General features: G+C 71.7%; 57 protein-coding genes and 1 pseudogene (1 of these 58 only partly in view). 27 read left to right on the plus strand and 31 right to left on the minus strand.

Annotated elements, in window-relative coordinates:
* Positions 1 to 98, minus strand: the beginning of a protein-coding gene (locus OG303_RS45335) for a glycoside hydrolase family 19 protein (protein WP_405875872.1). The gene continues 1,030 nt to the left of window position 1, outside the view; the window shows 98 of its 1,128 coding nt (coding positions 1-98); it begins with the start codon at positions 96 to 98; its stop codon lies beyond the left edge, outside the window.
* A 157-nt stretch (positions 99 to 255) separates the two neighbouring features.
* On the opposite strand from OG303_RS45335, the gene OG303_RS45340 reads away from it, so the two are divergent.
* From OG303_RS45340 to OG303_RS45375, 8 genes are all read left to right on the plus strand, one after another.
* Positions 256 to 756, plus strand: coding sequence for a winged helix-turn-helix transcriptional regulator (locus tag OG303_RS45340; protein WP_405875873.1), 501 nt, complete (start codon positions 256 to 258; stop codon positions 754 to 756).
* 110 nt (positions 757 to 866) lie between these two features.
* Positions 867 to 1,376 (plus strand): SRPBCC family protein, encoded by a 510-nt coding sequence (locus OG303_RS45345; RefSeq protein ID WP_405875874.1) that lies wholly within the window; start codon positions 867 to 869, stop codon positions 1,374 to 1,376.
* Positions 1,376 to 2,434, plus strand: a complete 1,059-nt coding sequence (locus OG303_RS45350) for an LLM class flavin-dependent oxidoreductase (protein WP_405875875.1) — start codon at positions 1,376 to 1,378, stop codon at positions 2,432 to 2,434. Before OG303_RS45345 ends, OG303_RS45350 begins: the two co-directional genes overlap by 1 nt.
* A 93-nt stretch (positions 2,435 to 2,527) precedes the next feature.
* Positions 2,528 to 3,250, plus strand: coding sequence for a YciI family protein (locus OG303_RS45355; RefSeq protein ID WP_405875876.1), 723 nt, complete (start codon positions 2,528 to 2,530; stop codon positions 3,248 to 3,250).
* Positions 3,250 to 3,588: a YciI family protein gene (locus OG303_RS45360; protein ID WP_405875877.1), complete on the plus strand. Its 339-nt coding sequence runs from the start codon at positions 3,250 to 3,252 to the stop codon at positions 3,586 to 3,588. Before OG303_RS45355 ends, OG303_RS45360 begins: the two co-directional genes overlap by 1 nt.
* The gene (locus tag OG303_RS45365) at positions 3,585 to 4,841 is read left to right on the plus strand and encodes an RNA polymerase sigma factor (protein ID WP_405875878.1); all 1,257 of its coding nucleotides are present in this window, start codon (positions 3,585 to 3,587) and stop codon (positions 4,839 to 4,841) included. Before OG303_RS45360 ends, OG303_RS45365 begins: the two co-directional genes overlap by 4 nt.
* A 50-nt stretch (positions 4,842 to 4,891) precedes the next feature.
* The gene (locus tag OG303_RS45370) at positions 4,892 to 5,035 is read left to right on the plus strand and encodes a hypothetical protein (RefSeq protein ID WP_405875879.1); all 144 of its coding nucleotides are present in this window, start codon (positions 4,892 to 4,894) and stop codon (positions 5,033 to 5,035) included.
* A gap of 2 nt (positions 5,036 to 5,037) precedes the next feature.
* Positions 5,038 to 6,477: an MFS transporter gene (locus OG303_RS45375; RefSeq protein ID WP_405875880.1), complete on the plus strand. Its 1,440-nt coding sequence runs from the start codon at positions 5,038 to 5,040 to the stop codon at positions 6,475 to 6,477.
* Here the strand turns inward: OG303_RS45375 and OG303_RS45380 are convergent.
* The 8 genes from OG303_RS45380 to OG303_RS45415 all read right to left on the minus strand — a co-directional run bounded on the left by OG303_RS45380 (position 6,452) and on the right by OG303_RS45415 (position 14,271).
* Positions 6,452 to 7,222, minus strand: coding sequence for an SDR family NAD(P)-dependent oxidoreductase (locus OG303_RS45380; protein WP_405875881.1), 771 nt, complete (start codon positions 7,220 to 7,222; stop codon positions 6,452 to 6,454). The genes OG303_RS45375 and OG303_RS45380 overlap by 26 nt on opposite strands.
* 38 nt (positions 7,223 to 7,260) lie before the next feature.
* Positions 7,261 to 8,271, minus strand: coding sequence for a LysR family transcriptional regulator (locus tag OG303_RS45385; RefSeq protein WP_405875882.1), 1,011 nt, complete (start codon positions 8,269 to 8,271; stop codon positions 7,261 to 7,263).
* A 153-nt stretch (positions 8,272 to 8,424) separates the two neighbouring features.
* Positions 8,425 to 9,381 (minus strand): fumarylacetoacetate hydrolase family protein, encoded by a 957-nt coding sequence (locus tag OG303_RS45390; protein WP_405875883.1) that lies wholly within the window; start codon positions 9,379 to 9,381, stop codon positions 8,425 to 8,427.
* 3 nt (positions 9,382 to 9,384) lie between these two features.
* A complete protein-coding gene (locus tag OG303_RS45395) occupies positions 9,385 to 10,791 on the minus strand; it encodes an FAD-binding oxidoreductase (protein ID WP_405875884.1) in 1,407 nt (468 codons plus the stop codon).
* Positions 10,792 to 10,799: 8 nt separating this feature from the next.
* A complete protein-coding gene (locus tag OG303_RS45400; protein WP_405875885.1) occupies positions 10,800 to 11,777 on the minus strand; it encodes a cyclase family protein in 978 nt (325 codons plus the stop codon).
* On the minus strand, positions 11,774 to 12,778 hold the full coding sequence (locus OG303_RS45405; RefSeq protein WP_405875886.1) for an amidohydrolase family protein: 1,005 nt from the start codon (positions 12,776 to 12,778) through the stop codon (positions 11,774 to 11,776). The genes OG303_RS45400 and OG303_RS45405 overlap by 4 nt, the downstream gene beginning before the upstream one ends.
* Positions 12,775 to 13,899, minus strand: coding sequence for an FAD-dependent monooxygenase (locus OG303_RS45410; RefSeq protein WP_405875887.1), 1,125 nt, complete (start codon positions 13,897 to 13,899; stop codon positions 12,775 to 12,777). Before OG303_RS45410 ends, OG303_RS45405 begins: the two co-directional genes overlap by 4 nt.
* 48 nt (positions 13,900 to 13,947) lie before the next feature.
* Positions 13,948 to 14,271: an antibiotic biosynthesis monooxygenase family protein gene (locus OG303_RS45415; protein ID WP_405875888.1), complete on the minus strand. Its 324-nt coding sequence runs from the start codon at positions 14,269 to 14,271 to the stop codon at positions 13,948 to 13,950.
* 259 nt (positions 14,272 to 14,530) lie between these two features.
* Between OG303_RS45415 and OG303_RS45420 the strand changes: the two genes are divergently transcribed.
* The 5 genes from OG303_RS45420 to OG303_RS45440 all read left to right on the plus strand — a co-directional run bounded on the left by OG303_RS45420 (position 14,531) and on the right by OG303_RS45440 (position 20,764).
* A complete protein-coding gene (locus tag OG303_RS45420) occupies positions 14,531 to 15,511 on the plus strand; it encodes a fumarylacetoacetate hydrolase family protein (RefSeq protein ID WP_405875889.1) in 981 nt (326 codons plus the stop codon).
* Complete coding sequence (locus tag OG303_RS45425; protein WP_405875890.1) at positions 15,508 to 16,443, plus strand: VOC family protein; 936 nt, start codon at positions 15,508 to 15,510, stop codon at positions 16,441 to 16,443. The genes OG303_RS45420 and OG303_RS45425 overlap by 4 nt, the downstream gene beginning before the upstream one ends.
* A 55-nt stretch (positions 16,444 to 16,498) precedes the next feature.
* Positions 16,499 to 17,800, plus strand: coding sequence for a histidinol dehydrogenase (gene hisD, locus OG303_RS45430; protein WP_405875891.1), 1,302 nt, complete (start codon positions 16,499 to 16,501; stop codon positions 17,798 to 17,800).
* Positions 17,797 to 18,567, plus strand: a complete 771-nt coding sequence (locus tag OG303_RS45435) for an SDR family NAD(P)-dependent oxidoreductase (protein ID WP_405875892.1) — start codon at positions 17,797 to 17,799, stop codon at positions 18,565 to 18,567. Before hisD ends, OG303_RS45435 begins: the two co-directional genes overlap by 4 nt.
* A gap of 292 nt (positions 18,568 to 18,859) precedes the next feature.
* A complete protein-coding gene (locus OG303_RS45440) occupies positions 18,860 to 20,764 on the plus strand; it encodes a hypothetical protein (RefSeq protein WP_405875893.1) in 1,905 nt (634 codons plus the stop codon).
* Between the two features lie 22 nt (positions 20,765 to 20,786).
* On the opposite strand, the gene OG303_RS45445 is transcribed toward OG303_RS45440, so the two are convergent.
* On the minus strand, positions 20,787 to 21,185 hold the full coding sequence (locus tag OG303_RS45445) for a nuclear transport factor 2 family protein (protein ID WP_405875894.1): 399 nt from the start codon (positions 21,183 to 21,185) through the stop codon (positions 20,787 to 20,789).
* Positions 21,186 to 21,281: 96 nt separating this feature from the next.
* On the opposite strand from OG303_RS45445, the gene OG303_RS45450 reads away from it, so the two are divergent.
* Positions 21,282 to 22,007 (plus strand): class I SAM-dependent methyltransferase, encoded by a 726-nt coding sequence (locus OG303_RS45450; protein ID WP_405875895.1) that lies wholly within the window; start codon positions 21,282 to 21,284, stop codon positions 22,005 to 22,007.
* Here the strand turns inward: OG303_RS45450 and OG303_RS45455 are convergent.
* On the minus strand, positions 21,997 to 22,818 hold the full coding sequence (locus OG303_RS45455; protein ID WP_405875896.1) for an alpha/beta fold hydrolase: 822 nt from the start codon (positions 22,816 to 22,818) through the stop codon (positions 21,997 to 21,999). The genes OG303_RS45450 and OG303_RS45455 overlap by 11 nt on opposite strands.
* 154 nt (positions 22,819 to 22,972) lie before the next feature.
* A complete protein-coding gene (locus tag OG303_RS45460; protein ID WP_405875897.1) occupies positions 22,973 to 25,048 on the minus strand; it encodes an ATP-binding protein in 2,076 nt (691 codons plus the stop codon).
* Positions 25,049 to 25,188: 140 nt separating this feature from the next.
* On the opposite strand from OG303_RS45460, the gene OG303_RS45465 reads away from it, so the two are divergent.
* Together OG303_RS45465 and OG303_RS45470 are read left to right on the plus strand one after the other, a co-directional pair.
* Positions 25,189 to 26,064 carry an MEDS domain-containing protein gene (locus OG303_RS45465; protein WP_405875898.1) on the plus strand — a complete coding sequence of 292 codons (876 nt, stop codon included), beginning with the start codon at positions 25,189 to 25,191 and terminating at the stop codon, positions 26,062 to 26,064.
* Complete coding sequence (locus OG303_RS45470; RefSeq protein WP_405875899.1) at positions 26,061 to 27,026, plus strand: anti-sigma factor RsbA family regulatory protein; 966 nt, start codon at positions 26,061 to 26,063, stop codon at positions 27,024 to 27,026. Before OG303_RS45465 ends, OG303_RS45470 begins: the two co-directional genes overlap by 4 nt.
* A gap of 73 nt (positions 27,027 to 27,099) precedes the next feature.
* Here OG303_RS45470 and OG303_RS45475 read toward each other — a convergent pair whose 3' ends face one another.
* From OG303_RS45475 to OG303_RS45485, 3 genes are all read right to left on the minus strand, one after another.
* Positions 27,100 to 28,266 (minus strand): serine hydrolase domain-containing protein, encoded by a 1,167-nt coding sequence (locus OG303_RS45475; RefSeq protein WP_405875900.1) that lies wholly within the window; start codon positions 28,264 to 28,266, stop codon positions 27,100 to 27,102.
* A gap of 90 nt (positions 28,267 to 28,356) precedes the next feature.
* Complete coding sequence (locus tag OG303_RS45480; protein WP_405875901.1) at positions 28,357 to 28,761, minus strand: nuclear transport factor 2 family protein; 405 nt, start codon at positions 28,759 to 28,761, stop codon at positions 28,357 to 28,359.
* A gap of 10 nt (positions 28,762 to 28,771) precedes the next feature.
* On the minus strand, positions 28,772 to 29,740 hold the full coding sequence (locus OG303_RS45485) for an acetylxylan esterase (RefSeq protein WP_405875902.1): 969 nt from the start codon (positions 29,738 to 29,740) through the stop codon (positions 28,772 to 28,774).
* A 124-nt stretch (positions 29,741 to 29,864) separates the two neighbouring features.
* Here OG303_RS45485 and OG303_RS45490 point away from each other — a divergent pair, with 124 nt between their 5' ends.
* Entirely contained in the window at positions 29,865 to 31,223 is a 1,359-nt protein-coding gene (locus tag OG303_RS45490) for an 8-oxoguanine deaminase (protein WP_405875903.1), read from the plus strand.
* Positions 31,224 to 31,226: 3 nt separating this feature from the next.
* Here OG303_RS45490 and OG303_RS45495 read toward each other — a convergent pair whose 3' ends face one another.
* The 3 genes from OG303_RS45495 to OG303_RS45505 form a co-directional block, all read right to left on the minus strand.
* Entirely contained in the window at positions 31,227 to 31,820 is a 594-nt protein-coding gene (locus OG303_RS45495) for a hypothetical protein (protein ID WP_405875904.1), read from the minus strand.
* A 162-nt stretch (positions 31,821 to 31,982) separates the two neighbouring features.
* Positions 31,983 to 32,750: a ferredoxin reductase gene (locus OG303_RS45500; protein WP_405875905.1), complete on the minus strand. Its 768-nt coding sequence runs from the start codon at positions 32,748 to 32,750 to the stop codon at positions 31,983 to 31,985.
* Positions 32,743 to 33,348, minus strand: coding sequence for a sulfite oxidase-like oxidoreductase (locus OG303_RS45505; RefSeq protein WP_405875906.1), 606 nt, complete (start codon positions 33,346 to 33,348; stop codon positions 32,743 to 32,745). Before OG303_RS45505 ends, OG303_RS45500 begins: the two co-directional genes overlap by 8 nt.
* Before the next feature lie 188 nt (positions 33,349 to 33,536).
* Between OG303_RS45505 and OG303_RS45510 the strand changes: the two genes are divergently transcribed.
* Positions 33,537 to 34,448 (plus strand): NADP-dependent oxidoreductase, encoded by a 912-nt coding sequence (locus OG303_RS45510; protein ID WP_405875907.1) that lies wholly within the window; start codon positions 33,537 to 33,539, stop codon positions 34,446 to 34,448.
* Positions 34,448 to 35,158, plus strand: a complete 711-nt coding sequence (locus OG303_RS45515) for a GNAT family N-acetyltransferase (protein ID WP_405875908.1) — start codon at positions 34,448 to 34,450, stop codon at positions 35,156 to 35,158. Before OG303_RS45510 ends, OG303_RS45515 begins: the two co-directional genes overlap by 1 nt.
* Before the next feature lie 24 nt (positions 35,159 to 35,182).
* Here the strand turns inward: OG303_RS45515 and OG303_RS45520 are convergent, their stop codons facing one another.
* On the minus strand, positions 35,183 to 35,620 hold the full coding sequence (locus OG303_RS45520) for a MarR family winged helix-turn-helix transcriptional regulator (RefSeq protein WP_405875909.1): 438 nt from the start codon (positions 35,618 to 35,620) through the stop codon (positions 35,183 to 35,185).
* 87 nt (positions 35,621 to 35,707) lie between these two features.
* Here OG303_RS45520 and OG303_RS45525 point away from each other — a divergent pair, with 87 nt between their 5' ends.
* Both OG303_RS45525 and OG303_RS45530 read left to right on the plus strand, forming a co-directional pair.
* A complete protein-coding gene (locus OG303_RS45525; protein WP_405875910.1) occupies positions 35,708 to 36,778 on the plus strand; it encodes a hypothetical protein in 1,071 nt (356 codons plus the stop codon).
* Between the two features lie 175 nt (positions 36,779 to 36,953).
* Entirely contained in the window at positions 36,954 to 37,757 is an 804-nt protein-coding gene (locus OG303_RS45530) for a putative protein N(5)-glutamine methyltransferase (RefSeq protein ID WP_405875911.1), read from the plus strand.
* A 74-nt stretch (positions 37,758 to 37,831) separates the two neighbouring features.
* On the opposite strand, the gene OG303_RS45535 is transcribed toward OG303_RS45530, so the two are convergent.
* On the minus strand, positions 37,832 to 38,527 hold the full coding sequence (locus OG303_RS45535) for a hypothetical protein (RefSeq protein WP_405875912.1): 696 nt from the start codon (positions 38,525 to 38,527) through the stop codon (positions 37,832 to 37,834).
* Between the two features lie 128 nt (positions 38,528 to 38,655).
* The gene (locus tag OG303_RS45540; RefSeq protein ID WP_405875913.1) at positions 38,656 to 40,722 is read right to left on the minus strand and encodes a SpoIIE family protein phosphatase; all 2,067 of its coding nucleotides are present in this window, start codon (positions 40,720 to 40,722) and stop codon (positions 38,656 to 38,658) included.
* A gap of 278 nt (positions 40,723 to 41,000) precedes the next feature.
* Here OG303_RS45540 and OG303_RS45545 point away from each other — a divergent pair, with 278 nt between their 5' ends.
* Both OG303_RS45545 and OG303_RS45550 read left to right on the plus strand, forming a co-directional pair.
* A complete protein-coding gene (locus OG303_RS45545) occupies positions 41,001 to 41,876 on the plus strand; it encodes a hypothetical protein (RefSeq protein ID WP_405875914.1) in 876 nt (291 codons plus the stop codon).
* A 104-nt stretch (positions 41,877 to 41,980) separates the two neighbouring features.
* Positions 41,981 to 42,349, plus strand: coding sequence for a hypothetical protein (locus OG303_RS45550; protein ID WP_405875915.1), 369 nt, complete (start codon positions 41,981 to 41,983; stop codon positions 42,347 to 42,349).
* Between the two features lie 31 nt (positions 42,350 to 42,380).
* Here OG303_RS45550 and OG303_RS45555 read toward each other — a convergent pair whose 3' ends face one another.
* Positions 42,381 to 43,577 (minus strand): M20 family metallopeptidase, encoded by a 1,197-nt coding sequence (locus tag OG303_RS45555; protein WP_405875916.1) that lies wholly within the window; start codon positions 43,575 to 43,577, stop codon positions 42,381 to 42,383.
* A 115-nt stretch (positions 43,578 to 43,692) separates the two neighbouring features.
* On the opposite strand from OG303_RS45555, the gene OG303_RS45560 reads away from it, so the two are divergent.
* Together OG303_RS45560 and OG303_RS45565 are read left to right on the plus strand one after the other, a co-directional pair.
* A complete protein-coding gene (locus OG303_RS45560) occupies positions 43,693 to 45,708 on the plus strand; it encodes an FAD-dependent oxidoreductase (RefSeq protein WP_405875917.1) in 2,016 nt (671 codons plus the stop codon).
* A gap of 29 nt (positions 45,709 to 45,737) precedes the next feature.
* Positions 45,738 to 46,289 carry a PadR family transcriptional regulator gene (locus OG303_RS45565; protein WP_405875918.1) on the plus strand — a complete coding sequence of 184 codons (552 nt, stop codon included), beginning with the start codon at positions 45,738 to 45,740 and terminating at the stop codon, positions 46,287 to 46,289.
* Positions 46,290 to 46,301: 12 nt separating this feature from the next.
* On the opposite strand, the gene OG303_RS45570 is transcribed toward OG303_RS45565, so the two are convergent.
* Together OG303_RS45570 and OG303_RS45575 are read right to left on the minus strand one after the other, a co-directional pair.
* The gene (locus tag OG303_RS45570) at positions 46,302 to 46,853 is read right to left on the minus strand and encodes a hypothetical protein (RefSeq protein WP_405875919.1); all 552 of its coding nucleotides are present in this window, start codon (positions 46,851 to 46,853) and stop codon (positions 46,302 to 46,304) included.
* Positions 46,854 to 47,022: 169 nt separating this feature from the next.
* Positions 47,023 to 48,021, minus strand: a complete 999-nt coding sequence (locus OG303_RS45575; protein ID WP_405875920.1) for a fibronectin type III domain-containing protein — start codon at positions 48,019 to 48,021, stop codon at positions 47,023 to 47,025.
* A gap of 407 nt (positions 48,022 to 48,428) precedes the next feature.
* Here OG303_RS45575 and OG303_RS45580 point away from each other — a divergent pair, with 407 nt between their 5' ends.
* A complete protein-coding gene (locus OG303_RS45580) occupies positions 48,429 to 49,127 on the plus strand; it encodes a glycoside hydrolase family 75 protein (protein ID WP_405875921.1) in 699 nt (232 codons plus the stop codon).
* Positions 49,128 to 49,142: 15 nt separating this feature from the next.
* On the opposite strand, the gene OG303_RS45585 is transcribed toward OG303_RS45580, so the two are convergent.
* Positions 49,143 to 49,904 (minus strand): SDR family NAD(P)-dependent oxidoreductase, encoded by a 762-nt coding sequence (locus OG303_RS45585; RefSeq protein ID WP_405875922.1) that lies wholly within the window; start codon positions 49,902 to 49,904, stop codon positions 49,143 to 49,145.
* A 152-nt stretch (positions 49,905 to 50,056) separates the two neighbouring features.
* Between OG303_RS45585 and OG303_RS45590 the strand changes: the two genes are divergently transcribed.
* Positions 50,057 to 50,695 (plus strand): TetR/AcrR family transcriptional regulator, encoded by a 639-nt coding sequence (locus OG303_RS45590; RefSeq protein ID WP_405875923.1) that lies wholly within the window; start codon positions 50,057 to 50,059, stop codon positions 50,693 to 50,695.
* Positions 50,696 to 50,704: 9 nt separating this feature from the next.
* Here the strand turns inward: OG303_RS45590 and OG303_RS45595 are convergent, their stop codons facing one another.
* The 6 genes and pseudogenes from OG303_RS45595 to OG303_RS45620 all read right to left on the minus strand — a co-directional run bounded on the left by OG303_RS45595 (position 50,705) and on the right by OG303_RS45620 (position 55,094).
* Positions 50,705 to 51,115: a PTS-dependent dihydroxyacetone kinase phosphotransferase subunit DhaM gene (locus OG303_RS45595; RefSeq protein ID WP_405875924.1), complete on the minus strand. Its 411-nt coding sequence runs from the start codon at positions 51,113 to 51,115 to the stop codon at positions 50,705 to 50,707.
* Positions 51,108 to 51,719 carry a dihydroxyacetone kinase subunit DhaL gene (gene dhaL / locus OG303_RS45600; RefSeq protein ID WP_405875925.1) on the minus strand — a complete coding sequence of 204 codons (612 nt, stop codon included), beginning with the start codon at positions 51,717 to 51,719 and terminating at the stop codon, positions 51,108 to 51,110. The genes OG303_RS45595 and dhaL overlap by 8 nt, the downstream gene beginning before the upstream one ends.
* A gap of 46 nt (positions 51,720 to 51,765) precedes the next feature.
* The gene (gene dhaK, locus OG303_RS45605) at positions 51,766 to 52,758 is read right to left on the minus strand and encodes a dihydroxyacetone kinase subunit DhaK (RefSeq protein WP_405875926.1); all 993 of its coding nucleotides are present in this window, start codon (positions 52,756 to 52,758) and stop codon (positions 51,766 to 51,768) included.
* A gap of 401 nt (positions 52,759 to 53,159) precedes the next feature.
* Positions 53,160 to 53,309, minus strand: a complete 150-nt coding sequence (locus OG303_RS45610) for a hypothetical protein (RefSeq protein WP_405877911.1) — start codon at positions 53,307 to 53,309, stop codon at positions 53,160 to 53,162.
* A 238-nt stretch (positions 53,310 to 53,547) separates the two neighbouring features.
* Positions 53,548 to 53,910: pseudogene (locus OG303_RS45615) on the minus strand (sulfatase-like hydrolase/transferase); the annotation flags it as partial.
* Entirely contained in the window at positions 53,850 to 55,094 is a 1,245-nt protein-coding gene (locus OG303_RS45620; protein ID WP_405875927.1) for a DUF2254 family protein, read from the minus strand. The pseudogene OG303_RS45615 and the gene OG303_RS45620, both read right to left, overlap by 61 nt.
* Positions 55,095 to 55,122: the final 28 nt, after the last annotated feature.

The raw sequence follows: 55,122 nt of genomic DNA on the forward strand, positions 1-55,122 counted from the left end.
GCGGGCGTGACGTTCAACAGGGCGGTGAGCAGGGCCGCGAGAGCGGCGACGAGAGCGATGCGTCTGAGCCGGAACGAACCGAGGTGGGGGGTGCGCATGGTGGACCTCGCTCCTTGGTGGGATGCGGAAGGTAAGGGTGAGGTGAGCTGGTCCAGACCATGGCAGGCGCCGTCGGTACCGTCAACACTTAAGGAAAGGAATGAAGTTGATGGCCGGAACCCTGGGTCTCATGGTGAGACTGGCTATCGTGACGACATGAAACGGACGTCGTTCTCGAACTGGCCGTGCTCCATCGCGAGAACCATGGACCTGCTGGGCGACGCGTGGACGCCCCTCGTGCTGCGGGAGGCCTTCTACGGCATCCGTCGCTTCGACGAGTTCCGGCAGGAGTTGGGCATCGCGCGCAACACACTGGCCGACCGGCTGCGCCGCCTGGTGGACGAAGGCCTCCTGGAGAAGCGGCCCTACCAGGACGAACCCCCGCGCCACGACTACGTGTTGACGGAGAAGGGGCGGGACTTCTTCGGTGTGCTCGCCGCGATGTCCCGATGGGGCGACCGGTGGTTGGCGGGGGAGGAGGGTGCCCCGATCGTCTTCCATCACGACACCTGCGGCCACGACACCGAGGCCGAGGTGGTCTGCGCCGCGTGCCGGGAGCCGCTGCGGGCCGAGGACACCTCGATGCGCATGGGGCCCGGATTTCCCGAGCGGCTGAAGCAACGGCCGGACGTGCGAAGGCGTTTCGGCGCGGCATGACCCCGTACGGCAGGTGCCGTTCGCGCCTGGGCGTGAGCGCCCTTGACAGGGTGAGTCCTATGTAGCAACTCTGATGGTCAGACCCCTTGAAGGCGAGGAGGCCGACCGGCTTGAGATGGACGGGCGCACGCTACACGGACAAACCCACCGTCGAGGTGCGGACCTGGATCGACGCCCCGCCCGAGCGGGTGTGGGCGCTGGTGTCGGACATCGGGCTGATGCCGAGCACGAGCGACGAACTCCGGTCGGTGGAATGGCTCGACGGCGCGACCGGGCCCGCGGTCGGCGCCCGGTTCCTCGGCCGCAGCAGTCACGAGGCCTTCGGCGAGTGGGCCACGACGTCGTACGTCATCGAGTACGAACCCGGCCGCGTCTTCGCCTGGGCGGTACAGGACCCCGCCGAGCCGTCGGCGATCTGGCGCTTCCGGCTCCACCCGGGAGACGGTGGCACCGAACTGTCGGAGTGGATGCAGATGGGTCCCGGCCGCTCCGGACTGTCCGTGGCCATCGATCGGATGCCGGAGAAGGAAGAGAAGATCGTGTTCGTGCGGCTGCGGGAGTTCGAGCACAACATGACCGTCACCCTGGAGCGCATCAAGCAGCTGGCGGAGGCCGACTGATGCGTACCGCGACCACGATCGAAGCCTCCGGCGGTGAACACTGGTCGGAGCAGGCCGACTTCGTGGTCCAGGCCGAAAAACTCGGCCTGGACGTCTGCTGGGTGGCCGAGGCCTGGGGCTCCGACGCACCCTCCGCCCTCGGGTACTACGCGGCGCTCACCGACCGGATGCTGCTGGGATCCGGCGTCATCCAGGTCGGCACGCGCACCCCGGTGGCCGTCGCGCAGACCGCGATCACGTTGTCCAACCTCTCCGGCGGACGCTTCCTGCTCGGTCTCGGTGCGTCCGGCCCGCAGGTGATGGAGGGGCTGCACGGGGTCTCGTTCGCCCGGCCGCTGGCCCGCGTGCGGGAGACCGTGGAGATCGTGCGACGGGTGCTCGACGGAGGCAAACTCGCTTACTCCGGAATGGAGTTCGGCATCCCGCTGCCCGGCGGCGACTCGGTCCAGATGCGGCTGTCGACGCGGGCAGAACACCGTATCCCGGTCTACCTCGCCGCGCTCTCCCCGGCCATGCTGCGGCTGACCGGCGAGGCGGCCGACGGCTGGCTCGGCACCAGCTTCGTCCCCGAGGGGGCGGCCGAGGCCTACTTCGCGCACCTCGACGACGGTCTGGCCCGCAGCGGGCGCCGCCGCGCCGACCTGGACGTCTGCCAGGGCGCCGAGGTCGCCTTCGCGCCCGACGAGGACGCTCTGGGCGCGATGGTCACCGGGCGCAAGAAGGAACTGGCCTTCAGTCTCGGCGGCATGGGTTCGGCGTCGACCAACTTCTACAACAACGCCTACAGCCGCCAGGGTTGGGCCGAGGTGGCCGCCGAGGTGCGCGAACGCTGGCAGGCGGGCGACCGCGACGGTGCGGCGGGTCTGGTCACCGACGAGATGGTGCTCGGCACGACACTGATCGGCACCGAGCCCATGGTGCGACAGCGGCTGCGGGTGTGGCGCGACGCCGGCGTGGACACCGTACGTCTGTATCCGGCCGGGCAGACCCTGGACGACCGGCTGACCACGCTGGGCCGGGCCATCGAGCTCGTGCGGGAGGTCGACGGCTCGGCGTGAGCCTGTTCGGGGCGGGTTCGCGCACGGTGTCGATTCGGGAGGACCTCGTTCGTCGGTGGGGTGTAGGAAGCTCATGACGACCGGGAGGACCCCATGAAGTACATGCTGCTCGTCTGCGGCGACGACACCGCCGACGCCTCGGCCATGGCACCCGTCGAACCCTGGGTGGAGGAGCTCGGCGACCGCAGCGTACGGCTGCACGGCCACCGGCTGGCCCTGCCCTCCGAGGCGGTCACCGTGCGGGTCCGCGGCGGCGAGGTGCTGCGCACCGACGGCCCGTTCGCGGAGACCAAGGAGTACGTCGCCGGCTTCGACGTCCTCGAGTGCGACAGCCTGGAGGAGGCCGTCGAGGCCGCCGCCAAGCACCCCGTCGCCACCATCGGCGCCATGGAGGTACGCCCCTTCTGGCCGATGTGGGACGAGGAGGACGCCGAGGCCGCGATCCGCAGCCGCGACGCGGAACTCACCGAGGCCTTCCGGGAACGTGACCTGGAGCGGGCGCTGGCCTGCTACGCGCCGGACGCGGAGGTCTTCCACCTCGCCGACGGCCAGGAGCGCCAGGGCCTGGACGCGCACCGCAAGGCCCTGCAGGACCTGTTCACGGCGGTCACCGGACCGGTGACCCGCGAGGTGCTGGACCTCCGCGTCCAGGTCGACGAGAGCATCGGCTTCGCCCACTGCCTCGTCCGGCTGACCGGCACCCGCACCGACGGCACCCCGCTCGACGAGACGCTGCGCGTGACCACCGGCTACCGCGACATCGGTCTGCGCCGCCTGATCACCCACGAGCAGGCCGTGTCCCTGAAGGAGGCGTGATGAAGTACGCGCTGTTGTTCTGCTCCCCGGTCGGGGGCGAGGAACAGAGCCCCGCGGAGCACGCCGACGACCCGCGTTTCGCCGCCTACTTCGCGGAGGTACGGGCGGGCCGGGTCACCGGCGGTGCACGGCTGCGGCCGGTCACCGACGCCACCACCGTGCGCGTGCGGGGCGACGAAGTCCTGCTCAGCGACGGCCCGTTCGCGGAGACCAAGGAGTACCTCGCCGGCATCGCCTTCATCGACGTCCCGGACCTCGACGAGGCCATCGCCCTCGCCGCCAAGCATCCGGCCGCCGCCGACGGCGGCTCGGTCGAGGTACGGCCGGTCTGGGAGTGACCGTGCCCGACGTCGAGGAGGCCGTCGCCGCCGCCTTCCGCGAGGAGTGGGGCCAGGTCGTCGCCACCCTGATCCGGGTGACCGGCGACTGGGACCTCGCCGAGGAGTGCGCGCAGGACGCCTTCGCCCAGGCCCTGGACCGGTGGCGGCGCGACGGAGTGCCGCGCCGCCCCGGGGCCTGGCTGACCACGACCGCCCGCCACCGCGCCCTCGACGTGCTGCGCCGGGAGGCGGTGGGGGCGGCGAAACTGCGGGAGGCGGCAGTGCTGGCGCGCGACGAGGGACCGTACGACCCCGAGTACGACAGTGACGACAGCGGCGTCCAGGACGACCGGCTGCGGCTGATCTTCACCTGCTGCCATCCCGCGCTGCCCATCGAGGCGCGGGTCGCGCTGACCCTGCGCACCCTCGCGGGACTGACCACTCCGGAGATCGCCCGCGCCTTCCTCGTCCCCGAGGCGACCATGGCCCAGCGCCTGGTGCGGGCCAAGAAGAAGATCCGCAACGCCGGTATCCCCTACCGGGTGCCGCCCGCGCACCTTCTGCCCGAACGCACCACGGGCGTGCTCGGCGTCGTCTACCTCCTGTTCAACGAGGGGTACGCCGCCACGTCCGGCGCCGATCTCGTGCGCACCGACCTGTGCGCGGAGGCGATCCGGCTGGCCCGGCTGCTGGCCCGCCTCATGCCCGACGAGCCCGAGGCGCTCGGCCTGCAGGCCCTCCTGCTGCTGCACGACGCCCGTCGGCACACGCGCGTGGACGCGGCCGGAGAGTTGGTGACGTTGGAGGACCAGGACCGCGGCGCCTGGGACCGCACGGAGATCGACGAGGGTGCCGGCCTGCTGGAGACGGCACTGCGCCGCGGCCGCCCCGGGCCGTACCAGATCCAGGCGGCCATCGCCGCCTGCCACACCACCGCCGCCACCGCGCAGGACACCGACTGGGCCGATATCGCCGCGCTGTACGGCGAGTTGGCGCGGTTCGTGCCCTCCGCCGTGGTCCGCCTCAACCGTGCGGTGGCCGTCGGCATGTCCGAGGGGCACGACGCGGGACTCGCCCTGGTCGCCGAACTGGAACACGAGGGCGACCTGGACGACTACCACCTGCTCCCGGCCACCCGCGCCGACCTGCTGCGCCGCAGCGGACGTACGAGCGAGGCGGCCGCGGCGTACGAGCGGGCGCTGGAGCTGGTGGAGAACGAAGCGGAGCGGAGGTTTCTGGAGAAGCGGCTCGCGGAGTGTCGATCCGCCTAGGAGCCGTTCGTCGGTGGGGTGAAGGCAGCCTCACGACACCGGAGACTCCCATGACCGCTCACGTGCACCCGCGCCCCACCACCCGGCTCCGTCAGGTCCTCGCCTCGCTGCTGCGAGCGCGCCGCGCCCCCGACGGACCCGAGGCATCCGGCACACCGGACGTCTGGCTCGCCGGCCTGCGCCTGGGAGGCTGACCATGCCCGCCACCGACTCCCGCCGCTGGTACGCGCTCGCCCTCCTCTGCGTCGCCGGGTTCATGGTGATCCTCGACGCGCAGATCGTCGTCCTCGCGCTGCCGTCGATCGCCGACGGCCTCGGCTTCTCGGCGAGCGGCGCCCAGTGGGTGATGAGCGCGTATCTGCTGAGCTTCGGCGGTCTGCTGCTCCTCGGCGGCCGCATCGCCGACCTGCTGGGCCGCCGCCGCGTCTTCATGACCGGCACCCTGCTGTTCGCGCTGTCCTCGCTGCTGTGCGGGTTCGCCTGGACGGCAGAGGTGCTGGTGGCGGCACGTGCCGTGCAGGGCGTGTCGGCCGCCGTCATGGCGCCGACCGCGCTGTCGATCCTGCTGAACACCTTCGACGAGGGCCACGAGCGCAACAAGGCCCTCGCCATCTGGTCCGGCAGCGGCGGCTTCGGCGCCACGGCCGCGCTGCTGATCGGCGGACCCGTGACGGAAGCCCTCGGCTGGCAGTGGGTCTTCTTCCTCAACGTCCCCGTGGCGCTGCTCCTGCTGGCCCTGAGCCCGGTGCTGCTGCGCGAGAGCCGCACCGAGGCAGGGTCCCGCTCCTACGACCCGGCCGGCGCGCTCACCGTCACCGCCGCGCTCGTCGCCTGCGTCTACGCCGTCGTCGAGGCGCCCCACGCCGGATGGTTGTCGGCGCGGACGACCGGCCTGCTGGCCGCGGCCGTACTGCTCACCTCTGTCTTCCTCCGCATCGAGGCCCGCTCCACGGCACCCCTCGTCCCCCTGCGCCTGCTGCGCGCGCGGACGGTCAGCGGCGGCAACCTGGTCGTGTTCCTGCTCGGCGCCTGCGCCTTCGGGATGTCGTACACGCTGTCCCAATACGGGCAGGGCGTCCTCGGCTACTCGCCGCTGCGGTTCGGCCTCGCCAACGTCGTGATGCCGGTCGGCGCCGTCGTCGGCTCCTACGCGGGACAGGCCCTGGTCACCCACATCGGGGCGCGCCCGGTCGCCGTCGGCGGACTGGCACTGGTCGGCGCGGGCAGTCTGCTGCTGGCCGGAGTGCCGGTGGACGGCGGGTTCGTCCCCGACCTGCTGCCCGGACTGCTGCTCTTCGGGCCGGGCCTCGGCGCCTGCGCGGTCGCCGGCTCCATCGCCGCCCTGACCGGCGTGGGGGAACGGGAGTCCGGAGTGGCCTCCGGGATCAACACGGCGGCCTTCCAGATCGGCGGGGCCTTCGGCGTCGCCGTCGTCACCTCCGTCGCCCTCTCCCACAGCGCCGGCCCGGACCGCCTCGCGGCCCTGACCGACGGCTACCGGGCCGCGTTCACGGCGTGCGCCGTCCTCGCGGCAGCCGGACTGACCTGCGCCCTGACCCTGCTGCGCGCACCACGCCTGCCGGCACCGCAGTCCCGGCCGGCCAGGATGGTCACGAGGGGTCGAGTGCGTTCGTGATCGCCTTCACCCCGCCGTGCGCCGAGTACCCGCCGTCGACCGCGATCTCCGCGCCGTTGACGTACGACGCCTCGTCGGACAGCAGATAGATCACCAGCGGTGCCACCTCGTCGACGGTGCCGCCGCGGCCCTGGGGCGTCATCGAGACGTGTGCCTGGACGAACACCGGGTTCGCGGAGGCCATCAGCGGGGTCTCGATATAGCCCGGGTGGATCACGTTCGTACGGATGCCACGCGGCGCCAGCTCCAGCGCCGCGACCTTCGACAGGCCCCGCAGCGCCCACTTGCTCGCCGTGTACGCGACCGCGTGGTGGGCCGTCAGGCCCGCGACCGAGCCGACGTTGACGATGGAGGAGCCGGCCGGCATCAGCGGGGTCAGGGCCTGGATGCCGAGCAGGGCGCCCGTGGTGTTCACCGCGAACGCCCGGTTCCAGTCGGCGAGTTCGACGGCGCCGAGGCGGGCCCGCATCGGGATGCCCGCGTTGTTGACCAGCCCGTGCACGACCTCCAGGGATCCGGCGAGCGCCGCCCAGTCCTCCGGCGACGACACGTCCAGGTGCCGGTAGGTGACGTCCAGGCCGTCGGCGCGCAGGGAGGCGGCCAGCTTCTCGCCCGCCTCGTCCAGGACATCGGTTGCGATCACCGTCGCGCCCTCCCGGGCCGCGGCCGTCACCTCCGCGGCTCCCTGGCCCTGTGCGGCCCCGGTGACGACGACGGTACGGCCCGCCAGACGCGTACGGCTCACGGCTCCTCCAGTGGATGCGGGGGTGTGTCCCGTCCACGCTAGGAAGCCGCGGTCAGCTCCGGAAACGCGTGTTCGTCATGGCTGGCATCCACGGACGCGATCTCCTCGGCCGAGGGCCGGCCCGGTGCCTCGCCGCCCTGCGGCTCGTCCAGCGAGACCCCGATCCTGCGCACGGTCTCGCGCAGCCATCTGTGGGCGGGGTCGGAGTGCCGGTTGTGGTGCCAGTACATGGCCTCCACCAGCGGCACGTCCGGAAACGGCGTCGGTACGACGGCACAGCGCGCGAAGCTCTCGTAGCGCCGCGCGAGCCGCTCGGGCACCATCGCCACCAGGTCGGTGCCGCTGACCAGGAACGGCAGCACACTGAAGCCGGGCGTGCTGACCTGCACCTTCGGTGTGATGCCGAGGGTTTCGAGCTGGCGCTCGGCGGGCGTGTGGCTCTTGCCGAGGGCGCACGAGGCGTGCGGCATCTCGGCCAGGGCGCGCAGTCCGAGCCGCCCGTCCACCAGGCGCGGGTTGTCCGGGTCGACCAGGCACACGAACCGGTCGTGCATCACGGCCTCGCTCACCCCCGGCAGCTGATAGCCGAGCGGCACGATCATCAGGTCGTGGCAGCGCAGGTGCGTCTCGTTCTCCAGCTGCCCGTCCACGATGGGGTGGAAGTCGATGCGGACCCCGGGCGCCTCCGCGGCGATCACCCGCAGCAGCGGCTCCACGAGCACCGTCATCACGTAGTCGGACATGACGACGGAGAAGCGCTGCCGGCTGCGGTGCGGGTCGAAGTGCCGGGTCAGCGACAGGGCCTCCTCCGCCTTGTGCAGCGAAGACTGCACGACCGGCAGCAGCCGCTCCGCCAGCGGCGTCAGCTCGTACTCCCGGCCGACCCGCACCAGCAGCTCGTCGTTGAAGTGACGGCGCAGCCGGGCCAGCGAGCCGCTCATCGCGGACTGGCTGGTGGACAGCCGTACGCCCGCGTGCGTGACGTTCTTCTCCTCCAGGAGGGCTTCCAACGCCACCAGAAGATTCAGGTCGATGGCTCCGAGACCCATGTGTGTTTCCTTCCGGCCGCGTCGTTGAAGCTCGGTGAAATCGGAGCGTAACGACGGTCTTCATGCCGAGGAAGGGCCTCGGAGGCAACTCACAGGGATCCGATAGCAGCCATCGGATCCCAGGATGTGTGCAGGTCAGCACCGACGATGCTGCTACGGCCGTGGACTGCGCCCCCGTTTGCGGGCCCGCGGGAGGTAGACGTCCGTACGTCCGGGCACGACCCGGTTGGACAGGCTGCCGAGCCCCTCCACGGTGAGCGTGACCTCGTCTCCCGGCACCAGCGGCGGCGGCGTACGCTCCCCGAGCCGGCCCCAGAACTCCGCCAGCGCCCCCCAGCCGCAGGTGCCGGAGCCGAGGATGTCCCCGGGCCGCACCCAGGCGTCCCGGGCGGCGTACGCGACCATCTCCTCGAAGGTCCACGACACGTTGGCGAGCGTGTCACGGCCGATGAGCTCGCCGTTGAGGGTGACCGTCATCTCCAGGTCGAGGAAGCCGTCCGCGTCCCGCCGGTCCTCCACCTCGTCCGCGGTGACCAGGCAGGGGCCGAGCGTGTTGGCGAAGTCCTTGCCCTTGGAGAAACCGAGGCCGAGGTTCTTCTCCGGCTTCTGCAGGTCACGCGCCGACCAGTCGTTGAAGACCAGGTAGCCGATGATGTGCTCGCGCGCCTGCTCGGGCGTGAGGTCCCGGCCGGCCCGCCCGATCACGGCGCCCACCTCCAGCTCGAAGTCGAGCACCGAGCAGCCCGCCGGGACGGGGACGTCGTCGTGGGCGCCGTAGGCCGCGTGCGGGTTGGTGAAGTAGAAGTTGGGCGCCCGGTACCACTCCTCGGGCACGTGCTCCAGCCCGTCCAGGGACTTGGACACCCCCTCGATGTGCGCCTCGAACCCGACGAAGTCACGGATGGACGGGGGCTTCAGCGGCGGCAGCAACCGCACCTGATCCACCGTCAAGTCACTTGCCTCCTGCAGTGCTTCGACACCGACGGCGTAGAGGATCTCCTGCTCGATGAGCGTCAGGACCGTGATCCCCTCGGGCAGCGGATGGATCACTCCGTCCCGCACCACCCCGGCGCGCTCCTCGCCCTGGTACTCGTATGTCGCGAAACGCATGACTCACTGCTCCCAGTGGTTGGTGTTGGTGACGGCCCCCGCACTCAGATGGCCCGCGAACAGACCCTTGGCGTCGCGGACGGCGCGGATCTCCTGCAGCCGCCGCCACTGTTCATCGCCCATGAACCGCAGTTGCCGGACGGTGAAGTCGGAGTCCCCGAGATACTGGCCGGCTGTCACGGGCTGCATCGCCGCCATCGCGTCGTCCAGCCAGCCCCGCAGTTCCGCGTCGCGCCCGGGCTCGTCGTGGACGACATAGGTGGCGCAGTAGATCTCGGACTGCAACGAGAAGGCCATGTCGGGCAGTTCGCGCAGCGGGGCCATGGAGAACCAGATGGTGAACGTCTGCCGGGTGGGGTGCTCGGTGAATGCCTTGCGGATCGCCGGCACGACCTCCTCGGCCGGCCCGGTCAGCCAGGCGTTGTCCACGAGGTAGCGGTGGCCCTCGGGGTTGGCGATGCGCTGGCCCGCCAACTGCTCGGCCAGGGTGGTGTGTTGGGCCTCGACCCGGAAGAGAGCCCGGTCCGCGTACGGGTTGGCGTGCAGCGGAGCCAGGGCCTCGGCGGCCTGCTCCGGGGTGTCGGTCATCGAGACGCCCGTGACCAGCAGCACCGGCTCGTCGAGGTCGGGCGGAGTCTGTGTGAGGGCGACGATCTCCACCAGGTCCGAGACCGTGTGGTGCATGCCGTGCAGCCAGGTCATGACCTCGTCGAAGAGATCGAGCGGGTAAGCGTGCACCGTGTGCCCCAGATGCCTGGGCAGCGGACGGGTGCGCAGGTGGAAGCGGGTGACGATGCCGAAGAAACCCGGTCCCGCGCCGCGCGCCGCCCAGAACAGGTCGCTGTGGTGCGTCTCGTCCGCGCGCACCAGCTCACCCTCGGCGGTGACGACGTCGATCGCCACGATGTTCTCCGCTGCCCAGCCCCACCCGCGCGCGTTCCAGCCCTGCCCGCCCTGGAGGAGGAAGCCGCCGATGCCGACGGAGGGACAGTGCCCGCCGTTGAAGAACCGCCCGAACTCAACGAGATACGGGTTGAGTTCGTCGCCGCCCTGCACGCTCGGGGTGGCCGTGACGATCCCGCTCTCCTCGTCGTACGCCAGCTCGCGGAGGCCCCCGAGATCGATCAGCAGAGCGTCCTCACGCACCGACCAGGCGGCCCAGCTGTGCCCGCCGGAGCGGACGGCGACCTGCCAACCCCGCTCCAGAGCCAGTCGTACGCCTTCGACGACGTCCTGTTCGGTGAGCGCTTCGAGCACGGCGGCCGGTGAACGGTCCGACGGGCGGCGGGCGTTGAAGACTCGCCCGAAGCAGGCCTCGTCGAAGTCCTCGTCGCCGGGGACGTGGAGGGTGCCGGAGAAGCGGTTCTCACGCGGGGGTTCGGGGATCGTCCCCCGATGGATGGCAGTCACGGGCGTACTCACTTGATCGCGATCGGATTGACCGGTGCGCCCACCGCGCCGGTGACCGGCAGCGGAGCGGCGACCAGCAGGAACTCGTGGACTCCGTCGGCCGCGCAGTCCTCCGCCAGTGCCTCCAGGTCCCACATCTCGCCCAGCGGGAGGCCCATGTTGGGGATCGCGATCTGGTGGAGCGGGGACATCGCGGGCTCGTCGAACTCGTACGGCCGCACCTCGAGCCCCCAGGTGTCGGAGGCGATCGCCGCGATCTCCGTACGGTGCAGCCAGCCGAGCGTGGTGAAGGACAGGCCCGGCGCGTCACCGGCCGCGTAGCCGCCCCATTCGCCCAACCGCCTGACCCGGCCGATCTGTCCGGTCCGCACGAGGACGAGGTCACCGCGCCGGACACTCGACGTCGCGCCCTGCGCCTCGATGGTGGCGCGCAGGTGCTCCTCCAGGATGGGGAATCCGTCCGGGAGTTCACCGAGTTCGTCGCCGACCGCCCGGCCGACGTCGAGGAGCACGCCCCGGCCGGTGAAGGCGTCCCGCATGTGCTCGATACCGGTGACCGAGTCGCCGTCGCCGTTGACGATGGTGCACGGACGGCCGTTCCACGCCTGCTTGTTGTCGTAGATGTGCCCCAGGCCGTCCCACTGGGTGGAGGCCTGCAACGGCATCACGATGTGGTCGTCCGCGCCGCCGAACCCGTGCGGGAAGCCCTGGGTGCCCGCGGCCGCGTCGGAGCCGGTGTCCTTCATGTAGTGGACCGGGTTGATACGGCCGCGGAAACCGCGCTGCGGGCCCGACTCGTTGAACTCCAGAGAGAGCGAGAAGGACCGCCCCCGGCGGACCAGACCGGCCGCGTGGGCGCGGATCGCGTCGTCGATGAAGTTGAGCGTGCCGAGCACGTCGTCCTCGCCCCAGCGGCCCCAGTTGCGGTGGGCGGCACGGGCCTTGGCGAGCTCTTCCTCGATCGGGCCGAGGGGTGTGGGGGTCATCGGGTACGTCCTTTCAACAGCAGGTCGAGGGCGTTGCCCCCGGCGACGGCGGCACGCTCGGCCGGAGCCAGCCCGGCCGCGTCCAGGCGGGCCACCGGGTCGTCGACGCCCATGTCGAAGGGGTGGTCCGTGCCGAGCACCACCCGGTCGGCGCCCACCTCCTCGACCAGGTGGCGCAGGGCACGCGGGGTGTACACGAGCGCGTCGAACCACATGCGCCGCAGATAGCTGCTCGGCGGCTCCGCGCAGCCGCGCGCGTCCTCGCGCACCCGCCAGGCGTGGTCCGAGCGCCCGATGTACGTCGGCAGATAGCCGCCGCCGTGCGCGGCCACCAGTTTCAGCCGCGGGTAGCGGTCGAGGACCCCGGTGAAGATGAGGTGGGAGAGCGCGACGGTCGTCTCGACCGGCTGGCCGACGGTGTTGCCGAGGTAGTGGGTCGCCAGCCGCTCGCCGAGCGAGCAGCCCCACGGGTGGACGAACACCACCACGCCCAACTCCTCGGCCTTCTGCCAGAGTTCGTCGTGCCGCGGGTCGGCCAGCTCCCGCCCCTCGACGATCGTCGACACGCTGATCCCGTACAGGCCGTACTCGGTGACCGCCTTGTCCAGCAGCGCCACCGCCAGATCGGGGTGCTGGAGCGGCACCGTGCCCAGGCCGTACAGCCGCTCGGGCGCCTGCGCGCAGTGCGCGGCCACCGCCTGGTTCACGGTACGGGCGAGGCGGACGGCGAGGTCCGGGTCCGCCCAGTAGTGGTGCATCGGCATCGGACCGACCACCTGGATGTCGACGCCCATCGCGTCGAGGTCGGCGAGGCGCTCGCTGACATCCGTCAACTTCCCTGCCAGCCGCTGGAGTTGGGCCCGGTTGGAGGCCAGCGACGCGGGGGAGTGGGCGCGCTGCTCGGCCGCCAGCTCGGCGGCCAGGCCCGGCGTTGCGGCGATCAGGGCGTCGGCGGCGGGGGCGGCCAGGTGGCCGTGGAAGTCGACGACCGGGGTGCTCATGCGGCCGCCGTCAGCGACTCGAGGGTCTCCGACATGATGCGGGCGGGGTCGGCGCCCGGCGTGCTCGGGTTGATCTCCCACTCGGCCAGCTGGAGCGAGTTCCGCAGCACCATCCGCACCCGCGGCAGCCGCCGGGTCATGAAGTGGTCGAGGGCCTTCTCCAACGGCTCGTCCCCGGTGACCAGTTCGGCCAGCAGCACCGCGTCCTCCATGCACATGGCGGCGCCCTGCGCGATCAGTGGCGGACAGGCGTGCGCGGCGTCGCCGATGACCATCGTGCGGCCGCGGTGCCAGGGCTCGTCGACCAGGACCGCCTCGATCCAGCGGTAGTCGACTGCCGTGTCGTCGGGCAGCGAGGCGATGACCTTGCCCCAGGTCCCGCCGTAACCGGCCCCGCGCTCCCGCATCAACGCCAGCGGCGCGCGCGGCCCGATCAGTGACGTGTCGAGGTTCTCGTCGAGGAGGTAGGCGTAGCACTGGTCGGGGGAGATCGGGCTGTAGCCGGCCTTGAAGCGCGGGCCGCCGTAGTAGACCTCGGCGCAGTCCATCTCGGCGGGTCGCCGCGCGACCACCCGGAAGATCGACATGCCGACCGGTCGCGGCTTCTGGGTGATGCCGATGTGCCCGCGCGTCGCCGAGTTGATGCCGTCGGCGCCGACCACGAGGTCGTAGCGGCCCGCGGAGCCGTCGGTGAAGGTCACGTCCACATGGTCGGACGCGTGGTCGAGCCGCTCGACGGTCAGCCCGAGCCGGACCTGCACCCCCTGCGCGTACACCGCGTCGCAGAGCGCGTTCTGCAGGTCCGAGCGCAGCGCGCCCGCCGTGGACGGCAGGTCGGGGCCGCCGGTGTGCGGGGTGGACAGCTCCGTGATCAGGCCGCCGTCCGCACGGCGCAGCCGCATGATGTCGAACGGCACCGCCCGGGCCAGCACCCGCTCCAGCACCCCCACCGAGCGCAGCGCCTTGAGCGCGTTGCCCTGGACGGTGATGCCGTGCCCCACACCGAACCACTGGGGAGAGATCTCGACGAGGTCGACGTCGGCGCCGCGCTGGGCGAGCGCGAGGGACAGCACGCTTCCGGTGATGCCGCCGCCGACGACGAGCACCTTGTGTACGGGCATGGGCGATCCTTGCGAACGTAGAAGAAGAGGGGGTCGGCCGGGCTGTACTCATTCCGGGGGCGAGCCGCCGGGCCCCCGCCGCTCACCGAGCTCGTGGTAGTGCTCCACGACGGGCGACTCGGCGAAGAACGGCCCGACCAGGGCCCGCCAGCGCCCGAAGCGCTCCGACTCCCGGAAGCCGGCCATGTGCGCCTCGACCGACTCCCAGCCGACCAGGAGCAGGAAGGTCCGGGGCCGCTCCTCGCGCCGCAGCAGCTCGGCCCACCGGAACCCGTCGGCCTCGGCGAGCACCTCCCGCGCCTTGCCGAAGACCTCCTGGAACTCCTCTTCCCGGCCGGCCTCGACGGTCAGCTCGGCGTGCTCGACGACCACGGTGATCTCCTCGGGATGCTGGGGTGCTCCGAGCCTGCGTGGGGGGTCGATGCACGGTCAACGGATCGAGGCATCGGCAAGGGGGACGTCATCCATCCCGTACGGCGATGGAGGTGCCGCACGGCCGAGCCGCACATCGACGCGGCCGGGGCCGAGGTGGGCCGGTGATGGCAGGCATCGCGAACGGCCATTTCCGCCGCCCCGCCCGGATGCCTAGCGTCAACGGTGAGCCCCCGCATCCGTACGAGGAGAGCCGCCCGTGCCCGATCCGCTTCCTCCCCACGCAGTTCCCGTCCACGCCGGACCCTTCGCGCTCGGCACCTTCAGCAACAGTGCGGGTGCCTTCCCCGGCCTGGTCACGGGGGCGCGCGTACGCGACCTGTCCGACCAGGTGCCCTCCGTGCGCGCCCTCGTTGACGCCTGGGACACCTGGCTGCCCCGCCTCCACGACCTCGCCCGGTCGGCCGACGGCACCTGGCACGACCTGGCCGCGCTGCGCGTCCTGGCCCCGATCGAGCCGGGCCAGATCCTGCAGAGCGGCGCCAACTACCGCAAGCACGTGGTCGATCTGGTCGCCGCCGAGAAGGAGAGCGTGCACGGCGCCACCCCCGAGGAGGCCCGCGCGGACGCCGAGCAGATGATGGACGAGCGGATCCGCAACGGCGTGCCGTACGTCTTCCTCGGCTCGGCGCGCGCCATGTGCGGCCCCTACGACGACATCGTGCTCCCCGTGCTCGGCGAGCAGCACGACTGGGAACTCGAACTCGCCCTCGTCATCGGGAAGTCGGGCAAGAACATCCGGGCCGAGGAGGCGATGGAGTACGTCGCCGCCTACACGATCTGCAACGACCTCACCACACGCGACCGTCTCTACCGGCCCGACCTGAAGGCCATCGGCACCGACTGGTTCACCGCGAAGAACGCCGACACCTTCCTGCCGACCGGCCCCCTCCTCGTCCCGGCCGCCTTCGTCGGCGACCCGAACGACCTGCGGATCACCCTCCGCCACAACGGGGTCGTCCGCCAGGACGAGTCGACCAAGGACATGATCTTCGACATTCCGCGGCTCATCGCGTACGTCTCCACGACCACCACCCTGCGCCCGGGCGACCTGCTGCTCACCGGCTCCCCGGCCGGCAACGGCGCGCACTGGGGGGTGTTCCTGAAGCCCGGGGACGTCGTGGAGTCGGAGATCACCGGCCTGGGCCACCAGCGCAACACCGTCAGGAGCCACGCATGAGCTTCCAGCCCATCACCCATCTGCGCCATGTCGACCTGGCCGTACCGGACTTCGACACCCAGCGTGCCTTCTACGCCACCACCTGGGGCCTGACCGAGATCGCCAACGACAGCGGTGTCGCGTTCTTCGCCGCCGAGGGCAGCCCCGAGCAGTACATCGTGCGGATCCGCGAGGACGAGCGGAAGCGGATGGACCTGGTGGGGTTCGGAGCCGTGTCACCGGCCGCCGTGGACGAGCTGGCGGTGCGGCTCGGCCGGGCCGGGATACAACTCGTCCATGAGCCCCGGGTGTTGGACACTCCGGGCGGTGGTTACGGCTTCCGGTTCTTTGACCCGGACGGGCGGGTCGTCGAGGTCTCCGCGGATGTCGCCACCCGCACCCACCGGAAGATCGAGGAACGTGAGGCGATCCCCGTACGGCTCTCGCACTGCGTGGTCAACTCCCAGGACCCGGAAGGGCTTCGGGACTTCTACGTTCAGCACCTTGGCTTCCGGCTCACCGACACCCTGTACTCGACGCACATGGGCGACCTCATGTACTTCCTGCGGTGCAGCCCGCTCCACCACTCCTTCGCCATCGCGCGTGGCCCCCATGTCTCCCTGCACCACGCGTCGTTCGAGATGCGGGGCGTCGAGGAGTACATGCGCGGCACGGGGCGGGCGCTGCGGGCCGGGACCCGGCTCACCTGGGGGCCGGGACGGCACCTCGCGGGTGACAACACCTTCTCGTACTTCCACGACCCGCACGGCAACACCGTCGAGTACACCACCGAACTCGCCGTCCTCGAAGAGGACTTGTGGCATCCAGGCCGGCACGACGTCGACGACCCGATCACCCAGGACCAGTGGGGCACCGCCGACCCGATGAGCGAGTCGGTCGCCAAGGAGCAGTTCAACGACCCCGACGTGCTGTTCGTGGCGCCCCCCGTCTGACACCTCCCGTCTGACACCCCCTTTGTCGCGAACCACCCGCAGAAAGGCCGCAGTTGTGGCAACGATCCTGAAGCACGCCGTATCCAAGGCGGAGGTGACCGCCTCCCTCGACCAGGTGCGCGAGACCGTGACCGGCGTCATCGCGGACATCCGCGAGCGCGGCGACGACGCCGTGCGCGCGTACTCCGAGAAGTTCGACAAGTGGAGCCCGGACTCCTTCCGGCTGAGCGAGGAGGAGGTCGAGAAGATCGTCGCGTCGGTGCCGCAGCAGGTCATCGACGACATCCGCTTCGTACAGGAGCAGGTGCGCAGCTTCGCCCGCCACCAGCTCGACTCCATGGGGGAGTTCGAGGTGGAGACGCTGCCGGGGGTGTGGCTCGGCCAGAAGCACATCCCGGTGCAGGCGGCGGGCGCGTACATCCCCGGTGGCCGTTACCCGCTCACCGCCTCCGCCCACATGACCATCGTCACCGCCAAGGTCGCGGGCGTGCCCCGGGTCGTCGCCTGCACGCCGCCCATCCACGGCGAGATCCCGGCCGCCACCGTCGCCGCCGCGCACCTGGCGGGCGCGGACGAGATCTGGCTGCTCGGCGGGGTCCAGGCGGTCGCCGCGATGGCCGTGGGCACGGACACGATGGAGCCGGTGAACCTGATCGCCGGGCCCGGCAACGCCTACGTCGCCGAGGCCAAGCGGCAGCTCTTCGGGGAGATCGGCATCGATCTGTTCGCCGGGCCGACCGAGATCCTCGTCCTCGCCGACGACGACGCCGACCCGTTCGTCTGCGCCGTCGACCTGCTCTCCCAGGCCGAGCACGGCCCGGACTCCCCGGCCGTGCTCATCACCACCTCCCGCGAGGTCGCCGAGAAGACCATCGCCGAGGTCGAGCGGATCCTGCCCGGCATGCCCACCCGCGACTACGCCGAGCCCGCCTGGCGCGACCACGGCCAGGTGCACGTCGTCGACACGATCGACGAACTGTACGCACTGGCCGACGAGTTCGCCTTCGAGCACGTCGAGGTGCTGACCGCCGAACCGCGTCTCGCGCTGGAGCGGATGACCCAGTACGGCGCCCTGTTCCTCGGCGAGGGCACCTGTGTGTCCTTCGGCGACAAGGTCATCGGCACGAACCATGTGCTGCCCACACGTGGCGCCGCGCGCTATACCGGCGGCCTGTGGGTGGGCAAGTACCTCAAGACGGTCACCTACCAGGAGGTCACCGACACCGACTCCCAGACGCTGTTCGGCCGGCTGTGCGGGCGGGCGGCACGCGTCGAGCTGTTCGAGGGCCACGCACGCTCCGGCGACGTACGGGCCGCGAAGGCGGCCGGTGACGAGCTGCCGTGGAACACCGCATGACCTTGAGCGGGCGTACGGCGCTCATCACCGGCGGGGGAGGGCCGCTGGGCCGGGCGTTCGCCCTCGCCCTGGCCGACGCGGGCGCCCGGGTGATCCTCGTCGGCCGCGGCGAACAGGCCCTCGCGGACGCGTCGGACCGGGTGGCCAAGGAGGGCGGCGAGGCCCGCACCGCGGTGTGCGACGTCTCCGACCCCGACTCGGTGAGCCGGCTCGCTGCCCAACTCGCCGACGAGGACGTGTCGTTGCTCGTCAACAACGCGGGTGTCGCGGGTCCGGTGCGGCCGCTCGTCGACGTGGAACCGGACGAGTGGGACGACGTGTTCGCGGTCAACGTCCGCGGCGTCTACCTCATGTGCCGCGCCTTCCTGCCCCCGATGATCGCGGCCGGCCGGGGGGACGTCGTCAACGTCGCCTCGGTCAGCGGCAAGCGCCCGCTGCTCAACCGCACCCCCTACACCGCCTCCAAGATGGCGTTGCTCGGCCTCACCCGGACCCTGGCCGGAGAGGTCGGGCCGCGCGGCGTCGTGGTCAACTCCCTTTCGCCGGGCCCGGTTCGGGGTCCCCGCATGGACCGCAACTTCCGCCTGACGGCTGAACTGACGGGTTGCACGGTCGAGGCGGCCGAACGCGACTTCGCCTCCCGCGCCGCCCTCGGCCGGCTCGTCGAGGAGGACGAGGTGGCCCGGGCACTGGTGGCGATGCTCGCGATGCCGGGGTTGTGCGGGGCGGACATCGACCTGTCGGCGGGGATGATCGCACCCGCGTAACAGAACACCGAACGGCGAGGTGGACGGCGTGTCGGCCGCCCGCCTCGCCGTGCTGCGTGCCCGCGTATCAGGGCCTGTGGCCACTCTGTGTCATCGCCATGAACCAGGCCGCCCGATCCGAGGCATCGGGTTCCGGGATGCGTGTGTGAAGTGCCTATTTCCTGTTCCCCAGGGCTGCTTCACTCCCTCGTGTGCACCTCTGGTGCCCTCGTCCGAGCCGTCGGCGCCGAGTCTGAGACGGCCCGTTCGTCACGTTGCGCAACGGCGCGCTCTGTCCCTGGGAAGGCATGCAATGACGCTGATCACCCGACGTTCCATCCTGATAGCCGGCTCGGCGACGGCCGGAGCCCTGCTCGTCCCGGTCGGCTCCGCGACCGCCGCCGTTCCGATGGCGTCCGGCAAGCAGATCACGGTCGGCTCCGGCGAGACGTACAAGCTTTCCGCGACCACCCGGGTGAGCAGACTGACCATCGCGGACGGCGGCAAGATCGTCGCCCCGGACGGCTACAGTCTCTCCCTGACCGTCGACGGCGTGGAGACCGGGCAGCTCCTGACCGAGACCGGCGGCACGGCGACCCTGATCCAGGCAGGCACCTACCGGGGCGACGTCGTTCTCACCGTGGCGGCCGCGAACGCGGTGACGTACGAGACCCTCACCTTTCCCTTCCGGCAGGCGGTGTACGTCGACGGCGACGGGGTCGTGCGCGACAAGTCCGTCCTCGCGGCCGTGCTCGGCGGCAAGCTCACCGACACCCTCGCCCGGAACGTGTCGATCACCTCGACCGGCGAGTGCTTCGACGGCGTGTACGTCCAGGACGCCGCCTACACGCTGGACGGTCCCACCATCTCCCTGACGGGCAACGGCCGTTGCGACTTCGCCGGCTACGGCGCCGCGGTGGTCGGCGACGGCTCCGCCACCAAGCTCGTGGTGGACGGCGCCCGCATCAGCAACAAGGGCGTGGTCCGCACGGGCGTCATCTCCAACGACGGCGCCAACGTGATCGTGAAGAACTCCCTTGTCCGCTGCCGCAACGGCGTACTGCCCTCCGACTACCAGGCCACCGTCGAGACCCCGTACATGGAGTCGGTGCCCTGGATGCTCGGCCTCGACGGCAATGTCCGCGCCACCAACCTCATCGGCAAGAACAGCACCGCCACCTACCTCAACTCCACGGTGTTCTCGGAGACTTGGGGCGCCCTGTCGGTCGAGGGCGGCAGCGGGCTCAAGCTGACCGCGGTCAACAGCCACGTCGGCAACACGGGGGAGTACGGCTACGGCACCTACGCCATCGGCGACGCGACCGTCCGCGTGCTCGGCTCCCGCTTCGACGTCGGCAGCTACGCCACCATCATCGCGGGCCCGGCCGCGGTCGTGCACTACGGCGACAGCAGCAGTGACGCCGTCGCCGCGCTCAACACCGAACTCGAACTTGGGCTCACCAAAGCCGAGTTGAAGGCCATCCCGGCCCGCAACACGGTCGTGAACTCCGGCCACTTCGGCTACATGTTCTTCGGCGCCGGCACGCTGACCCTCGACGGCGGCACCGTCATCAACTCCGCACGGGCCACCTTCCTCAACAAGGGCCAGCAGACCGCCGTCACCGTCGACGGCTCGAAGGGCGCCCGCCTCAACCCGAGCGACGGGATCATCCTGCAGATGATCGAGCTGGACGACCCGGGCCCGGTCAACGTCAACGGCAAGATGATGAACATCGGCGTCTACACCGAGCCCACCGGCGACCCCACGAAGGACTCCTCCTTCGACGTGAGTGCCGTCCACACCGCCGACGGAGCCGCCACCTTCACCTCCATCGCCGTCAAGGGCGACTTCTACAACGGCATGCGCAACGGCAAGAACATGGTCCTGACCTTCGAGGACTCCAAGGTCGAGGGCGTCATCTCCGCGACGAAGGCCAAGCACCGGGTGTCCAGCATCGACGCGTCCACCTTCTACGAGCTGGGCATCGTGACCAACACCGTCCAGGCCGCCGTCAACAACGGCGCCATCGTCAAGCTGAACAGCGGCTCGACGTGGACGGTCACCGGCACGTCGTACCTGACCGCACTCGCCGTCGCCTCCGACGCCGCCGTACGGGCGCCGCGTGGCCGGTCGGTGACCATGACCGTCGACGGCACCACGACGGCCATCACCCCCGGCAAGAGCTACACGGGCGCCATCACCCTCACCGTCGCGTGAGCGCCGGCGGAGGCGCGGCCGCTCAGACGGACCGCGCCTCCGCCTCCTTCACGATCTCGTCGAACTGCGCGCCCATGGCGGCCGCCAAGGCCTGTGCACCCGACAACGGCCGCACCATGACGGTGAACTGGTCGATCAGGCCCGCGTCATTGACGTGGACGAAGTCGCATCCCGTCAGCTCTCGGTCACCCACTCGCGCGGTGAACACCAGGGCATGGTCGCGGCCGTCGGCGCCGGCGAGCTCGCGGTCGTAGCGGAAGTCCTCGAAGACCTTCGACACGCCGCGCAGGATCGCCGCGGTGATCGCTTTGCCCGGGTACGGCTTGAACACCACTGGGCTCATGAAGACGACGTCCTCCGCCAGCAGCGCCTCGACCGCGTCGAAGTCACCTGCCTCGACCGCCTCGCGGAACGCGCGCATCGGATCACCTCATAGTGAACTAGTAGAGTAGGTGCCGATGAGAATAATCAGGGGCGGACCGTGTGTCCACCGGCACGTTCGCCTAAGCTGGCGCTGATGTTCAGCCCCGAAGGCCCCAGTCTCCGCGAGCTCGCCGTCCAGGCACTGTCGTCCGTCGAGCACGGCTACGACCTGCTCGCTCCGAAGTTCGACCACACCCCCTTCCGGACCCCCGACTCCGTGCTCGACGCGGTCGCCGCGGCGCTGGCGCCGATGGGGCCCTTCGCATCCGGGCTCGACCTGTGCTGCGGTACCGGCGCCGGAGTCGACGTGCTGGCGCAGGTGTGCCGGCGGAGTGTCACGGGGATCGACTTCAGCGCGGGCATGCTCGCCGTGGCCCAGGAGGGCGTACGGCCGGTGGGGCCGACGGTGTCCTGGGTCCGCGGGGACGCCCGCGCGCTCCCGTTCGGCCCCGGCGCCTTCGACCTGGTGGCGAGCTTCGGGGCGTTCGGGCACTTCCTGCCCGCGGAACTGCCTGGCCTGTTCGCCCAGGTCCGCTCCGTGCTGCGGCCGGGCGGCCGCTTCGTCTTCCCCGTCCTCGCCCCGCCCCGGCCCTCGTCCCCCGCGTTCTGGATGCTGCTCGGCTTCGACGCGGTGATGCGGGTGCGCAACGCCGTGTGGCGGCCGCCGTTCGTCATGTACTACCGGGCCTTCCGACTCGGGGACGTACGACGGGAGTTGGAGCACGCCGGCTTCCGCGTGGACCACCAGGCTCTGCCGGAGTTCGGGCGGCGGAGCGACGGCAGCCCACGCGTGCGGATGGTCGTGGCCGTCAGCTCCTGATGAAGGCGAGCAGATCGGCGTTGAACTCCTTCTCGTAGTCGCCCGCCAGGCCGTGCGGGGCGCCCGGATACACCTTCAGCGTCGCGTCCTTCACCAGCTGGGCGGTCTTCGGGGCGGCGGCCACGATCGGCACGATCTGGTCGTCGTCGCCGTGCGCGACGAGCGTCGGGACATCGATGCGCTGCAGGTCCTCGGTGAAGTCCGTCTCCGAGAACTGCTTGACGCAGTCGTACGCCGCCTTCAGCCCGACCTGCATGCTCCACAGCCAGAACGCGCGCCGCACGCCCTCGGACGGAACCGCGCCGGGCCGGTTGTAGCCGTAGAAGCTCTCGCTCAACGCCCAGTAGAACTGCGAGCGGTCCGCCTCGACGCCCGCCCGGATGCCGTCGAAGGCCTCGATCGGCGTGCCCTGCGGGTTCGCGTCCGTCTTGAGCATCAGCGGCGGCACCGCGCCCAGCAGCACGGCCTTGGCGACCCGCGAGGTCCCGTGCCGGCCGATGTAGCGGGTGACCTCGCCCCCACCGGTCGAATGCCCCACCACGATCACATCGCTCAGGTTGAGCGCCTCGATCAACTCGGCCAGGTCGTCGGCGTACTGGTCCATGTGGTTGCCCTGCCACGGCTGCCCGGAGCGGCCGTGCCCCCGGCGGTCGTGCGCGATCGCGCGGAAGCCGTGCTCGGCGACCAGCCTGGCCTGTCCGTCCCAGGCGTCCGCGTTGAGCGGCCAGCCATGGCTGAACACCACGGGCTGCCCGCTGCCCCAGTCCTTGTAGAAGAGGTCGGTGCCGTCGGAGGTGGTGAAGAGGCTCATGGGGAGTTCCTTCCGGTGGATCGGGCGAAGCGCCGTACGGAGGAGAGGGCCGTTCCCGCCGGCCGTACTGGACGGCCCCGCCCCGACGCTATGCGCCGCCCGGGCTCCTGGAATCCGTCAGATGGCTGAACCCGTCTGGTCGCCGCCCCGCCGGTCAGAGATCGGATCCGTCGGGTGCGCCGCCCAGGGCCAGTGCGATCGCCGCCTCGGGGCCCAACTCCCGTCCCTCGCGCACCGCTTCGGCGAAGCGCGCGTCCCCGAGGGAGGCGCGCAGCCGGCGCTCGTACTCGCGGTGGAAGACCGTCCGGTCGGGCCGGCCGAGCTGCGGCAGGCCCGCCGCGTGCCACAGGCGCCTGCTGATGCCGAGGAGACGCGCGGCGAGTTCCTCCTCGCCCCGCGCGGCCTGCGCGGCGACCAGGAGGTCGGCGACCGCGGCGGCGCCGAGCCGGTCGTGCACCCGCCACTTGGCGGTGAGCGCCTCGCGCGCCGAGCGCACCGCCTCGTCCGGGTGGCCCAGCCCGATCCCGGCGAGCGAGACGAAGAAGTCGCCCCAGGCCCGCATCCACAGCTCGCCGAGCTTGGCGCACTCGGCGCGCAGCCTTTCGGCAACCGCCGCGCACCGTTCGAACGCGGCCTGGCTGGCCAGCAGATACGCCTGCAGGGCGAGGGTGAGCAACTGGAAGAACTCGGCGCCGCCGTCGGCCGCGGGTGCCTGCCCGACCCTCCCGTACAGCACCGCCGACCGGGCCGACTCGCCCCGCACGGCCAGGCTCGCGCCCGTCAACGGCAGGGCGGGCACCGGCAGTTGACGCTCCTCGGCCAGCCACACATAGGCCGCGCTCACCGACTCCGCGGCCTCCAGGTCGTCCGGCACGACGGTGACCAGCCGATGGGCCCAGACCGCGAGCGTGTGCTCGGGCCCCGAGCCGTCGGGGGTGCGGCGCAGCGCCCGCTCCAGATAGCCGCGGCCCTCCTCGGTGAAGCCGCAGGCGAACCAGAAGAACCAGAGGGAACCGGTGAGTTCGAGCGCCGTTTCGGGTTCCGGCGCCGCGAGACACTCCTCGACGGCCAGGCGCACGTTGGCGTGTTCCGCGGTCAGTCGCTCGGCCCACATCCGCTGGCCCGGCCCGAGCCACTCCGCCTCGCCCTGGCGGGCGGTCCAGCGGAAGTAGTCCCGGTGGCGGCGCCGGACCGCCTCCGCCTCGCCCAGGCCGGACAGCCACTCGGCGCCGAACGAGCGGACCGTGTCCAGCATCCGGTAGCGCACCGCCGATCCCTCGCCGTCCCGCGTGACGATGGACTTCTCGGTGAGCGACGCGAGCAGGGCGAGGATCTCCTCCGCGTCCAAGGGGCCGCCGTGGCACACGAATTCGGCCGCCTCCACGTCCCAGCCGCCCGCGAACACCGAGAGCCGGGCCCACAGCAGCCGCTCCAGCGGGGTGCACAGCTCATGGCTCCAGCCGATCGTGGTGCGCAGCGTCTGGTGCCGGGCCAGCCGTGGCCGCGCGGGCGAGACGAGCAGGTCGAAGCGGGAGTCGAGGCCCTCCAGGAGCCGGTCGAGGGGAAAGCCGCGCAACCGCACGGCGGCCAGCTCCAGCGCCAGCGGGATCCCGTCCAGACGGGCGCAGACCGCGGCCACATGGGCCCGGTTGGCATCGCTCAGCGCGAACGACGGCACCGCCGCCGCGGCCCGCGCCGTGAACAGCGCCACCGCGTCGTCGCGTTCCCCCAGCGGCAGCGGCGCCACCGTCAGCAGATGCTCACCCGGCACGCCCAGCGGCTGCCGGCTGGTGGCCAGCACCCGCAACTCCGGGACGTTCGCGAGGAGTTCCTGCACGATCCGCGCGCACTCGTCCAGGATGTGCTCGCAGGTGTCCAGGACGAGCAGGACGGGCGCCCCCGCGAGATGTTCGCAGACCGCCTGCAGCAGCGGGCGCAGCGTCTGCTCGGTCAGCCGGGTCGCCTGCGCCACCGTGTTCGTCAGCAGGTCCGGATCCCTGAGCTCCGACAGCTCCACCAGCCACGTCCCGCCCAGGAACCCGGCCTTCGCGGCGTGCGCGCCCCGCAGGGCCAGCCGGGACTTGCCCACACCTCCGGGCCCCGTCAGTGTCACCAGCCGCTGGGTCCCCAACAGCCCCGCGATCTCGGCGAGTTCGAGCTGACGGCCGACGAACGCGTTCGCCTCGGCGGGAAGGTTGCCGATCCTGCCGCCCTGCACAGAGGCCGCCATCGTCCCCCCTCACCGGAACCGATGGCGGACACCTTAACCCCCTCACGGCAGGCCTGCTTGCGGCGTAGCGTGGAAGTGGTGCGTCCACCGAGGGAGGTACGGGGATGGCCGTCACACCCACCTTGAAAACCGTGGGACAGATGCGCCAGGGAGACCACTTGTTCCTCGGCTACGACACGGACGAGGAGCGCGAGACCGTCCTCGCCGTGTTCCTGCTGGACGGACTGGCCAGCGGCCACCGCGGACTCCTCCTGCCGCCCGCCGACATCCCCGGCGGGGTCGCCCTGTCCTTCCTGGAGGCGCACGGCTGCCGGGTCGACGAGGAACTCGCGGACGGCCGGCTGTGCGTCGACCCGCACCTCGCCGGCCCCGAAGGACTGTGGGACCTGGACGAGGTGATCCGCCGCGAGACCCGCCGCGCCGTCGGCGACGGCTATCTCGGCCTGCGCGTGTGCACGGAGATCCTGCGCGCCCAGGCCGGCAAGGAACTCAAGACCCTGCACGACAGCGAGCTGCTGCTCGACCCCGTGTTCTCCTCGCTGCCGGTCCTCGGCATCTGCCAGTACGACCGCCGGGTCTTCGACGAGACCGAACTCGCCCCGCTCGCCGACCTGCACCACGGCCGGGTCGGCGCCGACGAGGTGTGGCGCGACGACCTCCTGGCCATCACCCGCACCTTCGCACCCCCCGGCCTCGCCCTCGCCGGAGAGATCGACGACACGAACGTCACCGCCGTCGCCCGCGCCCTGCGCGCCGAGACGGCCCGCGCCCGGGCCCGCGCGGTGGCCGGCGCCCGCACCCACCTCGACCTGCACGACCTGCACTTCATCGACGTCGGAGCCCTGCGCCTGCTGGTGTTCACGGCGCTCGGCCTGTACGCGGCGGGCGGCACCCTCGAACTGTCGGGCGTCGCCCCGCACCTCCTGCGGGTGATGCGGGTGACCGGCTGGGACCGGGTCCCGGGCCTGCACATCGAGCAGGAAGGACCGGACGGACCGGACGGAGGCGCATCGTGACCGGCTTCGTCCACCAGGCACTGCGCTACGACTCGGACGGCCAGTTCCTGGACACGACCGCCGGATACGTCCGCGACGGACTGGACGCGGGCGACAGGGTTCTGGTCGTGGTGAGCGCCCGCAACATCACCCTGCTCTCCGAAGCACTCGGAAGCCGCTCCCGGGCCGTCGAGTTCGTCGACGCCCGCGACTGGTACGACTACCCGTCACGCACCCTGGGCCGCTACCACGCCTACTGCGACCGGCACGGCGCCGACCGGCGCATCCGTGTCATCGGCGAACCGGTCTGGCAGGGCCGTACCGACTTCGAGACCTTGGAATGGATGCGCTACGAATCCCTCGTGAACGTCGCCTTCGCCGACTCCGCCCACTGGATCCTGTGCCCGTACGACACCCGGGCGCTCCCCGAGACGGTCGTACGCAGCGCCGCCCGCACCCACCCCGAACTCGCCCGTGAGCCTTGTGCCACGGTCGACTACGCGGACCCGGCGGACTTCTCCGCCGAGTGCGACGAGCACGGTCCGTCCCGCCTGCCCGCCGTACGCGACGGCATCCGCTTCGCCCACGGCCGCTCGGCAGCCGTCCGCAGCGCCCTCGTCGCCTACGCCCGCCGGCTGGGGCTGCCCGAGCAGCGGACGTACGACCTGGTGGCCGCGGTGCATGAGACCGTGGTCAACGCCGTGCGCCATGGCGGCGGTCAGGGTGTCGTACGGCTGCACAGCGACCGTGACCATGTGATCTGCGAGGTCTCCGACGGCGGCGCGCACTCCTCCGCGGCTCTCCCGCCATTCCCCGGCCATCTGCCGCCCGAGCAGGGTGCCGCGAACGGTCAAGGCCTGTGGCTGGTACGGCAGTTGAGCGACCTGGTCGCCGACGACCTGGACCCCACCGGCTCCGTCGTACGGCTGTACTTCCGGCGCCGGGGCAGCGGACGGCCCGCCGCGGGCAGCGTGAACTCGTAGACCGGGCCGGGCGGCCTGGCGTGGCCGCCCCGCCGGTCGGGACGAGTGAGGACCGGCCCGCGCGGACCGCCTCTCACAGCGCGCTGTACAGGGCCTCGATCAGGGCCATCTTCCGTGGGTCGTCGGCGATATGAGGCCCCATCCGGTTCATCACATAGCCCAGGGACACCCCCGCCTCCGGGTCGGCGAGGCCGCAGGAACCGCCGAAGCCGTCGTGTCCGAAAGCCCGCGGGTTGGGTCCGTAGGAGCCGTTCGGGCCGCTCAGCCACAGACCGAGCGCGACCTCCGTCTCGTGCTCGAACCCGGCGCCGAGCACCAGGTCGCGGCAGCTGCCCTGTCCTTCGCGCACCCGCTCTGCCCCCTCGGCGGACAGGACGCGGTGGCCGTCGTGCGCACCACGCCCCGCGAAGATCCCGTAGAGCGCGGCGACCGCCCGTGCCGTGCCGTGCCCGTTCGCCGCCGGGATCTCGGCGGCCCGCCACTCGGGCGTGTTGGCCTCGGTCGCGCCCACCAGCGGGTTGGCCAGCGCGGCCAGGGCGGCGGGCGTCAACTGGCTGAAGATCGCCGCCTGTTCGCTGCTCGACGCGGCCGGCGGATGCACCAGCTCGGCGGCCCGCCCGGCCTCCTTCTCCGGCAGCCCGATGGTGAAGTCGATGCCGAGCGGCCCGGTCACCTCCCGCTCCAGAAAGGCACCCGGCAGCAGCCCCGAGACGCGCCGTACGACCTCGCCGACCAGGAAGCCGTAGGACATCGCGTGATACCCGGACCGCGTCCCCGGCTCCCACCAGGGCTCCATCGCCGCGAGCCGCTGCGTGGTCAACTCCCAGTCGTAGAGCTGCTCCAGCGAGTGCGGCTCACGCGGCCCGGACAGTCCGGAGCGGTGCGACAGCAGATGTCGTACGAGGACCTTGTCCTTGCCGGCCGCGGCGAACTCGGGCCAGTACGTGGCCACCGGCGCGTCGAAGTCGAGCATCCCCCGGTCGGCGAGGATGTGCGCGCACAGCGCGACCGGTCCCTTCGTCGTCGACCACACGTTGACCAGCGTGTCGCGCTCCCAGGGCCGGGTCCGGGCCGAGTCGGCCCAGCCGCCCCACAGGTCCACCACGACCTGGCCGCCGACGCTGACGGCGACCGCTGCGCCCAGCTCCGACCGGTCCCGGAAGTTCTCCTCGAGCGCCGTCCGCACCGCCGCGAACCGCTCGTCGCAATAGCCGTGCACCTCTGGCTCACGCTCCGCCATGGGGACCTCCGTCGTCCGCCGGAAGCCCGGGCCGCGACGCTGCGACCCGGGCAGTCCTGAACGTACCGACTGGTCGGACTGGAGGGAAGGTCACAGCAGGAAGAGCTTCCCGGCGGGCTCCTGGTGACCGTCGGCCGTGTGCCAGTAGTCCCGCGTCTCGACCGCCAGGCCCGCGCCGTCGAAACGCACGAACACGCAGCCCGCGAGGGCGGACGCCACAGCGTGTTCTTCGGCCAGCACGCGGAACTCGGCCACGGCGACGCCGTCCTGGCCGACGACGGGCGGCGAGAACCGCACGTCCGTCACCCGCTCCTGCGCGAACGACCACCGCAGGTAGTCGGCCAGTTCGTCCCGCCCCCGATGCGGCTCACGGAACGGCATCGAGCGGTGGACGCAGTCCTCGGCGTACAGCTCGATCAGCGCATCCACGTCGTGCGTCGCCCAGGCCCGCTCCCAGACCTGGACGAAGCGCTCGGCTGCCTCACGCGTCTCCATACCGGACCTCTCAGACGTACGTCCGCAGCCACTGCACCTTGGCCGCCTCCTGGTAAGGGCCGCCGCCCTCATGGTCGTTGAAGTCGTACACCTCGATCGTCTTGTCCTCGTGCGCCCAGGCGTTGAACGCGGCGAAGACGGTCGAGGGCGGGCAGGTCTGGTCCTCCAGGGCCGCCGAGAACAGGGCGGCGGCGCGACCGCGGGAGGCGAAGTGGACGCCGTCGAAGTAGGACAGGGTGCGCAGGGCGTCCTCGGTGCGGCCGCGGTGCGTCTTGAGGTACAGACCGATCTCGCGGTACGGGTGGCGGTCCGTCAGCGTCGCGGCACGCGGGTAGTCGCACAGGAACGGCACGTCCGGTGCGACCGCGGTCAGGTCCGGGACCAGACCGCCCACCGCGATGGTGATGCCGCCGCCCTGGCTGGCGCCGACAGCGACCGTGCGGGAGGCGTCGGTCAGCGGGTGCGAGCGGGCCGCCTCGACGGCACGCACCGCGTCCGTGAACACCCGGCGGTAGTAGTAGCTCTCGGGAGCGTCGATGCCGCGGGTCATGAAACCGGGGTAGGCGGGCGCCCCGCCCACCGGGTCCGCGGTGCCGCCGCCCCCGCCCCACGCGCTGCCCTGCCCGCGCGTGTCCATCACGAAGTGCGCCCGGCCGGTGGACGCCCACAGCAGATGCTCGTGCGGCAGGCCGCGCCCGCCGCCGTATCCGATGAACTCCACGACCAGCGGTATCGGCTCCTCGGCCGCGGCGGGCAGCGTCAGCCAGCCCTTCACCGGGTGCCCGCCGAACCCGGCGAACGTCACGTCGAACACCCGGACCGTCGTCAGGCCCGTGTCGACCGGCTCGAAACGGGCGTCCAGATCGTGCTCGCGGGCCTCCTGCAGGGTCTTGGACCAGAACGCGTCGAAGTCCTCGGGCTCGACGGACGCGCTGCGGTACTCCTGGAGCTCGTCGAGGGGGAGGTCGAACAGGGCCATGTAGGACCGCCTTTGCGAAGGGATGCGATTCACTGATTCGGGATGTGCGCGGGTGATCACACCGTACGTGCGTGGTCGGACGACTCGCCAGGTCTTTCCGGTCGTACCTGTCTACGATGGCGCCATGCCGTCAGCCGTGGATCTGCTGGTCAAGGACGCCGAACTACTGGTCGTCGCCGGAGATCGCGAGATCCCCGGCGGCTGGGTTGCCGTCACCAATGGTCGGGTCACCGCCGTGGGCACTGCCGGGACGGAGCCCGAAGCCCGTACGACCGTCTCCGCGGCCGGAAGGCTGGTCACCCCGGGCCTGATCAACACGCACCACCACATCTACCAGAACCTCACCCGCTCCTACGCCCCCGCGGTGAACGGCTCCCTCTTCGACTGGCTGACCACGCTCTACCCCCTGTGGGCCGCCCTCGACGAAGAGGCCGCGTACGTCTCGGCGTACGTCGGCATGGCCGAGCTGCTGATGGGCGGCTGCACCACGTCCTCGGACCACCTGTACGTCCATCCCCGCCCTCGTCTAGTCGACGCCGAGATCCGCGCCGCCCGCGACATCGGCTTCCGCTTCCACGCGACCCGCGGCTCCATGACCCGCTCCGTCGAGGACGGGGGACTGCCGCCGCGGAGCGTCACCCAGACCACCGACGAGGTGCTCGCCGACAGCGAGCGGCTGATCAAGGCCCATCACGACCCGGAGCCCGGCGCGCTGATCCGCGTCGCGCTCGCGCCCTGCTCGCCGTTCTCGGTGACCAAGGAACTGATGACGGCGACCGCCGAACTCGCCGAGCGCCACGACGTACGCCTGCACACGCACCTCGCCGAGGACCGCGACGAGGACACGTACTGCCTTGAGACCTACGGCTGCCGGCCCGTCGAGTACTTCGAGGACTGCGGCTGGATGAGCGACCGCACCTGGGTCGCCCACTGCATCTATCCCAACGACGAAGAGCTGCGCCGTCTCGCGGCCGCGGGCGTCGGGGTGGCGCACTGCCCCAGCTCCAACATGCTCATCGGCGGCGGCACCGCGCGCGTGCGGGAGATGCGCGAACTCGGACTGCCCGTCGGCATCGGCTGCGACGGCTCCGCCTCCACGGACCACGCCTCCCTCTGGATGGAGACCCGGGGCGCGCTCCTGCTCGGCCGCTACCGCGGCGGACCCGGCGCGATGACCGCCCGCGACGCCCTCGACCTCGCGACCCGCGGCTCGGCCCGCTGCCTCGGCCGCGCCGACGAACTGGGGCATCTGCGCCCGGGCGCCTGCGCCGACCTGGTCGTCTGGGACCTCCACGAGGTCGCCCTCGCGGGCGCGTTGAGCGATCCCGTCGAGGCCTGGCTGCGCTGCGGCCCGGCCCGCGCCTGGACCACGGTGGTCGGGGGCCGGATCCTCGTCGACCGGGGCGAACCCGCCCTGAGCGGACTGGCCCAGACACTGCGCGACCACGGCCGCATCGCACGCCGGATGCAGCAGGGCGGCTAACCCCTACGGCCCGCCGGCCTGGCGTCGCGTCCACTCCGGCCCGGTCCGTGCCCACTCCCGCTCCCACTCCGCCAGCCGGTGGCCGGTGGACACGTGGCGGACGAACGCGTGAGCGAGAAGCACCACGGCGACCGCGCCGCCCGTGCCGCAGACGCCGAAGGTCAGGGTGTGCTGCCAGACCTGGGTCTCACCCGGCGGCGGGGGAACGGTCCTGCCCCGGGAGTCGAACCAGACATCGACCTTGTCGCCGCGCTCTGTCCCCGCCGGGACGCGCGCGTTCGCGGTGTGCGGGCCGGTGGCCGGATCCGTCCAGCGCACGTCCACGCGATACGAGTGCTCACGGCCGCCCTCCACCGTGGGCAGCATGTCGGGGGTCTCACCGACGACCTCGGCCCGCACGCTGTGACGCTCGGCGCGCTCCGCCGCGGCGACACTCCGCGCCTCGTCATGGGCCCACCAGCCCGCGACCGCTCCCGCCAGCGGCGCGCCCACCAACAGCAGGACGGCGAAAGCCAGCGCCGTCCACGCCTCGACCATGTCCGACCGGCGCCGCAGCGAATTGCGCCGCCAGCGCCAGCCGCGCACCCGGGTTCGCATGTCGACCTCCTCGCCGTCACCGGAGCCGGAGGGGCCGTACCGTCTTCGCTACGTATTGTCCCCCCGCACCGCTTATGCGCGCGAGTGCCCAGGAAGACCGGGTACCCGGAACGCCGGAGATCGCTCACCACGAAGCCCCAGCGGCCGTATGGCGCCCGCCCGTCAGCCGAAGCGTTCGATCCGGATCCGGTTCACGGGCTGGCCGGCCTCGACGAGCAGCCGCGAGGCGTGCTCGGCGAAGGCGTTCGAGCCGCACACATAGGCCTCCCACCCACCAGGAGGCTGCTCGGCCAGGAGCGGCGCCACATGTGCGGCCGCCATACGTCCGACGGGCACACCCTTCGGTGCGCTCCGCGTGAACACCGGCGTCGTCTCCGCGCCGAACTCCCGCGCGAAGATCAGCTCCTCGGGACTGCGCGCGGACACCAGCAGCCGCAGCGGCACATCCAGGCCGCGCGCCCGGTGGTGCCGGACCATCGACATCAGCGGTACGACCCCGGAACCGGCCCCCACCAGCAGCGCGGGCCGGTCGCCCGGCCAGGCGAAGAAGCCGCTCAGCGGGCCGCGCACCTCGACCTGGTCACCGGGCTCGGCCACGGTGTGGAACCAGCCCGAGACCTGGCCGCCCTCGACGTGGTCCAGGGTCAGCTCGATGTGCCCCGGGTCGTCCGGTGCGGACGCGATCGAATAGTGGCGCTGGGCCACATAGCCGTCGTCCGCGGTCAGCCGCAGCATCAGGTGCTGGCCGGGCAGATGCCCCGCCCAGGCGGGCACCGCGAACCGGAAGGTGGCCGTCTGCGCAGTCTCGCGGCGGATCTCGGTGAGCGTGGCCGTCTGCCACACCGCGGCGGCCCGGTTGCTCACGGCGATCCGGCCGGGCACGGCGAAGCGCGTCGCAGGAGTGGTCGGGGTCGTGAGCGCCTCAGTCACCGGAGTACCGCTGTTCCTGCCAGGGGTTGCCGCGCGCGTGGTAGCCGTTCTGCTCCCAGAAGCCCGGCTCGTCGTGGTCGAGGAGCGTCAGGCCCGCGATCCACTTGGCGCTCTTCCAGAAGTACAGATGCGGCACCAGCAGCCGGGCGGGCCCGCCGTGCTCGGGGGCGAGCGGCTGCCCGTCGTACTCCCAGGCGATCCAGGCACGCCCGCCGGTCAGGTCCGTGAGCGGCAGGTTCGTCGTGTACCCGGTGTGCGAGTAGGCGACGGCATGGGTGGCGGACCCATGGGGGCCCACCACATCGAGGAAGGCGTCCAGGGACACGCCCCCGAACCGCACCCCGAACTTCGACCAGCTCGTCACACAGTGGATGTCGCCCTCGTAGGCCGACGTCGGCAGGGCGTGTGCCTGCTCCCAGTCCCAGGTGTGCGGCCGTTCCACCAGGCCGTCGACGCGGAAGGTCCAGTCGGCGGGCGCCAGTTCGGGCGTGACCTCGGCGGACAGGACGGGCCAGTCGTCGCCCGCGTCGTACTGGCCCGGCGGCAGGCCGGGATTGTGGACGCGAGCGCGCCCCGTGAAGCCTCGGGTGACATTCATGCGGTTCCAGCGGTACGGAAGTGGTTGTTTATCTGTTCAACCGTACGTGCACCGGGGGCATGCCCCTGACCTCGGGCCACCCCGCGATCATTAACTGCGTATGAAGACTCCGGCGCCCCGGGAATAGCCGCCCCCCGATCTTCCTTGCCGACTGTTGCGTCGGCGAGAGCGAAGGAGAGTGGGAGCACATGCCCAAGGCGTACGTCTTCACGCGGTACGGGGGACCGGAGACCGAGGCGCTCGTCCAGGTGGACCGCCCCGTACCCGGCCCGGGCCAGGTCCTCGTCCGCGTCAGGGCGGCGGGTGTGAACCCCGTCGACTGGAAGCAGCGCACGGGCTACCGCAGGCCCGGCGAGAGCGGCGAGCGCGACTTCCCCGCCTACTTCGGCAACGAGGTCTCCGGCGTCGTCGAGGAGGTCGGCGAGGGCGTCGAGGGGTTCGCCGTCGGAGACGCGGTCTTCGGCCGCCCCGTCGTCGGCGGGTACTCCGAGTACGCGCTGCTGTCGGTCGACCTGCTCGCGCCCAAGCCCGCCGCGCTGACCTTCACCGACGCGGCGACCCTGCCCGTCGCGGCCGTGACGGCGTACGACGGAATCCGCCAGCTCGACCTGCCGGCCGGCGCGACCCTGCTCGTCACCGGCGCGGGCGGCGGGGTGGGCGTCGCGGCCGTGCAGATCGCCCGTGCCCTCGGACTGCACGTCGTGGGGCTGTCGAGCGAGGCCAAGAAGGACTTCGTCGCATTGCTCGGTGCCGTGCACGTCCCGTCCGGGCCGGGCTGGACCGAGCGCGTGCCCGGCAGGGTCGACGGCGTGTACGACCTGGTGGGCGGCGACGTACTGGAGGACGCGGCCACCCTGCTCGCCGACCGGGCGAAGCTCATCACGGCCGGGGCCCCGCCCGAGGTCGTGGAGAAGCTGGGCGGCGCGCGCGTCGCCCGGGTGCGCACCCCCGAGCGGCTGGCGGCGGTGGCCGACCTCGTGGTGAGCGGCGACCTGGACCCGCACGTGACGCAGACCTTCCCGCTGGAGCAGGCCGGCGAGGCACTGCGCACCGTCGAGGAGGGCCACGCCCGCGGCAAGATCGTGATCGAGGTCGCCTGATGAGCCACGTCCTCGACCACCCCGCCCGCGCCGCGCTGACCGGCCCGCACGCCCACTTCGCCGAGCGGCACGGCCGGATCCTGCGCTACCCGGTCGACGTCACGCCGTGGCTCGCCCTGCCCGAGGAGCCCGACGCCGACGACTGGGCCGACCTCGCGGCCTTCGCGGGTCCCGGCGCCGAGGTCCCGCTCCTCGGATTCCGCGGAGAGGTCCCCGCCGACTGGGAGATCACCTTCCAGGTGGAGGGAGTGCAGTTCGTCGACGACGGCCTGGCCGCCGCCCCCGACCCGGAGGCCGTCTGCCTCGGCCCCGCCGACGTACCCGAGATGCTCGACCTGGTCGCCAGGACCCAGCCGGGCCCCTTCCTGCCCCGCACCATCGAACTCGGCCCCTACCTGGGCATACGCCGAGGCGGCGCCCTCATCGCCATGGCGGGGGAGCGGCTGCACCCGCCCGGCTGGACCGAGATCAGCGCCGTCTGCACCGACCCCGCCTTCCGGGGCGAGGGCCTGGCGACCCGGCTGATCCTCGCCGTCGCCCACGGCATCCGCGAGCGCGGCGAGACCCCGTTCCTGCACACCGGCGCCGGCAACACCAACGCCATCCGCCTGTATGAGTCCCTCGGCTTCCGCCTGCGCCGCACCACGGCGTTCCTGGCGGCCCGCGTCCCCGAACACCTCACGGACGAACGGGCCGTGGCCGTCTCCTGAGCGCCGTCCCCCGACCGCGGTCTGCTAGCCGTCGTCTTCCGGGCGCGCCCAGGAGTTGTAGCGCACGAGATAGTCGGCGAACCGCTCCAGGTCCTCCTTCGGCCAGTCCATCAGCCGTTCCCGGAAGGCGGACCTGCGGCTGTCGGTCACCTGGGCGAGGATCCGGCGGCCGTCGTCGGTCAGGTGCAGGACCTGGACGCGGTGGTCGTCCGGGTCCACGCGCCGCTCGATCAGCCGGGCCCGTTCGAGCGCGGTCACCTGACGGCTGACCGTGGACTTGTCCAGGGCGTAGTGGGCCGCCAGGTCGGTCGCCCGGCAGCCGCCGCTCTCCTCCAGATGCCCGAGCAGCGTGTACGAGACGAGCGACAGCTCGGGGTGCATGCGTCCCGCCGAGGCACGGGCGCGCCGGGCGAAGGCCGTCATCTCGCGCTGGATCGCCTCCACGGCCTCGTCTGCTTCCACCGGACCTCGACCTCCCTCATTCGCTTGGTTGTATAGTACAACTTGAAGTGAGAGTTGTATAAGCCAACCATCTGGAGGTTGTGAGCGATGAGGTCGCCGGCCCTGCGTCATGTGATCACGCACCTGATCACCCCACTGCTGATGTGCCTCGGCATGGGACTCGCGTACATGGGGGCCTTCGTGACCCCGGAGCCCCACCACCTGCCCGTCGCCGTCGTCGGCTCCGGCCCGCAGGCGAAGGTGTTCGCGCAGACCGTCAAGGACAAGGCGGGGGACAAGCTCGACGTCCGCACGGTCGCCACCCGCTCCGAAGCCGTCGACCTGCTCAACTCCCGTGAGATCACAGGTGCTTTCGTGCCCGGCGCGAAGACACCGGAGCTCGTGGTCGCCACCGCCGCCTCCGACATGGACGCCACGGCGGTCGAGAAGGTCTTCACGCCCGTCGCCGCCGAGCAGGGCGTCGCACTGAAGGTCACCGACGTGGCCGCGCCGGTCGACGACGACCCCACCGGGCAGGGCCTGTTCTTCCTGCTGATCGCGCTGAGCATCGGCTCGTACGCCTCCGTCGCCGCGCTCGGCGCCGCAGGCTCCGCCCTGCCGATGCGGATACGTGCCCTGCTCGCACTCGGCGTCTCCGCCGTCGTCAGCGGCATCGGCGCGCTGCTCGCGGGGCCCGTCTTCCACCTCGCCCACCACGATCTCGCGACCCTGTGGGGCATGGCCTGGCTCTACTCCGCCGGCATCCTCTTCGTCGGCGTGGGCCTGCACACCTTCCTCAAGCGCTGGACCACCCTCGCCATGATGGTGCTGTTCGTGATGCTCAACTTCACCAGCTCCGGCGGTCTGTTCCGCCCCGACCTGCAGAACGGCTTCTTCGGCACCCTGCACGCCTTCTGGAACGGCGCCGGATTCGTCGAGGGCGCCCGCAGCCTCCTGTACTTCGACAGCGACGGCCTGTCCCGCAACGTATGGACGCTGACGGCGTGGCTGTTGCTCGGCCTCGCCGTCACGGCGATCGCCGCCGCGTACGAGCGGGTCAAGGCGAACGCGGCCACCGTGACACCGGTCCACGAAGTCGAGGTCGAAGCCGAGGCGGAGGAGCGCGAAGCGGAGGTCGAGGAGAGCGAGGAGGAGGTCGAGGAGACCGTCGGCGTCTGACCGTTGAGGTACTGTGGCCGTCCGGCCGCGGAGTGTCCCGGCCGCCGGAATCCGAGGAGGTGAGACCCATTACCGCAACGTCTGGTCGGGTGCTCTCACCTCGAGTCGACGCGGGTCGCCGGTAGTCAGGTGACCGCGAGAGCGCCCTTCGTTCACCGAAAGGCTCTCGGCTTCCATGCCTCCACTTTCTCCCTCCTCCCCGCTGTCGCCGTCCACCCGTGACTCCGTCGTGGCCGCGCTCCGCGCCGCGGGCTGTGTCTTCGCCGAGGACGAGGCCCAGTTGATCCTGGCCGCGGCCCGCACCCCGGAGGAACTCACCGCCCTGGTCGACCGCCGTGTCGCCGGGCTGCCCCTCGAACTCGTCGTCGGCTGGGCCGAGTTCCGCGGGCTGCGGATCGCCGTCGAACCCGGCGTCTTCGTGCCGCGCCGCCGTACCGAGTTCCTCGTCGAACAGGCCCTCGCCGAACTTCCGGACGCGTCCGTCGTGGTGGACCTGTGCTGCGGCTCGGGCGCCGTCGGCGCGGCTCTGGCCACCGCGCTCGACACCGTGGAACTGCACGCCGCAGACATCGACCCGGCCGCGGTGCGTTGTGCCCGCCGCAACGTCGGCGCCGTCGGCGGTCAGGTCCACGAGGGCGATCTGTTCGCGGCGTTGCCGGGCGAACTGCGCGGCCGGATCGACATCCTCGCGGCCAACGTGCCCTACGTCCCCACGGATCAGGTCGGCCTGCTGCCCGCGGAGGCCCGCGACCACGAACCGCTGGTCGCGCTCGACGGCGGCGCGGACGGACTCGACGTCCTGCGCCGGGTCGCCGCCGAGGCCGCCGGCTGGCTCGCCCCCGGCGGCTGCCTCCTGGCCGAGACGAGCGAACGGCAGGCCGCGGCGGCCCTCGATGCCTTCGCCGGCAGCGGGTTGAGCGCACGTCTGGCGGTCTCCGAGGAGCTCTTCGCCGACGTCGTGATCGGCGTCAGGCCGTAACGCCGGTCGTCGGTGCGGGCAGCCGCGTCCGAACCGGTGTCACGTCTCCGGCTGGATCAGCGCGGTCATGGTCATCAGGTCGTCGCGCCGTTTCCCGACGGGCTCGTCGACGGGGCGGGCATGCGCCAGTCCCTGTTGTCCGGGCCCGGCTTGCCGTGTCCGTGTCCGTGGCGGTCGCCGGGCCCCTCGTCGTCCCAGGTGCCCGTGAGCGCGTGCGTCGCGGTCCTGGTGCCGTCGTCGGAGCGGGTGCCGGTGAGGAGGGCCGTCTCGTCCTTCTTGAGGTCGCCGGCGCCGGAACCCTTCGTACCGTCCCCGAACACGGTGGTGTCCGAGTTCACGGTCCAGGTCCACTCGGCGCCGTCCTCGCTCTTGACGGTGACCTGGTCGCCGGCGACCTTCTCGACGGTGCCGCGCTGCCAGATCCGGGTGATCCACTTGCCCGTGTCCTGGTCCTTGACCGTCGCCTCGCCGTGCACACCCATGCCGCCCATCCCGAACCACGGGCCGCGACCGTGCCGGCTGTCGGGACCGCCCGGCGACGGCGACGCGGATCCGGAGGCGGAAGGCGTGGCGCCCTGGCCCGAGGTGCCCGAGGTCGCGGCGTAGGCGACCGTGCCGCCGAGGGCCAGGACCGCCACCGTGGTCGCGGCGATCACCGCGCGCGCTCGGCCCGAGCGCCGCCGCCACACCTTGTCCCAGGCCGGTTCCGGCGGAGGTTCCGCGCCGCCCGGGCCCGTCATCACTTCCCAGTCGTCCGACTCGTGGGTCACCGCTCGCTCCCATCGGCCACGGCACCGGCATCCCTCTGCCATGCCTTGCTGTGATTGTCGGATGCGGACGATAAGGAACAGGTAATAAAAACCTGTGAGAACCGGTCATCCCGGACGATCGGCTCAGGTCAGCCCGGCTTCTGCACCCGCGCGATGAGCAGCGCGACGTCGTCGGAGTTGTCCGGCTGGTGCAGTGTGCGCAGCAGGAGGTCGCAGACCTCCTCCAGGGGGCGGTCGGGACCTTCGAGGAGGGCCAGGAGCGCGTCCAGGCGCTCGTCGAGCGGGTGCTGCCGGGTCTCGACCAGTCCGTCGGTGTAGAACACGAGACGGTCGCCGGGCTCCAGGTCGACCGCGGTGGTGGAGAAGGCGACCCCGCCCACGCCCAGCGGCACCCCGGTGGGCAGTTCGAGCAGCTCCGGGGGACGCCCGGCGCGCAGCCGTACCGGCGGCAGGTGGCCCGCGTTGGCGATACGGCACTGCCGCAGCTCGGGGTCGTGGACGGCGTACACGCAGGTGGCGATGGAGTGGTCGAGGCCGTCGGTAATCTTGTCGAGGTGCTCCAGGAGCCGGGCCGGATCGAGGTCGAGGGAGGCCAGGGTGGTCGTCGCGGTGCGCAGCCGGCCCATGGTCGCGGCGGCGTTGATGCCGCTGCCCATCACGTCGCCCACGACGAGGGCCGTCTTGCCCCCGTCCAGCGGGATCACGTCGAACCAGTCGCCGCCGACCTCGGTGGTGGCCCCCGCGGGCTGGTAGCGGGAGGCGACCTCGAGACCGCCGGTCACGGGCGGGTGGCTGGGCAGCAGGCTGCGCTGCAGGGTGAGGGCGGTGTCGCGGGCGCTCTGGTACCACCGGGCGTTGTCGATCTGCACGGCGGCGCGGGCGGCCAGCTCGCGGGCGAGCAGCAGGTCGTCCTCGCTGAACGGCACCGGGTTGCGCGTGCGCTTGAGGTCGAGGGCCCCCAAAACCTCGCCGCGTGCGATCAGCGGCACGGCCAGATAGGAGTGGACGCCCGCTTGCGCCAGCAGTTCGGCGGCCTCGGGCGAGCGGGCGATGCGCGGCAGGTCCGCGGCCTCCACCTCACTCACCATGACCGGCCGGCCGGTGCGCACGCACTCGGTGACGAGGCGGTCGGGACCGTACCGGGCCACCTGTCCGGGCGGGTCGGCCGCCCGCAGCGCTTCCGGGGCGCTGTCCGCCTGCACCGCGAGGGCCCGGATCACCGCCGGCTCCGCGGGACCCAGGCTGCTGCGGCGGCCCGTCACCACCGCCTCGAGCAGGTCCACGGCGGCGATGTCGGCGAGCTCCGGCACGGCTACGTCGGCCAGTTCGTGTGCGGTGCGGTCCAGCTCCAGCGTGGTGCCGATCCGGGCGGAGGCGTCCGCGATGACCTGCAGTCGCCGCCGGGCGGCCTCCGCCTCCACGCTCGCCCGGTGCTGCTCGGTGACGTCCACGACCGAACCGGCCAGGCCCAGCACCGTTCCGACCGCGTCGTCCAGCCGGTACAGCGAGATCGACCAGGCGCGTTCGTCGTCCGGGTCGGCCGGGGTCCGGCCGACGGTCTGCCGGTCGACGAGGGGACGTCCGGTCTCCAGTACGTGTCGCGCCGCCGCTTCGATGGCGTCGATTTCGAGGTGCGGCAGGACCTCGCGGAGCGACCGGCCGACGTGGTCCTCGGCCGGCAGCCCGTTGAGCCGCTCCAGCGCCGGGTTGACCGAGACGTACCGCAGATCGGTGTCCAGGACGGCCAGCCCGATGGGGGACTGGGCGATCATCCGCGTGGACAGCGCCACGTCCCGCTCCAGCCGCCGTACGGTCGACCGGTCGGCGCACAGTCCCAGCGCGTAGACGTCGCCGTGGTCGTCCAGCAGGCGCATGTTGCGGAACTCCACGAGCCGCGTGCTGCCGTCCTTGCGTCGGATGGGGAAGGCCCCGGCCCAGCTCTGACCGGTGACCATGACGTCGGCGAACAGCTTGACCACCAGGTCGAGGTGCTGTTCGTGCACCATGATCCGGGCCGCGAACTCCCCGAGTGCCTCTTGCGCCGGATAGCCGAACAGCTCCTCGGCCTGCGGGCTCCACAGCACGATGCGTCCCTCGGCATCCAGGACCACCGAGGCCACGCCCAGCACGTCGAGCAGCCCGCTCGGCCGTACCGATCCCTCGCCCTCGGTCACCGGAAACCCGGGTGCACTCATTCCACGCACCGCCTTCGCCCGTTCACGCGGCACGCCGTCCCCCGTGCCGACTCCCCAAGTTCTACCGCGCTCAACCGTCCCTGTGACGCCCCCGACGCCCACCTCCACCATCCCTCAACACAGCCAGGGCCGTACCCCCCGGAGCCGTGACGACACTACCCGGCACGGAGCGTGGCCGAGCCGAAAGCCTGTGTTAGCGACCTGGTCTGTACATGACCACCTGACCGGGTCAGACTGTCCGCCGAGCACGCCCCACCCCCCCATGGAGGAGTACTCCCATGCCCTTGCGCGCCTGGCAACGTTGTCACGCGGTCCTGACCGCGGCCGTCGTCCTCGCCACCGCCGCCGTCCTGTCGGCCGCCCCGCCCGCCTCGGCCGCCGACACCTGGACCGAAGTGGGCTCCGACCGCGCCGACCCGCTGACCGAGAGCCAGGGTCTGACGTCCGTCGAGGTCCCCGCGGGCAGCCCGAACCACTACACCGGCATCGGCACCATTCCCGCCGGCGTGAGCAGCCGGGGCTGGAACCACGTCGGCGATCCCGACGCTTCCTATGACGGCCACTACATCGAGCCGTACCAGGCCGACTCGGGAAACGCGAAGATGTTCCGCGTCCAGGCACCCGACGGCAGCTGGTCGGAGTACGTCCACACGCTCGGCTCGGGCGAGGCGCTCAACAACTCCTGGGTCGCGATCTCGCCCGACGGCCAGTGGATGCTGTCGGGCGAGTACGGCACCATGAGCCGCTTCCTGGTCTTCCCGACCCCCGGCGTCAACGCGAGCACCTCGCCCTCGGCGAACCTCCCGCAGGCCTCCACCGTCAACCTCGACCACGCCGTACGCGACGTGCAGGGCTGCGACTTCTCCGGCCCGACCACGCTCCTGTGCTCGTCCGACGACCCGGACGGCACGCTCTTCGGCATGACCAAGCCGTTGCTCCAGGTCGACCTGTCCGCCGCACCGAACGGCACCGCGGACGTCTCCGGACACATCACGGCGCTCCGGCAGCTTCCGCTGCGCAGCTCCTGCTCCGGCACCTTCGAGGCGGAGGGCATCGACTACGACCGCCGGTCCGGCACCCTGCGCGTGATCGTCGTGTCGCCGGGCTTCTGCGTGCTGACCGACAGCAAGACGTACCGCTTCACGCGAAGCTGAGCCTCTCGCTGGTCTGGCTCGGACAGTGGTGCTTTTCTGGGGATGTGGCGCGGTTCGCGGGGAACCCGCACGGCCGCGCCACATCCAGGAGAGGAGCGATCACGATGGACCGTGTGCGACCGCACGAGGAGCCCGTATCCCTCGAGATCAGTGGATGCAGCAAGGAGGACGCACGGATCGTCTTCGACACGCTGTGCGCGTGCTTCGAGTCCGACCGCGGCCCGGACGAGGTGCCGCAGCAGCTCCACGAGACCCGTCCGATGGTGTGGCTCGGCACCTTCGAGGTCACCGACGCCCACGAGTGCCCGCGTCCCGGGCGTCTGTCGTCCTCGGTCGAGGTCGACGCGCAGGGCGGCTACTGGGCCATCGAGCGTCTGCGCAGCACTCTGGATCCGCTGTTCACGGTGCGTGATCTCTCCTCGGCTTCGGGCGATCAGGAGCGGGAGCTGCACGTACGTCTCGAACGTCGCTGACGGAGCGCTCCGCCGGGTGTGCCGCGGTGGGTCATCGGTCGCGTGCGGCGCCGTCGTGACTGGTCGCGCCCACGCTCAAGAGGTTGAGCACCGCACGCCGGTACACCGCGTGGACCGCGGGCAGGTCCGCCAGGCGGGCGCGTTCGTCCGTGCCGTGAAGACCCTCGTGGTGGACGCCGAAGCCCGCGGTGGCCGGGATGCCCTCGGCCGCCAGCAGGTTGCCGATGTTCGAGGGGCCCGCGGTCTTCGCGCGCACCGTCAGTCCCTCGTTGGCGGCCGATTCCAGTAGCGCGGCGGCGGGCTGCTCGTCCTCGGCCAGACGGTACGGCGGCCAGGCGGTGACCGGGGTGATCACGGTCGGCCCCGGTCCGGGCAGGGCAGCGTCCAGCCGGGCGACCGCGCCGCGGACCAACCCTTCCGCGGCGCTCGCGTCGAAGCCCGGCGTGGTGCGGATGTCGACGCCCAGCTCGCACCGGTCCGGTACCACCGAGAAGCCCTCGCCGCCATGGCAGAAGGTCACCGTCAGTTTCGGCGGCAAGGGGAACTCGCCCTGGACCCCGGGGAGTTGGGCCTCCTCCAGCAGGCACACGAGCCGCGCCGCCCGCGATACGGCGCCGAGCGTCGTCCGCCTCGATCCTGAGTGACCCGAGTCGGCGTGCACCGCGATCGTGGCCCGCCACAGCCCCCGCCCGCCGATCACCACCTCGTCCGGGCCCGGGTAGCCGATCATCACCCCGGCCGGGCGGACCGCCGCCGGGTCGTTGAGGTAGGCGCGGGCGCCACCGAACCCGCCGGTGTGCTCGTCGACGTCCAACAGCACCGCGAGCCCGCCGTGCAGCTCCTCGGCCCGGGCGTGAAGCTCGGCGGCGATCCGGCAGAACATCGCCGCCGCCAGTTTGGAATCGGCCGCTCCCCGTCCCCGCAGCCATCCGTCCACGACGTCCCCGCAGTCCGGCGGGAACGACCAGGCGCCCTCGTCGCCGTACGGGGCGGTGTCCACGCAGGCGTCCAGCGCCCACCACGGCCCCGGCCGGCCGCCCGCGACCTCCACCAGCAGGGCGACCGGCCGCCCCTGGTCGTCGTAGAGGTGGCGACACGGCAGGTCACGGTCGCCGAGCCAGCCCTCGAGGACGGTGAGGACGGGCCCGTAGTCGTCGATCCCGGCCCGGCTCGGGCGGCGGATCAGCGCCTGGGCGAGTTCGATCACTTCGGCGTCTTCGGGGCTCATGAGGCGTCTGTGCCCCGGGGTGGCCCGAGTCACCCATCCTCGCTTATGCAACTAGTTGCAAAACATGGTCGCGGTCCTCTACAACAGAGGCACACACCGCGCACGGAGGGGCCCGATGAGCCGTTACCCGCATCTGCTGAACCCGCTCGACCTGGGCTTCACCACGCTGCCCAACCGCGTCCTGATGGGCTCCATGCACGTCGGCCTGGAGGAGGCCGAACGCGGCTTCGAGCGCATGGCGGAGTTCTACGCCGCCCGGGCGCGCGGGGGAGTGGGCCTGATCGTCACGGGTGGCATCGCGCCCAACGATGCCGGGCGGCCGTACGAGGGCGGCGCCAAGCTCACCACCGACGCGGAGGCCGAGCAGCACACGGCGATCACGGAGGCCGTGCACCGCGAGGGCGGCCGGATCGCCATGCAGATCCTGCACTTCGGCCGGTACGCCTACCACCAGGACCTCGTCGCCCCGAGCCCCGTCCAGGCCCCGATCAGCCCCTTCCCGCCCCGCGAGCTCTCCGACGCCGACGTCGAGCAGACCATCGACGACTACGCCCGCGCCGCCCGCCTGGCCCGGCAGGCCGGCTACGACGGCGTCGAGATCATGGGCTCCGAGGGCTACCTCATCAACGAGTTCATCGCCGCCCAGACCAACCACCGCACCGACCGCTGGGGCGGCTCGTACGAGAACCGCATGCGCTTCCCGGTCGAGATCGTCCGGCGGGTGCGCGAGGCCGTCGGCGAGGACTTCATCATCATCTACCGGCTGTCGATGCTGGACCTGGTCCCCGGCGGCTCCACGCTCGACGAGGTGATCACGCTCGCCAAGGCCGTCGAGGCCGCCGGAGCGACGATCATCAACACCGGAATCGGCTGGCACGAGGCCCGCATCCCCACCATCGCGACCTCCGTGCCGCGCGGCGCCTACACCTGGGTCACCAAGAAGCTCATGGGCGAGGTGTCGGTCCCGCTCGTCACCACCAACCGCATCAACACACCCGAACTGGCCGAGGAGTTGCTCGCCGAGGGGTACGCGGACATGGTGTCGATGGCCCGTCCGATGCTCGCCGACCCCGACTTCGTCGCCAAGGCCGCGGACGGGAAGCCCGAGGCCATCAACACCTGCATCGGCTGCAACCAGGCCTGCCTAGACCACACCTTCAGCCTGAAGATCACCTCCTGCCTGGTCAATCCGCGGGCCTGCCACGAGACCGAGCTGGTCCTCTCCCCGACCCGGCGGCGCAAGCGCGTCGCGGTGGTCGGCGCGGGACCCGCCGGACTCGCCTGCGCCGTGTCGGCGGCCGAACGCGGCCACGACGTCACCCTCTTCGACGCCGCGAGCGAGGTCGGCGGCCAGCTCAACGTCGCCCGCAAGGTCCCCGGAAAGCAGGAGTTCGACGAGACCCTGCGCTACTTCCGCCACCAGCTCGACGCGCACGGCGTGGACGTACGACTGAACACCTGGGCCTCCGCCGAAGGCCTGGCCGGCTACGACGAGGTCGTCGTCGCCACCGGCGTCACCCCGCGCACCCCCGACATCCCGGGCATCGACCACCCGAGCGTCGTCGGCTACCTCGACGTGCTGCGCGACGGCACGCCCGTCGGCGACCGCGTCGCCATCCTCGGAGCGGGCGGCATCGGCTTCGACGTCGCCGAGTTCCTGACCGACGGCGGCGACAAGGCGAACGAGGACCCCGCGACGTACTTCCGCCAGTGGGGCGTCGACATGGACTACGCGACGGCCGGCGGCCTCGCCGCCCCTGAGCGCCCCGCCCCGCCGCGCACCGTCCACCTGCTGCAGCGCAAGACGACCAAGGTCGGCGCGGGCCTCGGCAAGACCACCGGCTGGATCCACCGCACCGAGCTCAAGCACCGCGGCGTCACCATGGTCCCGGGCGTGAGCTACGACCGCATCGACGATGCCGGGCTGCACGTCACGGTCGGCGAGGAGAGCACGGTCCTGGCCGTCGACACGATCGTGCTGTGCACCGGACAGGAGCCGCGCCGCGGTCTGTACGAGGAGCTGGTCGCGGCCGGCTTCAGCGCGCACCTGATCGGCGGTGCCGACGTGGCCGCCGAGCTGGACGCCAAGCGGGCCATCAAGCAGGGCACGGAGCTGGCGGCGGCCCTCTAGGGGCCCTGCGGCCTTCCTAGGATGACGCCATGTCACTCCCGCACGCGATCCTCACCGCCCTGCTCGAAAAGCCGTCCTCGGGGCTGGAGCTGACCCGCCGGTTCGACAAGTCGATCGGCTACTTCTGGTCGGCGACGCATCAGCAGATCTATCGCGAGCTGGGAAGACTGGAGGCCGAGGGCCACATCCGCGCCCTCCCGTCCGAACAGCCGACCCGTGGGCAGAAGAAGAGCTACGAGGTCCTGCCCGCGGGCCGCGCCGAACTGGCCCGCTGGACCGCCGCGTCCCAGGACCCCAAGCCGCACCGCGATGTGATGCTGCTGCGGTTGCGCGCGGCGGCCGTGGTGGGCACCGACGGTCTCGCGGCCGACCTGCGCCGCCATCTCGAGCTGCACCGGCGGCAGTTGGCGGAGTACCAGGAGATCGAGCAGCGCGACTTCCCGCCCGGCAAGGACGCTCCCCAGGACCGGCTGCGGCACCTCGTGCTGCGGGCGGGTATCGACCTGGAGACCTTCTGGACGCAGTGGCTCACGCACGCCCTGGAGGAGTTCGCCGAACTGCCGGGTTCCGAGACGGCGTGAACTCGGCCACTCTCACAGGCGGTTGGGCTTGGCGCGCCGGCGCAGGTACCAGCCCGTCGCGATCACTCCCGTGCCCACCAGGGCGGCACCCACCCCCAGCGTGACCGGGCCGTAGTCCTTGATGGCACCGCCTAGACCGCCCGCGACGCCGAGCGAGGGCGAGGGCGAGGTCCTGACCGTGGCCGAGATGGTGGGCGTGGAAGCGGCGGCGACCACGACGGACTGGGTGCCCGCGGTGCTGTTGTTGAACGAGCACATGACGATCACGGTGTACGTGCCGGGGCTGACGTTCGACCAGGCCGCCGACTGCAGGGCGGTGGTCCCCGACAGCGACACCTGACGTCCCTGGGCGAAGCTCGCCTGGCTGCTGTTGAGCAGTGACGCGGTACCCCAGCTTCCGCTGCTGCTGGTGCGGGAGCACGTGGTGGTCGTCACCGAGACCGTGGACCCGCTGGTGCTCACGGAGATCCCCTGCGCGGCGGCCGGTGTGGCGGCCAGGGCGAGCGGGAGCGCGGCGGCTGCTGCGGTCAGGGCGGAGCGGAGGAGTGGCTGGGAGTTGCGCATAGGTCTGCCCTCCGACGGCACGGTTGGCGGTACATCTTTTGCGCCGCCGAGGGTCGGGAAACACCCGTGCTGCCTCAAGGGGCAGCCAACGTCCCCGCGGCCCGTCCCGCATGCGGACCGCCACCGGGCAGGTGACGGATTCCTTCGTCCGGCCCATGCCGGAGCGCCGTCACGGCCGGGAGCCGCCGGTCTTTCCGGTCGTCACCGTCCGCTCCGCCGAGTAGCCGCCCCAGGTGCCGTCGGGCAGCCTGGCCCGGATCCGCACGCGGTGGGTCACACCGGCGTCCCGGCCGACGTAGAAGGAGTACGACGCCCGGTCGCGCGGTGCGCTGCCGCCGTAGACCAAAGAGGTGGCCGCCCGACCGTCGAGGCGGACCTGATACTCCGTGATCACGCCGTCGGTGCGCGGCGGGATCCAGTGGAGGTCGAGGTAGTACGCCCCGTCTGCGCGATGGCTCGTCGCGTGGAAGCCGGTGGGCGCCGTGTTCCGCCCGTCGTCGGAGCCCGGGGTGGTGAGGCGGACGGTGCCGCCGGGAGGCGAGACGTTGTCGGCCGCGTCGCGGGCCCGGACGGTGAAGGCGTAGCGGGTGCCCGGCCGCAGCCCCGTGACCACGGTCGCCGTCTGTGCGCCGCCCACACTGTGGATCTTCGAGCTGCCCTGGTAGATGTCGTACGACAGCACGGCCCGGTCGTCCGTCGAGGCGGACCAGGACAGCTCGACGGCCCTGCTGCCGACCGCCCGGCCACGCGCCTTCCCCGGCCGGTTCGGGGCCGTGTCGTCGGCCGCCACGGCCGCCGGAGTCGTCGCCCGTACCTCCCGGCCGGGCGGTCCGAGCCGGCCCTCGGTGTTCCGCGCCCGCACGGTGAAGACGTAACGGGTGGACGGCCTGAGCCTGGTGACATCCACCATGCGCTCCGAACCGGGCACTTCCTTGACCTTCGTGGTGCCGCGATACACCTCGTAGCGGCTGACGCGTGGGTTCGCGGACACCGCGTTCCACATCACGTGCACGCTGGTCGAGCTGCCGGCCGCTGCGGTCACGCCCTCGGGGGCCGCCGGCAGTCGGCCGTCGTCGTCCCCGGTGCCGCTCCCACCGCAGGATCCGACGAGAGCCAGGGCCGCACAGAGCGCGAGGGTTCGGTACACGAGAACGGTGCAGCGACGCACGGCTCTGCCTCCCCGGACGGCACGGTGGCAATGGTCCGGACCAATATGGCGCCGCTGACGTGATCGCATCAAGGGGGCGGCTGTGGGGCGACGGCGTTGGTTGCCGCCCGGACGAGTTACGTATGCTGAAGCTCCTCACGGCTGAACTCTCCTTGAGGGCTGGTGAGTTCATGCCGGTGGCGCGGGCCGCTGTCGTCGCTGTTCCCGCGCCGGACGCGGGTGGCCGGGCGACCGGAGCCGACGCAGGCTCGGGCGCCCGGCCCCTGACGGGGGTTCGGGCACGCGCCACGCCGTGACGCGGCTGGAGACGTTGTACCGTGCGGTCCCTTTACGGTGGTCGCATGATCGCAACGGCACCAAGTTGGGCCGAGTGTCCGTCGGCGTCCCCCAGGAGAGGTCCCCTCATCGTGCGTGTCCAGTCGCTGACCCTGGCCGTGGCCGGTGCCACCCTGCTCGTCGCCCCGGCGATGATGCCCGACGCCGAGTCCCTCGGCCGTGCGGAACCGGTGTCCTGGCGCGAGGGCGACGTCCGTGCCGCCGATCTGCTGGCCAGGGTGCGTGACTGCACCCAGGTCTCCCACGGCCGCTACCGCACCGACGCCGGTAAACCGGCGTCCGTCGCGGTGTGCGGTACCAGGCGCGCCGTCTTCTGGAAGGCGGACATGGACATCGACTGCGACGGTCGGTCCGGGCCTCGCTGCAACCGCCGCGCCGATCCGCAGTTCTCCCGCGCCACCGCCTACCAGCAGTCCGACGGGCGCTACCTGAATGCCGAACGCCTCCCGTACATCGTGGTGCCCGCCGTCGGCCCCCTCTGGAACCACCGCGACGACGGCGTCCGCGGCGGATCGGTCGCCGCCGTCGTCTACCGGGACCGTGTGCAGTACGCGGTGGTGGGCGACATCGGCCCGCGCGACACCATCGGCGAGGCGTCCTATGCCGCCGCGAAGGGCCTCGGCATCCCCTCGGACCCACGCGGCGGCGGCACGTCCTCGGGCGTCACCTACATCGTCTTCAAGAACTCGCAGGTCGAGCCGATCGAGGACCACGCCGCCGCCGTCACGGTCGGGCGGCGGCTGGCGCGTCAGTTCGTGCAGGGCAAGTGAGCCCCTGAGCGGCCGTCAGACGGCCGCCCACCCGTTGTCGACCGGCAGGATCACGCCGTTGACGTTGCTCGCCGCGTCCGAGGCGAGGAACACGATCGCGGCGGCCTGCTCCTCCGGCTCGGACACGCGGCCCACATTGCCGAAGTACGGGCCGAGGGCCGCCGGCCCGTGGGCGCTCCTGTCGATGTCGGGGACCATCCCCGTGGCCGTGCCGCCCGGGGCGATGGCGTTGGCGCGTATGCCTTGGCTCCGGTACATCACCGCGAGGGACTTGGTCAGGCCCACGATCCCGTGCTTCGAGGCCGTGTAGGCGGCGCCCGCGGCGCTGCCCCGGATGCCGGCCTCGGAGGCGGTGTTCACGATCGCGCCCTTCCCCGCCTCCAGCATGTGCGGCAGCACCGCCCGCGTGAGCAGGAAGGGAGCGGTGAGATTGACCCGGATGACCCGCTCCCACTCGGCGTCGCCCACGTCCGCCAGTGCCGACATGCGGTCCATGATCCCGGCGTTGTTCACCAGGACGTCCACGCCGCCGAAGCGCTCCACGGCCGTCCGAGCCACCAGATCGACGACGGCCTGCTCGCTCAGGTCGCCGACGACGGCGACCGCGGTGCCGCCCGCCTGCTCGATCTCCTTGACGACGGCGTCCGCGCCCTCCGCGTTGAGGTCCGCGATCACCACGCGCGCCCCCTCCGCGGCGAAGGCCAGGGCGGCGGCGCGCCCGATGCCCGAGCCCGCTCCGGTGACGATGACACTGCGTCCGTCGAGTCCGCCGGCCATGAGGTGCTCCTGTCCGTTGCGCGAGGGCCCGCGCATGCGCCTGCGAGCCCGAGGTTCGCTCACCCTAAGACTTATTGTCTGTGAGTGACATAAACGTGTGGTGGAGAATTCCGGGAGAGTGATCACCGGAATCACCGGAGCCGGAGGGACACATGACCGCAGCCCGCCCACGCACGGGACGGCCGCCCCTGACCGAGGAGCGCAAGGCCGAGATCCGGCTGGAGATCGCCCGGGCCGCGGTGGACCTGTTCGTCGCCCAGGGCGTCGCGGCGACCACCGGCGAACAGATCGGGCAGGCGGTCGGAGTCTCCGCCCGGACCGTGTGGCGCTACTTCCCGAGCAAGGAGGCATGCGTACGGCCGCTGTTCACGGCGGGCATCGACATGCTCGCCGCCCGGTTGCGGGCATGGCGCCCGGGGCAACCGCTCGAGGAGGTCTTCGCGCCGGACCTCACGACAGATCTCCGTATCGTCGCCGGACCCGACCGGGCCACCGTCGGGGCGCTGGTGCGGCTCACTCGTACCGAGCCGGGCCTGCGTGCGGTCTGGCTCCAGACGTACGACGAGGCGGAGCCGGCGTTCGCCCGCGCCCTGGCCGAGCGGGCCGGACTGTCCGCCGAGGACCTGCGGCCCACGATCCAGGCGGCGATGTTCAACGCGGCCCTGCGCGCGGCGGTCGAGCACTACGCCTGGCACACCGAGGGCACGGAGCCCGACCGCGCGACGGCGGAGGCCGAGCTGATGGAGACCATGCGCTCGGCCCTGACCACCGCCGCCGAAGGGATCGGCTGAGGGGGCTGCTCAGACCTTCCGGTAGGTGTACGCCTCCGCGGCCGCCGCCTCCACCGCCGCGAGGTCGGCGCCCGTCGCCGCCGTGACCACCGCGGCGACCGCCCCCTCCACGAACGGGGCGTCCACCAGCCGTGTGGCGTCGGGGAGTTCGTCGCCCTCGGCGAGCAGCGCCTTCACCGTGAGCACGGCACTGCCGAGGTCGGTGAGCACGGCGACCCCGGCACCCCGGTCCACGGAAGCGGCCGCGGCGGCGATCAGCTCCGAGCTCGTGCCGAGCCCGCCGCCCTCGGTACCGCCCGCCGGGGCCACCCGCACCGAAATGCCGCCGCCCGCCAGCCCCTTGGCCAACTCGGCGACGGAGGAGGCCACTTCGGCGCTGTGCGACACCAGCACTATGCCGACCAGCTTGTCGTCACTCATCGTCGTCCCCGGCCGCTTGTCCCAGTCCCGCGATGAGCAGCGCCGACGAGGTGGCACCGGGATCCTGGTGCCCGATGCTGCGCTCCCCGAGATAGCTGGCCCGGCCCTTGCGCGCCTGCAAGGGCGTCGTCGCGAGGGCGCCCTGCTCGGCGGCGGTCCGGGCCGCGGCGAAACTCCCCTCGTCGAGCGCGTCCACGGCCGGCACCAGCGCGTCGATCATGGTCTTGTCGCCCGGCGCGGCACCTCCGAGCGCCATGACCGCGTCCACCCCGGCCCGCAGCGCCTCGGCGAACTGGGCCTCGCTGACCTCGTCGGCGTCCCCGAGCGCCTTGCCCGTACGGCGCAGCAGGGTGCCGTACAGAGGCCCCGACGCGCCGCCGACCGTCGAGATCAACTGCCGCCCCGCCAGCGTCAGGACCGCACCGGGTGTGCCCGGCGCCTCCTTCTCCAGAATCGCGGCCACGGCCCTGAACCCGCGCTGGAGATTGCTGCCGTGGTCGGCGTCCCCGATGGGCGAGTCGAGGGCGGTGAGCCGTTCCGCCTCGCGGTCCACGGACGCGGCGGTCGCCGTCATCCAACGGCGGAAGAAGTCGGCGTCGAGCACTGAATCTCCTTGCGTGGTAGGTACGTTGACACCTCGGCCCGCCGTCCTACATGCCCCAGCGCAGCCCCGGCGTCTTCACCGGCGCGTCCCACAGCCTCAGCAGCTCCTCGTCGACCTGGCACAGGGTGACCGAGGCGCCCGCCATATCGAGCGAGGTGACGTAGTTGCCGACGAGCGTGCGGGCGACGGCGACACCGCGTGCGGTGAGCACCCGCTGGACCTCGGCGTTGAACCCGTACAGCTCCAGCAGCGGCGTCGCACCCATGCCGTTGACCAGGACGAGCACTGGATTGCGCGGGGGCATGTCCTCCAGGATCGCGTTGACCGCGAAGTCGGCGATCTCGCCCGAGGTCATCATCGACCGACGCTCCCGGCCGGGCTCGCCGTGGATGCCGATGCCCAACTCCAGCTCGCCGGACGGCAGATCGAAGGTGGGGCTGCCCTTGGCCGGGGTGGTCACCGCGCTGAGTGCGACGCCGAAGCTGCGGGAGTTCTCGTTGACCTGCCGGCCGACCGCCTCCACCCGCTCCAGCGACTGACCCTCGTCCGCCGCCGCGCCCGCGATCTTCTCCACGAACAGCGTGGCCCCGGTGCCCCGGCGCCCGGCCGTGTAGAGGCTGTCGGTCACCGCCACGTCGTCGTTGACGAGCACCTTGGCGACCTGGATGCCCTCGTCCTCGGCGAGCTCGGCCGCCATGTCGAAGTTCAGCACGTCACCCGTGTAGTTCTTGACGATGAACAGCACACCCGCCCCGCTGTTCACCGCCGCCGCGGCGCGCGTCATCTGATCGGGAACCGGCGACGTGAACACCTCGCCCGGGCAGGCCGCCGACAGCATCCCCGGACCCACGAATCCGCCGTGCAGCGGCTCGTGCCCCGAGCCACCCCCGGAGATCAGGGCGACCTTCCCGGCCACGGGGGCGTCGCGCCGTACGATCACCCGGTTCTCCACGTCGACGGTCAGTTCGGGATGGGCGGCCGCCATGCCCCGCAGGGCGTCCGCGACCACGGTTTCCGGGACATTGATCAACATCTTCATGGATTCCTCCTGGTGGACGGAGTACCTCTCGGCAGTATCGACCGTGCGGGAGCGAAGGTCACCTGGGCGACGCCTGGGGATCCAGGTCGTTGCGCACACAACTACGCCCCGGACGGTGAACCGGGGCTGTCGCCGACGACGATGCCCCTGGTCACCGGGGTCACCGGGGTCACCGGGGTCGCCGTGATCGTCGCCGCCGCACCCGCTGCCGCTGGGTCAGCGACCGGATGCCGCCGCGGAGGCCGCGGGCAGGTCGGTGTCGCCGTGCCAGGCGTCGCGCCGGGGCGAACGTTGCCTGTGGCGGCACTAGCAACGCGTGGTAGCGGGCGAGGAGCTCGCGGTGGGCGGGATCGGCGGCGAGGTTGCGCATGTCCGCCGGGTCCTGGCGCGGTCGTAGAGCACTACGTCGTTCTCGGCGAGCAGTTCCTCGGTGGTTGCCGGGCGGCTCGGGCGACCATGGCGTGGGCGAGGCCGAAGGGGAGCCGGACCTGTGGGGAGCCGCCGTAGTCGAAGCTCATGGTGTCGTGCGGGTTCACGAAGTTGACGGCCATGAGCCACGGCTGATCTTCGGCCGCGACCGGAGCCCGGTCGCGCAGCCGGCGCACCGGCTGTCCGGCGATGACGGGGTCGAGTTCGAGGCCGGCCCAGGCGCCGCCGTCGATGTCGCTCCAGTCGTTGAACTCGCTGAAGCCGTACGGCTCCAGGGCGTCGGTGTGGGGGTGACGTGGGTGCTCGGGGGTGACGTAGGCGTTGGAGAGGTGTCACTTGCCCTGGTAGGTGCAAGTAGTAGCCGGCCGAGCGGAGCATCGTGCCAATGGCGCCGAGCCGCGGGTCGAGCGGGCGGATGCAGGGCATGTTGTCGTTGTCGTAGACCTCGGTGAGGCGCAGGTGCTGCCCGGTGTAGATCACCGACCGGGAGGAGCTGCACATGGCCGAGGGCGCGTAGTGGTTCCGGAAGGTCGTGCCGCGCTCGGCGAGGCGCTCGCGTGCCGGAGGGTGTAAACGTCGGGGCCTGGTGCCGCTGCCGCCGCGCGCGGCGCCGCGACCGTCTTGAGCCGTCCGGGTGACGCGGTCCCTGAGCGGTGGCCACGTCACGGCATGGGGTCGCGAACGAACGGGGGATGGCGTTCGGCCAGTTGCTGCTCGACCCATTGCAGCCGGGCGGACACCGGGCTCCGGCGGTCTGGCGACGCGGTCGCCAGCAACCCGTTGAGCAGGTCGCGGGCCCGCAGCAGCACCATCGGGCTGTTGGACGCCGCGCGGCAGAGGTCATCGAGGCAGATGCGGAGGAACTGGGTCCAGCTCGGCAGGCACAGCACCACCCGGACGGTGCCGTGCTCGTCGGGCACCGAGGCCGCGTCGAGCTGCGCGGTGGCCAGCCGGCTCAGCATGCCGTCCATGGTGTCGAGTACCTCGACCGCTGTCGCGGGGTCGTTGACTGCGGGCGACAGCGCGCGCAACCCGATGTCGGCCAGCAGACGGAAGGAGTGCAGCGGGTCCTGGTGCGCCGTGGGCTCGTGGCCCGTGACGAAGGCGGACGTCACCTGCTCGGAACCCAGCTCCCCGCCGCGGATGTCCGCCACCGGATCGCCTCGCTGGAGGGTGGCTCCGATCCGGACGCGCAGCACCACGGTGACATCGGCCCGGCCGGCGGCGGCGACGAGCCGACGGAGGTCGACCTGCTCAAGGGCGACGGTCTGCTTCGGCCATACGACGGTGGAGCGCACCGCGGGCAGCACGGTTCGGGCCGACCGCGTCCCCGAGTCCCCGGGGTGGTCGGTGGGCGGATAGAACATGTCCAGTACCCCTCGCGCCTGCTCGGCCGTCGTGGCGAGCACGTGTGCCAGCAGGATCGAGCGCAGGGCCTTGAACTGGACGTTGCGCATCAGGCCCAGCGCGATCACGGTCGCGGCAAGCGCGGTGGCCGGGACGGCGACCGACACCTTGGGGCGCGAGCCGATGGCCAGCGTCGTCGTCACGGTGAAGGTCAGCAGCCCGACCGCGAAGGCGAACAGCCGCCAGACCGCGGGGTCCGTACGCAACAAGGACAACCGGGGGCTGAAGGTGCTCGCGGCCCACTGCACGACCAGGAACAGCAGCGAGAAGATGAGCGTGGTGACGCCGAGGATGGACACACCGATCGCCGCGCACACCTCGATGGTTCGCGCGGAGGAGACCTGCAGGCCCGAGTCGATGCGGGGCAGCGCCCACCCGAGCCCCACGCCCACCGCGATCCCCAGCAGCTGCGCGAGCCCGGACCGCAGCCGGCGCCGGGGCCGGACGACGCGCTCGGCCGCCTGACGAGGTCCGAACGGACCGACGGGCGGGGCGTCCACGGTCAGCTCCCTTCGTGCGAGGCCTCAT

Origin of the sequence: Streptomyces sp. NBC_00005, assembly GCF_045160215.1 — a bacterium.
Classification (GTDB): domain Bacteria; phylum Actinomycetota; class Actinomycetes; order Streptomycetales; family Streptomycetaceae; genus Streptomyces.

Coding starts and splice junctions, on each gene's coding strand:
- OG303_RS45340 (WP_405875873.1), top strand. CDS start 256: ATGAAACGGACGTCGTTCTCGAACTGGCCGTGCTCCATCGCGAGAACC.
- OG303_RS45350 (WP_405875875.1), top strand. CDS start 1,376: ATGCGTACCGCGACCACGATCGAAGCCTCCGGCGGTGAACACTGGTCG.
- OG303_RS45355 (WP_405875876.1), top strand. CDS start 2,528: ATGAAGTACATGCTGCTCGTCTGCGGCGACGACACCGCCGACGCCTCG.
- OG303_RS45360 (WP_405875877.1), top strand. CDS start 3,250: ATGAAGTACGCGCTGTTGTTCTGCTCCCCGGTCGGGGGCGAGGAACAG.
- OG303_RS45370 (WP_405875879.1), top strand. CDS start 4,892: ATGACCGCTCACGTGCACCCGCGCCCCACCACCCGGCTCCGTCAGGTC.
- OG303_RS45375 (WP_405875880.1), top strand. CDS start 5,038: ATGCCCGCCACCGACTCCCGCCGCTGGTACGCGCTCGCCCTCCTCTGC.
- OG303_RS45385 (WP_405875882.1), bottom strand. CDS start 8,271: ATGGGTCTCGGAGCCATCGACCTGAATCTTCTGGTGGCGTTGGAAGCC.
- OG303_RS45390 (WP_405875883.1), bottom strand. CDS start 9,381: ATGCGTTTCGCGACATACGAGTACCAGGGCGAGGAGCGCGCCGGGGTG.
- OG303_RS45400 (WP_405875885.1), bottom strand. CDS start 11,777: ATGACCCCCACACCCCTCGGCCCGATCGAGGAAGAGCTCGCCAAGGCC.
- OG303_RS45405 (WP_405875886.1), bottom strand. CDS start 12,778: ATGAGCACCCCGGTCGTCGACTTCCACGGCCACCTGGCCGCCCCCGCC.
- OG303_RS45410 (WP_405875887.1), bottom strand. CDS start 13,899: ATGCCCGTACACAAGGTGCTCGTCGTCGGCGGCGGCATCACCGGAAGC.
- OG303_RS45425 (WP_405875890.1), top strand. CDS start 15,508: ATGAGCTTCCAGCCCATCACCCATCTGCGCCATGTCGACCTGGCCGTA.
- OG303_RS45435 (WP_405875892.1), top strand. CDS start 17,797: ATGACCTTGAGCGGGCGTACGGCGCTCATCACCGGCGGGGGAGGGCCG.
- OG303_RS45440 (WP_405875893.1), top strand. CDS start 18,860: ATGACGCTGATCACCCGACGTTCCATCCTGATAGCCGGCTCGGCGACG.
- OG303_RS45445 (WP_405875894.1), bottom strand. CDS start 21,185: ATGCGCGCGTTCCGCGAGGCGGTCGAGGCAGGTGACTTCGACGCGGTC.
- OG303_RS45450 (WP_405875895.1), top strand. CDS start 21,282: ATGTTCAGCCCCGAAGGCCCCAGTCTCCGCGAGCTCGCCGTCCAGGCA.
- OG303_RS45455 (WP_405875896.1), bottom strand. CDS start 22,818: ATGAGCCTCTTCACCACCTCCGACGGCACCGACCTCTTCTACAAGGAC.
- OG303_RS45460 (WP_405875897.1), bottom strand. CDS start 25,048: ATGGCGGCCTCTGTGCAGGGCGGCAGGATCGGCAACCTTCCCGCCGAG.
- OG303_RS45465 (WP_405875898.1), top strand. CDS start 25,189: ATGCGCCAGGGAGACCACTTGTTCCTCGGCTACGACACGGACGAGGAG.
- OG303_RS45475 (WP_405875900.1), bottom strand. CDS start 28,266: ATGGCGGAGCGTGAGCCAGAGGTGCACGGCTATTGCGACGAGCGGTTC.
- OG303_RS45480 (WP_405875901.1), bottom strand. CDS start 28,761: ATGGAGACGCGTGAGGCAGCCGAGCGCTTCGTCCAGGTCTGGGAGCGG.
- OG303_RS45485 (WP_405875902.1), bottom strand. CDS start 29,740: ATGGCCCTGTTCGACCTCCCCCTCGACGAGCTCCAGGAGTACCGCAGC.
- OG303_RS45490 (WP_405875903.1), top strand. CDS start 29,865: ATGCCGTCAGCCGTGGATCTGCTGGTCAAGGACGCCGAACTACTGGTC.
- OG303_RS45495 (WP_405875904.1), bottom strand. CDS start 31,820: ATGCGAACCCGGGTGCGCGGCTGGCGCTGGCGGCGCAATTCGCTGCGG.
- OG303_RS45505 (WP_405875906.1), bottom strand. CDS start 33,348: ATGAATGTCACCCGAGGCTTCACGGGGCGCGCTCGCGTCCACAATCCC.
- OG303_RS45510 (WP_405875907.1), top strand. CDS start 33,537: ATGCCCAAGGCGTACGTCTTCACGCGGTACGGGGGACCGGAGACCGAG.
- OG303_RS45515 (WP_405875908.1), top strand. CDS start 34,448: ATGAGCCACGTCCTCGACCACCCCGCCCGCGCCGCGCTGACCGGCCCG.
- OG303_RS45525 (WP_405875910.1), top strand. CDS start 35,708: ATGAGGTCGCCGGCCCTGCGTCATGTGATCACGCACCTGATCACCCCA.
- OG303_RS45530 (WP_405875911.1), top strand. CDS start 36,954: ATGCCTCCACTTTCTCCCTCCTCCCCGCTGTCGCCGTCCACCCGTGAC.
- OG303_RS45540 (WP_405875913.1), bottom strand. CDS start 40,722: ATGAGTGCACCCGGGTTTCCGGTGACCGAGGGCGAGGGATCGGTACGG.
- OG303_RS45545 (WP_405875914.1), top strand. CDS start 41,001: ATGCCCTTGCGCGCCTGGCAACGTTGTCACGCGGTCCTGACCGCGGCC.
- OG303_RS45550 (WP_405875915.1), top strand. CDS start 41,981: ATGGACCGTGTGCGACCGCACGAGGAGCCCGTATCCCTCGAGATCAGT.
- OG303_RS45555 (WP_405875916.1), bottom strand. CDS start 43,577: ATGAGCCCCGAAGACGCCGAAGTGATCGAACTCGCCCAGGCGCTGATC.
- OG303_RS45560 (WP_405875917.1), top strand. CDS start 43,693: ATGAGCCGTTACCCGCATCTGCTGAACCCGCTCGACCTGGGCTTCACC.
- OG303_RS45565 (WP_405875918.1), top strand. CDS start 45,738: ATGTCACTCCCGCACGCGATCCTCACCGCCCTGCTCGAAAAGCCGTCC.
- OG303_RS45570 (WP_405875919.1), bottom strand. CDS start 46,853: ATGCGCAACTCCCAGCCACTCCTCCGCTCCGCCCTGACCGCAGCAGCC.
- OG303_RS45585 (WP_405875922.1), bottom strand. CDS start 49,904: ATGGCCGGCGGACTCGACGGACGCAGTGTCATCGTCACCGGAGCGGGC.
- OG303_RS45590 (WP_405875923.1), top strand. CDS start 50,057: ATGACCGCAGCCCGCCCACGCACGGGACGGCCGCCCCTGACCGAGGAG.
- OG303_RS45595 (WP_405875924.1), bottom strand. CDS start 51,115: ATGAGTGACGACAAGCTGGTCGGCATAGTGCTGGTGTCGCACAGCGCC.
- dhaK (WP_405875926.1), bottom strand. CDS start 52,758: ATGAAGATGTTGATCAATGTCCCGGAAACCGTGGTCGCGGACGCCCTG.
- OG303_RS45610 (WP_405877911.1), bottom strand. CDS start 53,309: ATGGCCGTCAACTTCGTGAACCCGCACGACACCATGAGCTTCGACTAC.